The sequence below is a fragment of the Microcoleus sp. F4-D5 genome, from assembly GCF_036704885.1.
GTDB lineage: Bacteria > Cyanobacteriota > Cyanobacteriia > Cyanobacteriales > Microcoleaceae > Microcoleus.
In genome coordinates, this window is sequence record NZ_JAUBSX010000032.1 from 1 (window position 1) to 55,151 (window position 55,151).

A 55,151-nucleotide genomic window follows, 5' to 3' on the forward strand; every position below is an offset into this window, starting at 1 on the left:
TTTAATTGGGTCAACAGGTAAAATATGAGTAAAATTACTCATTGACAATAGTGCTTTTAGCTTAACTTGTGAGTAATGCACGCTGCCACATTTGTCGATCGAATTAACCGAAAAAACCTCAGTCTGCACCAGCAAACTGAGGTTTTATCAGCGACAGGTTGAAACCTGCCGACTACATTCTCTGACTATTTGATAGAAATCTTTGCGCCCACAGCTTCAAGCTGTTTCTTCAGTTCTTCAGCAGCTTCCTTAGCAATAGCTTCCTTAACTGCTTTCGGTGCGGCTTCTACCAAGTCTTTCGCTTCCTTCAGACCCAGACCGGTAATTGCGCGAACTTCCTTAAGAATTGCGATTTTCTTGTCAGCAGGAACTTCTTCGAGCATGACAGTAAATTCGGTTTGCTCTTCTACGGGTTCAGCAGCGGCAGCAGCAGGGCCGCCCATCATCATCATGCCGCCGACAGGAGCAGCAGCGCTGACGCCAAAAGCTTCTTCGATTTGCTTGACCAATTCAGAAGCTTCGAGCAAAGTCAGAGACTTAAGTTTTTCCAAGATTTCGTCAGTTGCAGTAGACATTCGTTAAACTCCTAGTTCGATTGTAGATTTGGGATTTGGGATTTGAGATTTGCTCATTCATCATTAGTTTCTCGTCTCCAGTCTTCAGCTTGTGGATTAACACTAATGACTGATGACTAATGACTAATGACTAAGCAGATACGCTTTCTGCTTCAGGTTGTGCTTCTGCTTCTGCTGCTACTTCTGCTGAATCGCCGTCTTTTTCAGCATAAGCTTTAAGACCGCGAGCGATCGAAGTAGGAACTTGATTGATACCCACAGCCAACTTGGTTGCGACACCGTTGATAGCGCCAGCAATTTGAGCCATGAGTTGTTCTTTCGACGGCAGATCTGCTAATGCTTTAACATCGGCTTCTTTCAGCACCCGTCCTTCCATCACGCCGCCGCGAAGTTCAGTCTTCTTAGAAGCTTTTTGGAATTCTTGGTAAGCTTTAATCGCGCCGCCAATATCTTCTTGCACGAACACAAATGCCGACGTACCTGTCAGCAATTCCTGTATCGGCTGCCAGGTTTCGTTGCCTTCAACAGCAATTCGCATCAGCGTGTTTTTTGCCACTTGGCAACTGCTGCCTTTCGGACGCAAACGCCGACGCAAATCTGTGATTTCAGCAACAGTTAAGCCCTTGTAGTCGATCGCGATTACCAGTTGAGATTCGCTCAAGGTTTGCTTGAGGTCTGCAATAATCTCATTTTTTACTGCTAAAGTTTTGCCCATACTTATTTCACCTCCTTTTAGGATAGAAAATTGCCCGTCAAAAACCCCGACCTTAGAGCCGGGGCAGAGAATTAAAAATTAACAAGTCAGAATTAAAAAATAGAAATTTTCTAATCTTTGAGTCTTGAGTTTTTATTTCTTCAGCCTCGGCAGGAAATTAAGCGGTCGGCACCTGCGGTCTTCAGCTTATTGATTTTTGATTAGGCTATCACCAGAAGGCAGACATAGCAAGGCTATGACGCAAATCTTGTGAGAGATTTACACATACAGCCGAAGCTGTCTTTTACCTTCTGCCTTCTGCTTAATTCTGTACTAAGCAGCGTCAATTTTCATATCGCGCAGGGCACTGATATCGACTTCGATCGACGGGCCCATTGTTGCCGATACGTACAAACTGCGCCAGTAGCGACCTTTAGCACCAGAAGGACGGTTGCGGTCAACAGTTTCTTGCAAAGCATGAAGGTTGACCAGCAAATCTTCCGCTGAGAAAGCTGCCTTGCCAAACATAACATGAACGATGCCAGTTCGATCGGCACGGAATTCTAGTTTACCACCTTTAAACTCGCCGATCGCCTGAGCAATGTCAGTCGTCACCGTGCCACCTTTCGGAGAAGGCATCAAACCGCGCGGGCCCAACAACCGGCCCAATTTTGCCACCAACGGCATCACGTCTGGGGTAGCAATCAGGCAATCGAAGTCCATCATGCCCTTCTGAATTTCATCGATCAACTCTTCTGAACCAGCAATATCCGCGCCGGCATTCAGAGCTTCTTTAACTTTTTCGCCCTTAGCAATCACCGCAACTCTGACTACTTGACCAGTTCCTTTTGGTAGCGATACAGTTGTCCGCAACTGTTGGTCAGTATATTTTGGGTCAATTCCCAAACGGATGTGAGCTTCAGCAGATTCGCCAAACTTAGCGGTTGCTGTTTCTTTCAAAAGTTGCAGAGCTTCCAGCGGTAGGTAAGGTCTATCTTCAACTTTCTTTTGAAGTTCTTGCAGTCTTCGAGATACTTTCTTTGCCATTGTTGTTTTTTGGGGTTAGTCGATTTTAGATTTTAGATTTTAGATTTTAGAATTGAGCCGTTTTGGTCATTTCAAATCTAAAAAATTTGCGATTCCTAGCGAAGCTTTGCTTCTCCCCCTGAATCGATCGATTTTGGATTTTGGATTTTGGATTTTGGATTGAAGATTTTACCTTCAAAATCAGGCATTTTGGATTAGCAATTTGGAACTTGGACTAGGAAAACTCTTCCTTCTTCCTTCTTCCTTCTTCCTTCTTCCTTCTTCCTTCTTCCTTCTTCCTTCTTCCTTCAATCCGCGATCGCCACGCCCATATTTTTAGCCGTTCCTGCCACAATTTTCATAGCAGCCTCAACATCATTAGCATTGAGGTCAGGCATTTTGGTTTCAGCGATTTCTCGTAACTGAGCCTGTGTAATCGTCCCTACTTGCTTGCGATTAGGTTCTCCCGAACCTTTAGCAATGCCAGCGGCTTTTTGAATCAAAACCGACGCCGGCGGAGTTTTGAGAATAAACGTAAAACTGCGGTCTTCAAAAACCGAAATTTCTACCGGAACCACCAGACCTGCTTGGTCTGCGGTTCTAGCATTGTACTCCTTGCAAAACATCATAATATTGACGCCGTGCTGACCCAAGGCTGGGCCGATCGGAGGAGCTGGGTTGGCTTTTCCCGCCGTAATCGCCAACTTAATTACTGCAACAACTTTCTTTGCCATTAGTTAGTTCTGTTTCTGAACCTGATTGAACTCCAATTCTACAGGCGTATCGCGCCCAAAAATCGAGAGTAAAACTTTGAGCTTGTTTCGTTCCGGGCTAACTTCAATCACATCACCTTCAAAATCTTTAAACGGTCCGGAAAGTACCACAACGTGGTCTCCAGCAGACATCGATACTTTGACAACCGGTTCTGATTCCTGAGCGTTTCTGAAGATCCGTTCTACTTCCGAATGACTCAGAGGTAGCGGTTTGACGTGACCCCTGCCGCGCCCGTAGCGGCGTTTCTGCTCTGCCCCGACAAAATTAATTACATTCGGGGTATTTTTGATCACCTGCCACGTATCCTCGTCCATAAACATGCGGATGAGTACGTAGCCGGGAAAGATTTTTTCATCTGACTGACGCCTGGAACCGTCTTTGCCGACTTTGATTGCCGGAGTTTGCGGAATTTCTACTTGAACGATGCGATCGGCAACATCCAAAGTTTGAATCCGCTGCTGCAAGTTTGCCTTCACGCGCTTTTCGCAGCCAGAGGCAACCTGAACAGCATACCAGCGAGCATCAATCTCCGGCACCTCTGGCGATGCTGCCTGTCCAGTCGCTTCTGTGGAATACTCAGATTCTTCTGATGCAAAAGTCATGGCCCAAACACCTTTCCCGCGCCCCAGTTAAAGAAGTTATCCACCAAATAGATCAGGCTTGCTGAGAGGATTACCATCAAAAGCACGGCCAAAGACTCGCTGATTAGCTGCTGCCTGCTGGGCCAAACCACTTTTTCGAGTTCTTCTCTAGTTTCCTTAAAAAAACCCGCAGGGTTAAACCCAGGCGCCGTTATTTCTTGAGTTTCTTGAGCTTCGTCTTTTTTCGCCACGATTCAATCCCCCTTGCGATTTTAGATTTTAGATTTTAGATTTTAGATGGTGTGAGTGGCCCGCGGCTCTCAGATTTTGTGACGCTAACCACTTACGCCCAAGTCCCAAATCTCAAATCTAAAGCCACGACTTTTTTACAAGCCCAACCAATCAACGGCGTAAATGCCGAGCGCCGAAACCGACGATCGAGAAGCCACACCGAGCATTTGTTGATGGCATTTTTTGCGAACCGCCCACAAAAATTAATTCTACCCGAAAGTTTGCCGTTTTGACTGTTGCCAGCCAATAGTCCGGGCGCTTTCGGGCAGAATTTAAATTTTGGTGATTCAGCGCGCCCTGGAGGACTTGAACCCCCGACATCAGGTTTTGGAGACCTGCGTTCTACCAACTGAACTAAGAGCGCACAGGTGAGGTTGCTGAAATTCGCTTAACCTCTAGATTTCTATTTTAACACAGTGCGCTCATAAATAGGAAACTTTTTTTTGAAATTTCTCAATTTCCCATGAACCAAGAGAAAGCAGGGTGCATTCCTACAGGGCGCGATCGAACCGCTGTTTGACGCGAGTAGCTTTGCCCACCCGATCGCGCAGGTAGTAAAGTTTTGCTCTGCGGACTTTCCCGCGGCGCATCACTTGGATCGACGCGATGCGGGGCGAGTGAATCAAAAACACCCGTTCCACTCCGACGCCCTGAAACACGCGGCGGACGGTGATTGTTTCATTAATCCCGCCGTTGCGCATGGCAATCACAGTCCCTTCGTAGGGCTGAACCCGTTCTTTGTTACCCTCTTTAATTTTCACGCCGACTCGCACTGTGTCGCCCACGTAAATTTCGGGGACTTGCTTATTAAGTTCTTGCTTGACTCTATTTATTTCTTCCGTTTCGATCGAACGGATTATTTCTGCGCCTTTCATGGGATTTACCAAAACTCACAATCCCTTATCATATATCGAAATGCCCGTTTTATGTCAAAAAATTTCTATGTTAGATAGCTCTGAGGTCGTATTTCTGCAACTGGGGGCAATGGCTGCACTGGCCTTGTACGTCGCCGCCAACTTGGGGGCCAACGATGTCGCTAACTCGATGGGGACATCCGTAGGCTCGAAGGCGCTAACGCTGCGGCAGGCAATAATTGTTGCAGGCATACTGGAGTTTTCCGGCGCAGTGCTCTTCGGCCAAGGAGTTTCCGAAACTCTCGCAACAGGAGTTGTGAATGCACAAGTGTTCGCAACCCAACCGCAAGTATTTTTAATCGGGATGGTGTCAGTGCTGATAGCTTGCGGCTTGTGGCTGCAAATCGCTACCAGTCGAGGTTTGCCGGTTTCTTCATCCCATGCAGTGGTGGGCGCGATCGCGGGTTTTAGCTGTGTTGCAGCCGGAATAAATGCAGTAGATTGGCGAACCATCGGCACCATCTCCCTAACTTGGGTGGCGACACCTGTTGCCAGCGGTGCTTTAGCAGCGCTATTTTACAGCGTGGTGAAGTATTCGATTCTCGATCGACCAGATCCTCTATTTCAAATGCGCGAGTGGATACCTTGGCTGAGTGCAGCAATGCTGAGCGTATTTGGCATAATTGTACTGCCGTCTGTTGTGGATGTTGCTTTGGTGCAGACAGGGGCGATCGCCGCCGCGCACGATCGATTTGGCTGGAATCTTCCCATTCACGATATTGTCATTGGCATCGGGAGTATTGGGGCGATCGGCCTGACACTCAATAGCTGGAAAAAATTAGAATCAGTTGAGAACGAAAAAGACAGAGGGGAGAAAGCAGAAGGAATAAGTACAAAATCCTCCCCCACTCAGAAACTGGGCCACTCTCTCATCGAGCAACAAATGGCGAGATTTCAAGTCTTGAGCGCCTGTTTTGTAGCATTTTCCCACGGTTCCAACGACGTAGGAAATGCAGTTGCTCCCCTAGCTGCGATCGCCTACATCCGGCGCACAGGTTCCTTTCCCTCAGAGGATTTCAGCGTCCCCCTGTGGATTTTAGTCGTCGGAGGCACAGGAATAGTCATCGGTTTAGCCATCTGGGGCAAAAATGTAATAGCCACAGTCGGCGAAAAGATCATCGAACTCCAACCAAGCGGCGGATTTTGCGCGGAATTAGCCACAGCCACCACAGTCTTGCTAGCATCCCGCTTCGGTTTGCCAGTTTCCACATCCCACGCTTTAGTCGGTGCAGTTGTCGGAGTCGGGCTGATCAAAGCTTGGAAAACAGTACGCTTGCAAACTTTGCTGTCCATTGGTTCGGCTTGGCTGGTGACAATTCCGATCGCAGCAGGTTTGGGTGCTATCATCTTCAGCATCGCGCAATCCATTGGGCAATTTTAGATTTTAGATTTTAGATTGAGGCATTTCAGAACAGTCATCACTCAACAATCACCGATGGATGGTGCAACCCGAATCGATCTAACTCATCTGCGTTAATCTGTGTTGCATCTGCCCTCATCTGCGGTTAAAAAAAGAGAATGTATTAACCGCAGATGACAACGGATTGACGCTGATTCACGCAGATGAAGATCGGATTCAGGACTAATAGCGCTTTCGCACATCAAACCCGGTTGCGGCACACCAGAACGCGGGCCACTCAATGACTTAATTCCTTCTCCAAGCAATGCTTTAGCTGTTGAGCCAGCACCTCGACCCCTGGCTTTCTCAACATAGTAAGATGATTCCCAGGAACTCCAATCACCTCTACTCTTTGGGTCGTTAATTCGCTCCAGCCGAGAGTCCGATCTTGATGGCTCATGCTTAGCTGTTCCCTCGATCTAAACAGAGTAATTCGCTGCGGATAAATTTTCGGTACATAGCCGAGAGTTGCTTGACTGTTAGCCTGAAATACAGTAAACATCGAGGGGATTGCCAGCTCGCGCCAGCTCCGTTCTTTTAACTCCTGAGATAGGATGCTAACCATAACCGCCTGTTTCCAATGCCAGCGATGCCAAAAATTAGCTGCCAAATTAAGCATCTTATTTAATTTAGGAAACCTGGCAGCAATACCGCCAACTTGAACATTTTCCGCAGCAGCCACCAAGCGAAAATAATCTACTACAAAAGGCCAAATAGAGCGCGAAACAGTAGTCAGAATAAACTTGCAACCGTCCCAAAAAGAAGGTTTGTTAGCAGAAACCGGCGCTAAAGTATCCAGCACAGCAAGCAAAGCCACTTCATCCCCCGCTGCGAGCAACTGTTGAGCCATCTCAAAAGCAACCAAACCTCCAAAAGACCAGCCTCCTAAAAAATAAGGCCCTTTTGGTTGAACGGTACGCAAGGCTGCGATGTAGTCAGCCGCCATGTCTTCAATGCTAGTTAACGGAGAACTTTCGCCGTCAATACCCTTTGGTTGCAGCCCGTAAAACGGTTGATTTTCTCCTAGTTGAAACGCTAACTCGACATAAGGAAATACGACGCCAAAGATGGGATGAACGCAGAAGAACGGGGGATTTTTACCGCGAGGCTTAATTGCAACTAAAGGCGACCATTCCAGAGAATTTGTTTCTGAAGATAGCAAATCTGCTAAAACTTCAATTGTCGGATTTAAAAAAAGAGCAGACAGCGGCAACTCGCGCTCAAATTGCTGGTTGATCTCATTGATGAGGCGGATTGCCAGCAGGGAATCTCCACCCAAATCGAAGAAGTTATCGCGAATACCAACGGGTTCGGCATTCAGGATTTCTGACCAAATTTGGGCGAGGGTTGATTCGGTTGGTGTGCGAGGTGCAATGCAGCTTTTATCTATTGAATTGCTAGTTATAGTTCCCGGTGCAGGTAGGCGCAGGCGATCGATTTTGCCGTTGGGGGTTAGGGGCAGAAAGTCGATCGCCACAAAAGCACTGGGAATCATGTAATCGGGCAGTTGTTGTTTGAGGAAATTGCGTATTTCTCCGGGATTAAGCGTCTGGTGATGGGGGACGACATAAGCAACTAGGCGTTTGTTGCCAGACAAATCATCCACAGCAACCGCCGCTGTTTCTTTGACTGCTGGATGCTGAACCAGCAGCGCTTCAATTTCTGCCAATTCTATTCGATAACCGCGAATTTTTACCTGTTCGTCGGTGCGGCCTAAAAACTCAATATTGCCGTCGGGAAAATAGCGAGCTAAGTCACCAGTTTTATAAATTCGTTCTCCTGCTTTCTGGCTAAACGGATTAGCAATAAATCGCTGGGCGGTTAATTCGGGGCGATTCAGGTAGCCTCGCGCCAATCCGCTGCCACCGATGTACAATTCACCGGGAATTCCAACGGGTACAGGCTGTAAATTTTTATCTAAAATATAGAGTTGAGTGTTAGCTATTGGGCGGCCGATTGGCGGTTTTTTGCGGTCGCCAATTTCGGCAAAACTTGACCATACTGTCGCTTCTGTAGGGCCGTAAGCGTTAAAAAATCTGCGCCGGGAAGCCCAGCGTTTAACAATATCTGGGGAACAAGATTCGCCAGCACAGATGATTGTTTGCAGTGCGGGAAGTTCGGCGTTTGGAAGGACAGCTAGCAGCGAGGGCGGGAGGGTAGCGTGGGTAATAGCATTGTCCTGCAAAAATTGGATTAATGTTTGTCCTGGCAACAAAGATTCTTTTTTGGCACAGTAAAGTGTTGATCCGGTTCCTAATGCCATGACAATCTCAAAGATTGAAGCATCAAAACTCAGGGAGGCGAATTGCAAAATGCGGTGATTTGAGTTTAAGTTAAAAGCTTCTCTTTGAGCTAGGGCTAAGTTGTATAGTCCCCGATGTTCGATTAAAACGCCTTTGGGTTTTCCGGTTGAACCAGATGTGTAAATGACGTAGGCTAGGTTTTCTGGTAGGATATTTGTAGTAGGATTTTCTGGGCTTTGTCGGGCGATAATTTCTCTGTCGGAGTCCAAACACACTACTGAAAAAACTCCGTAATTTTCCGGCTGCCTCAAGTTTTTTGCTAAGTGCTGCTGAGTTACCAAAATCGACACCTGAGCATCTTCTAACATGAAGTTAAGGCGCTCTTGAGGATAAGTTGGATCTAAAGGCAGGTAGGCTGCGCCTGCTTTGATAATGCCTAGCAATCCGACGATCGCATCTAAGGAACGTTCTACACAAAGGCCCACTAAAACTTCTGGTGCTGCTCCCAATTGCTGCAAGTAACGTGCAAGTTGGTTGGCTTGGCTGTTGAGTTGGCGGTAGGTTAACTGCTGGTTTTCAAAGACGGCGGCGACGGCATGGGGCGATCGCGCGACTTGCTCTTCAAATAGCTGGTGGAAACACTGGTTTTGCGGATAATCTCTCTGAGTGTCATTCCAATCGATTAATAATTGCTGGTATTCTGGCGCTGTCAGCAAAGCCAAGTCGCTCAGGTGCTGTTTGGGATTGGCAACAATGGCTTCGAGCAGCGTTTGGAAATGCCCTGCCATGCGCGCAATTGTGGCGCTATCAAATAAATCTGTGCTGTACACAAATTGCCCTTGAATACTTCCTGCATTTTCCCACAAGTGGCACTCTAAATCGAGCTTGGCGGTTCCCGCGTCAAAGTCGATCGCCTCTCCAACAATTCCCGGCAATTCTAGCGCTGCTACAGGAGTGTTTTGCAGGCTGAAACTAACTTGAAATAGGGGGTTGCGGCTCAATTCGCGATCGGGGTGCATTTCCTCAACCAACTTCTCGAAGGGCAAATCTTGGTGGGCGTAGGCTGCCATTGCGACGTTTTTTACCCGATGCAACAGTTCCCAAAAAGTTGGATTTCCTGATAAATCTGCACGCAGCACTAAACTGTTGACAAAAAAACCGATTAATGCTTCTATTTCGCTATGGTTGCGATTGGCGATCGGCGTTCCTAATGCAATATCTACTTGTCCTGTATAGCGGTACAGCAAAGTTTGAAAAGCGGCAAGCAAGGTAATAAATAAAGTCGCGCTTTCTTGCTGGCTCAATGACTTTAGCGCCTCGCTCAAAGCAGGTGATAGTGTGATAAATTGTTTGGCGCCGCGGTAGGATGGAACGGCTGGTCTTTGCCTGTCTGTTGGTAGATTGAGTGCGGTAATTCCGTTTAACTGCTGCCGCCAATAAGCTAACTGGGTTTCTAATACTTCGCCCTGCAACCATTGGTGCTGCCATTCTGCAAAGTCGGCGTACTGCACCGGCAGTGCTGGTAAGTGCGAGATCCCATTTTTTACAAATGCTGTGTAGAGCGTTCCCAGCTCTCGAATTAGCACTCCAATCGACCACCCATCAGCCACAATATGATGTAAATTCAGCAACAATATATGTTCTGTTTCACTTAGTTGTAACAGCGTTACTTTAAATAACGGCCCGGCGGCTAAATCGAAAGGGCATTGCGCTGCATCGGTTGCGAGTTGCAGCGCTGCGGTTTCTTGCTGAGTTGGCGATAGATTTTGTAAGTCAATTGTGGGGATAGATACGGTTAAAATGGGAGCAATAACTTGTACGATTTCCCCTTCCAAAAGCGTAAATGTGGTGCGTAAAGTTTCGTGCCGCTGCACAATTTCATTAAAGGTTCGCTCTAAGGCTCTTAAATTGAGAAAACCTGTTAAGCGGAGTGCTGTTGAGACATTGTAGAAAGGATTGCCCGGTACTAATTGATTGAGGAACCAAAGCCGCTGCTGGGCAAAGGAAGCCGGGAATACAAAAACTTCTATTTCTTGCTGCATATTTATCGAAATTGCACCTGTTCAACAGCCATCATTTTTATTGACTTTCTAGATTATATCTCTTGCACTAATTCACAAACTCTCTTGAAATTATCTGCGTTTATCAGCGTTAATCTGCCCTTCATCTGCGGTCGCTCTATCAATCAAAGATTTATGCAATAGGTCCATTAAAAGATGATAGCTTCCTCCGCCGACTCTCGCGCGAAATCGGCACTAAAGCCGGAACTTCACTTTTAGCATTCTTATCTTTTAAACTCTCAACAATCTTAGATAATTCTGAAATTGTCGGTGCTTCAAAAACGCGGCGCAAAGGCAACTCTACCGCGAAAGCATCTCGCACTCTAGAAACAAGCTGAGTCGCCAGCAGCGAATGGCCTCCCAATTCAAAGAAATTGTCCCGGATACCCACTCGCTTTATCCCCAAAACCTCAACCCAAATTTTCACTAAAACTTCCTCAATAGAAGTATGAGGCGCAACATAACCGCCAGCCCATTCTAACTTAATCGGCTGCGGTGCAGGTAAAGCGAGGCGATCGACCTTTCCGTTAGCCGTCACCGGTAGCGACTCCAGCACCACAAAAGCCGACGGAACCATATATTCCGGCAGTTTTTCTGCTAGATAAGCCTGCAACTGCGGCACTAATTTACGCGCTGCTTTAGCTTGTAAGGGATTGTTAGCATAAGAGCGCCAAGGACGCAAGTTATCCCTTCTGGTTTCTCGCACAAAATCTCTGGTTTCGCCCCGTGCAAACACTACATCGTAGCGCCCTTGACTGTCGGAATTAGACCAACTAATATTAACATTATACGGAACTTCCAAAGCATACCACGCTTCGGGATCGACTCCTAAATTCTCGACTTTTTCCACGGCTTTCTGCAACAGACCTGCTGTGGGAAAATTATCGACAACAGACAGCAATTCTGCCGCCTTAACTGCTGCCATTACCCGCGCATTAGGCACATTAGCAATTCTTAAAACATCGAGTTGATTTTGCAATAAAATTTGTTGCACCTTGGTAACAGTCAGATTCTGATTTTCATCCAACCAATCCAGCCGTCTCGCTCCCCTCAATTCCTCTTGTGCCGGGGATTGGGTGGGATCTGTTTCCGACGACGCAATATGCAAAATAGCATTGTACCGAAAATCAGTTAATTCATTGTGATAACTACCGCGAATTAATTGAATCTCTACGCCGCCAATCTGCGGAAAGCGGTGCTTTAATGCGCTAAAAAACTCTGGTTCAATAACTAACTCTGTTTCTTGAAAAATTTGCATTTGTACTCGCTGCTGCAACTGTTCGCCCGCGAGAGAAGGTTCGGCTTGATACAGTTGTACCGAAGCGTGAAAAGCTGCCAGCAACGGCAAGCTGCGGACATCTCCTATGAATATAAAGCCGCCGGGAGCAGTTGCTTTCACCGCACCTTCTAGCACCTGCAGGAGATAGTCGATAGTCGGGAAATATTGCACGACTGAGTTGAGAATTACTGCGTCAAAAGCTGCTGTCTCTACTCCTTCAAAGTCTGTAGCCATTTTTTGAAGCAGCGTTACATTAGCTAACTGTTGATTTGCCAAGTGCTGCTGAATATAGTTGAGCGAAATAGGTGAAAAGTCGGTGCCGCAATATTGAGTGCAGCTAGGCGCAATTTGGAACAGCAACAAACCTGTGCCGCAGCCAATTTCTAACACTCGGCTAGGCTGCAAAGCTAAAATTTGGGCGGCTTGATTGTTCGCCCAGTCGCGCATCTGTTCTGCTGGGATTGGCTGATTAGTATAACTGCTATTCCAGCCGACAATATTAAAGGTTGGATCTGAGTCAACAGCAGGTCGATCGTAAGTTTCATTGTAGAGCATTTGCCACTGCAAAACCTGTTCGTCCTGCAATTGCATTATTTGGTTTTTTTCGCTGGCAATGCTATATTCTGGATTCAGGGCAATATAAGCTACTAAACGTTTATCTCCATGTCCATCTTCCGAAGCTATTGCTACAGTTTGCTGCACGGCGGGATGTTGAGTTAATACTGTCTCGATTTCTCCTAATTCGATGCGGAAACCGCGAATTTTTACTTGTTCGTCAATGCGTCCTAAAAATTCAAGGTTGCGATCGCCTCTGTAGCGCACTAAGTCGCCGGTTTTGTAAATTCGCTCTCCTGAATTTGGTTTAAACTCAGATGTTGCACCATTATCCAGAACAGGCAAGATGCCTGTTCCACAATAAAATTCATCTCTTGTGGAACAGGCATCTTGCCTGTTCCTAAACAAGTCCTTGAGAATGGTGCCTGAATTTGGTTTAAAAGGATTGGAAATAAATCGTTCTGCGGTTAAATCTGGGCGGTTGAGGTAGCCGCGAGCGAGTCCGTTTCCGCCGATGTACAATTCGCCAACAACGCCGATCGCCACTGGCTGCAAATATTTGTCTAATATGTAGATTTGAGTGTTAGCAATGGGGCTGCCAATTGTCGGGGCGATGTCTGTTTGCTCTGTTACAGGAATATAACCGGAAGTTGTGACGACGGTGTTCTCGGTTGGGCCGTAATTATTTACTAGCTTAAATGGATGGGATTTTAAAGGATGTTGTTGCAGTTTTTCGCCGCCTGCGAGCAAGATTCGCAACGCTGTTGTTTGAGGCCAATCTAATAGCAAAACTTTCTCGGCTAAAGGTGTTGGCAAAAAGCTAATGGTGATGGCTTTTGATACTAACCAGTTTTGCAGTTTTTCAGGATCTCGCCTGATGTCATCTTCTGGAAAGTAGATGCTAGATCCGGCGGCGAGATAAGGCCAAATTTCCCACCCGCAAGCATCAAAGCCGATCGCAGCAATTTGCGTAGCTCGATCGCCCGCTGACACCCCAAACTCTCTTTGATGCCAAAAAACGAGATTTAACAAGCTCCCGTGCTCAATTTCCACTCCTTTCGGCTTTCCCGTGGAACCGGAGGTGTAAATCGCGTAAACCAGATTTTCGGCTGTGGCTGCGCTGGTGGGATTGTCGGCGATTTCTTGGGAAATCATCTCCCAGTCTGTGTCTAGAAAAACAACCCTTGGATGGTGAATTTTATCATCTGACTGTGTTTCTAAATTTTGCACTTCGCCATCATCCACCAGGGAATAAATTCCCTGGCTCATAGCTGAAGTCGGCTGAAGCCGACTGGAAACTTGTCCTCCTTCAGTCGTCTTTAGATGGTGAATTTTATCATCTGACTGTGTTTCTAAATTTTGCACTTCGCCATCATCCACCAGGGAATAAATTCCCTGGCTCATAGTTGAAGTCGGCTGAAGCCGACTGGAAACTTGTCCTCCTTCAGTCGTCTTTAGACGACTTTCGCTATAAGAGGGGGAATTTATTCCCTGGCGGGTAAGCAATACTGACACTCGAGCATCTTTTAGCATAAAGCTCGATCGCTCAGCAGGATAGCTCGGATCTAAAATTAAGTAAGCTCCTCCCGCTTTTAGGATACCCAACATCCCCACGATCAGATCGAGCGATCGCCCGCAGCAAAGCCCGACTAAAACTTCCGCCCCAACCCCCATTTTTTGCAAATAACGTGCTAGTTGGTTGCTGCGGAGATTTAGCTCTCCATAGGTGACTCGCTCCTCTCCAAATACCAGCGCCACCGCCTCCGGTGTCCGATCTGCCTGCTTTTCAAATAGCTGATGGATGCACAAATCTTGCGGATAATCCGCCTGAGTCTTGTTGCATTCAACTAACAAATGATAGCGCTCTTGGGCGCTCAAATATTGCAAGTTTGCTATGCGCTGTTCGGGATTTGTCACAATGCTTTCTAACAAGGTTTGAAAATGCCCGATCAGGCGGGTAATCGTAGCTTCATCAAATAAATCGGCGCTGTAAATAACCATGCCGCTGATGCCCAGAGAGCTATCAACCCACAGCTTATTGCTGGGCGATTGGCTGCTTCCCGAACTGTTGGGCGATCGCTCCCACAAATGAAACTCCAAATCAAACCGCGCTGTACCCACATCTAACTGCTGCGGGCTGAGTGTTAATTCTGGCAATTCTAACCGATTCCCCGGCGCGTTTTGCAGCGCAAATGCCACCTGAAATAAGGGATTTTGGTTCAACGCGCGATCGGGGTGCAGTTCTTCTACTAACTTCTCAAACGGCAAATCTTGGTGAGCGTAAGCTCCTAATGCTACCTCTTTGACTCGGTTTAAAAGTTCCCGAAAAGTTGGATTTCCCGACAAATCTGTACGCAGCACCAAACTGTTGACAAAAAAACCGATTAATGCTTCTATTTCACTGCGGTTGCGATTGGCGATCGGCGAACCTACTACAATATCTTCTTGCTGGGCGTAATGGTAAAGCAACGTTTTAAAAGCTGCCAGCATTGTCATAAACAGCGTCACTCCTTCGCGCTGGCTCAACGTTTCTAAAGCCTCGCTCAGTTGTTTTGGCAGTTGCAAAAATTGCCTTTTGCCTCGGTAACTTTGAATTGCTGGCCTGGGTCGATCCGCAGGCAAATTTAGCATAGAAATGCCGTTTAACCGCTGTCTCCAGTAAGCAAGCTGCGTTTCTAAAACTTCCCCTTGCAGCCATTCGCGCTGCCATTTTGCAAAATCAGCATACTGGATCGACAAAGCCGGTAAAGGCGAAGGTTTTTCGCTAGCAAATGCCGTGTAAAGTGCGCCTAATTCCTGAATAAGCACTCCGATAGACCAACCATCGGAGACAATGTGGTGCATATTCAGCATTAGTAAATATTCGGCATCATCTAACTGCAACAATGTGACTCGCAGCAACAAGTCATTGGACAAATTGAAAGAGCGTTGAGCTTCCTGGGCGGTGAGCAGGTTTGCTTCAGTTTGTCGAGATTCCTTTGGCAAATTTCGCAAGTCCACTACATTAATCGGGAGGTGGAAAGCAGCAGATATTCTCTGAACGGGTTGCCCCGAAACTACGGCTAAAGTCGTGCGTAAAGCTTCGTGGCGGCGCACAATTTCATTGAAAGTTTGTTGCAGCGCCGCAAAATTGAGCGAACCTGTCAAACGCAATGCTGCGGGAACATTATAGAAGGGATTGTTCGGTACTAATTGGTCGAGAAACCACAAGCGCTGCTGTGCAAAGGAAAGCGGTAGATTTCCGTCCCGTCCCATAGGAACAATCGGTGCAGGAGTGAAACTAGAAGTACGATTAGCTGCTTTTAAAAATGAAACAATTTCGGGTTTTTTCTGAGAAATTTCGGCGCGCAGTTCTGGTGTAATAATTCCTTCAGGAGCGTTGCAGCGCAGGCGAGATCCCTCAACAAAAATATTAATATCTAGACTGCGAAGGTAAGATAAAAACTCAACTAACTCCACCGTGACAGAATCTCTTGCATTTGGCGATGAACTCGATATTTTTGGATCGGGCATTTTGAGTCATCCTGTCATTACTTGGGCAAATCAATAAAAGAAATTCAACCAGCGCACAATTTAAGAGCTTAACTTACCGCTTGCTTACTGTGGCCTAACCTGAGTATGATCCTGTTTGAATCCGCAACCAAAATCCTACCCAAGGTTTCAGCTTATGCCGTTCATGTCATTCAATTTCCTGTTGCTATGGCTGGTGGGACTGCTGTCGATCGGGGTACTTGGCGGAAGTATATACATTATTTACGAATGGTACATCGGCCAACTTGTAGGGATTTCCTAGTTAGTCAGCGGAGTGATTCGGTCTAGTTCCTAAACCTCTTTGTCACCCTCCCACCTTTAACTGAAAATGCGCTTGAGGGCAGGAATACGAGCCAACACGAAATAATCTAACAGCAGAACGGTGACGAGTGAAAGTCCTACAAGCGGGAAGGCAATCCCTAAAACAGCAACGATTGCGAGTGGCACTTTCCATCCCTGAACATGGGTGGGCATTGCAGGCGCACCAAGCCAACCCGTCCCTTTCGGACGGCGCTGCCACCACATCACCGTACCGCTGACTGAAAGCACGATCGCAATTAACGCTGCAAACAACATCAGCAGTTGATTGCTCAATCCAAAATATTTGCCCATGTGAATGGAAATTCCCATTTCTACGGCTTTGGGTATTAACCCGTAATCCTTCCACCGCACATCTGCTAACACTTTGCCACTGTATCGATCGATGTGCAGAGTGACTTCTTGCGCCGGATTATTGGGAAATGCCGAAACCGTGTACACACCCGTTTGAGATTCTGGAAAACTAACACTAAATCCAGGGGGTGCGCCTTTTGCTCGGGCTAAAGTTACAACAGAATCTAGATTTACGGACGTACCAACAGGAGTTCCCCCGATCGTTTTGTTGTGTCCTGAATGATGCTCCCCTCCAGGCTTACTAGATTTGGGAATTGGTAATTGCTCTACTGCCCAAGGCACAATTAGATTGCCCTGTTGATTGAGCGAGCCTGTGAGTGTTGTCGATTGAGGCACGTTATCCCACATTTGTGCAGGATAGTGACTCGACAAACGAGCGAAGGTATCTCCCCAAAAACCTGTCCAGGGTAGTCCACTAATGATGAGAAAGCCAATTAGCAATACGCCGTAAAATCCCGAAACGGCGTGTAAGTCCCGCCAAAATACCCGCTTGTTCTGGCTCAACACACGCGGAATTAATGTTCCTAAAAAATTTACTTTGCCGCGAGGCAACCATAAATATAATCCGGTAATTAGCAAAATCAGTCCCCAACAGGAAGCAAGCTCTACTAAATAATCTCCCAATTTTCCGATCATCAGTTCGCCGTGAATCTTGCGTGCGATCGCTTGGAGATTATTATTTTCATCGCGATCGCCTAAAATCTCAGCCGTATAAGGATTCACGAAAACGGCTAGCGTTCTTTCATCTTTAGTCGCGATCGTCACTTCAGCACTGCGATTAGACGCAACGCTCGGCGTAAATTTTGTTACTTTGGCATCAGGATAAGTTCGTTGAACAACTGCCACCTGTTGAGTATAAGGCATCACCACATCCGCAGGCTGCACAAACATATTCTGGTGATACATCGCAGCATCTAATTGCGGTTTAAACAGGTAAATGATGCCTGTGATTGACAAAATCAGCATGAAAGGAATAACAAACAAGCCTGCATAAAAGTGCCATCGCCAAACTGTCCGATAAAAACGATTACTGGGAGGCTCAGCAACCAGTGAAGGGTTCAAAACGCTGTTCAATTTACTCATTGTGGTTTGCCAAAATATATAAAAAAAGCAATTATGCTACACAAGTATCAACAATGTCAAAAGACAGGCTGTCAAACATAGTTGCTGCTTCTGAAGTTTTTAGCCGTCATTCGATTTTAGATTTTAGATTTTAGATTTTAGATTTTGGATTTATCCCACGGATCAATTCGGGGGCTTGAGGATTTTAGATTTTAGATTTTGGATTGATTCCACGGATAAATTACGTGGCAGCTACCATCAATAAATTTTTGGTCAGTAATCCTGATGAAGATTTATTTAACAGGGAAAGTAACTAAAGACCGGTATATTGCAATACCGTTCAGTTAAGGCTGCCTATCTTTTTTTAGCACAAGCGAGGCTCAATCTTTACTCCATCATGGTTTGAATAGAGTTGTCATCCGAAAGCATTTCATATTTGTAAAAACACTTATTCTGGCTCCTTCCTTCTTCCTCTTTCCTCCTGCCTCCTGCCTCAAAACTTAGATTTCTAGCTTGGCTCCAAAAGTGAGATACTCCCGGATGCCAATTCCACAAAACAATCAAAATTATCCCGCAATTATGTAAGGCCTTAAAATTCCACATCTTCTCGCTCATTTTCGTCTGTTCTGAAAGTATCCAAACCTTTCGCAGCCCAGCGCATTGTTTCAATGTATTTTGCCAGACTCGCCACAGTCGGGGCTTCAAACAAACTGCTGACCGATAACTCGACTTGCAAAGCGTCTCGGATGCGAGAAATCAACTGAGTTGCTAGCAGGGAATGTCCGCCTAGTTCAAAGAAATTATCGTAGATACTCACCTGCTGTTTTCCCAAAACTTTAGCCCAAATTTTCCCGATCGCCTTTTCGATATCTGTCCGAGGCGCTACATAATTTTCTGTTATATCCTCGCTGTCTGTATCTAGATCGGGCAAGGCGCGGCGGTCTACTTTGCCATTGGGCGTCAGCGGCATATTCTCCAACACTGCATAAGTTGCAGGAACCATATATCCTGGTAACTTTTCTTTCAAAAATTGGCGCAAGTCACTTGACTTAAGGTTTTGAGTTTCTGATTTTTCATTAATACCGTCAGGAATAACATAAGCTACCAAATGTTTATCGTCGGGGATGTCTTCCCTCACAATTACTGCTGCTTCGCGCACTTGTGGATGCTGGCACAAAGCCGCTTCAATTTCTCCCAACTCGATGCGGTAGCCGCGAATTTTTACTTGGTCGTCAATGCGGCCTAAAAACTCGATGTTGCCGTCAACCCAATAGCGACCTAAATCACCTGTTTTATAAAGACACGAACCCGATTTATTGCTAAAAGGATTAGGAATGAATGCAGCAGCAGTTAAATCAGGCTGGTTGAGGTAGCCTTTCGCGAGTCCGTCACCGCCGACGTACAATTGACCTATAACACCGATCGCCACCGGCTGCAAATCCGCATCGAGGAGATAAATTTGCGTGTTGGCGATCGGGCGGCCGATGGGGATAGATGTTGCGGTTTCGGGTAGGTCTTGCACGCAATAATAAGCCGAAAATGTGGTATTTTCTGTAGGCCCGTAAACGTGAATTAATTTAGTGGTTGGATTTTGTTTGAGAAGTTTTTTCACCCATCTCATATCGACCGCTTCTCCGCCAAACAGCAAGCAGCGCAGCGAATCAAAAGCTTGCGGTAAAACTCTAGCAATTTGTTGAAATAAGGCAGTTGTTAAAAACAAGACGGTAATGCCTTGTTGGCGCAATTCTAAGGCTAAATCGTGAGGCGAAAGGGTAATATTTGTCCTAATTCCTACGAGTTGAGCGCCGTTAAGCAAGGCTCCCCAAATCTCGAACGTGGCTGCATCGAATGAAGCGTTCGATGCTTGGGCAATTTTATCGGTAGGTTCTATTTTTATATAGTTGGTGTTGAGTACCAGCCGATTTACTGCTTTGTGGGTGACAGCAACTCCCTTGGGTTTTCCTGTTGAGCCAGATGTGTAAATAACGTAAGCTAGGTTGTCTGCTGTTGCGGTGTTGGCGGGATTTTCGGCGCTTGATTTGGCTATGTGTTCCCAGTCGCGATCGAAGTAAATCACCGAGTTTGAGAAGTCTCGGAAATTCTCAATCAATTTATCCTGAATTAGCAAGACTTTAACTCGAGCATCTTCCAGCATCAAGTTTAGCCGATCGCGCGGATAGCTCGGATCTAACGGTAAATAAGCGCCTCCCGCTTTCAGTACAGCCAACATCCCGACAATTAGGTCGATCGATCTCTCTGCACAAAGCCCCACTAAAACCTCCGCCCCCACGCCCATTTTTTGTAGGTAGCGCGCCAGTTGGTTGCTGCGACTGTTGAGTTCTCTGTAAGTCAGGTGCTGGCTGTCGAAAGTTAGGGCGACATCCTCCAGATGCTGCTGGACTCGCTCTTCAAATAACTGATGAATGCACTTATTTTGAGGATAATCTGTCCGAGTATCGTTCCATTCTCTGAATAATTGATTCACTTCATCCTCGCTCAATAAAGGTAAGTTAGCGATTCTTTGTTCGGGATTAGCCACAATGCTTTCCAGCAGCGTTTTAAAATGCCTCAGCATTCGGGCGATCGTAACTTCATCAAATAAATCCGTATTGTAAACAGCTAAGCCTCTGAGTCCTTCCGAATCTTCCCAATGTTCGCCGTATCTGCTCCTAAAATTATCGGAAGCTTCCCACAAATACAGCTCTAAATCAAAGCGCGTTGTTTGAGTCTCCAAAGGAAAAGAACTCAACTTTAATTCTGGCAATTCTAGCTCGTCCAGCGGCGCATTTTGCAGCCCGAATACCACCTGAAACAGGGGGTGGCGATTCAACGATCGCTCTGGGTGCAATTCCTCGACTAGCTTCTCAAAAGGCAAATCTTGGTGAGCGTAAGCTCCCAGGGTTACTTCCCGCACCCGGCCCAAAAAATCTCGAAATGTCGGGTTTCCCGAGCAGTCTGCACGCAGCACTAAAGTGTTGACAAAAAAACCGATTAATGCTTCAATTTCGCTGCGGTTGCGATTGGCGATCGGCGAACCTACTACAATATCTTCTTGTTGCGAGTAGCGGTAAAGCAAAGTTTGAAATGCTGCGAGCACTGTCATAAATAAAGTCGCTCCTTCTCGCTGCGAGAGCGATACAAGTGCGTCTTTCAAGTTTTTTGGCAGTTCTAAATATTGAGTTTTCCCCCGATAATTTTGCCTAGCTGGTGCAGCGCGATCGATCGGTAAATTTAACACAGAAATGCCGTGCAATTGCTGCCGCCAATAAGCTAGCTGAGTTTCTAAGACTTCACCTTGCAGCCATTCGCGCTGCCACTCGGCAAAGTCGGCATATTGAAGTGATAATTCTGGCAGGGGAGATGGCTGTTGATTTATCAAAGCTGTATAGATAGCCTCCAGTTCTCTAATTAGCACACCGATAGACCAATCATCGGAGGCTATGTGGTGCATATTTAGCAAGAGAATATGCTCGGTTTCTGTCAGCCGCAGAACGGTGATTCGCATCAGCGGCCCGGTGGATAAATTGAAAGGGCGAAGAGATTCTGCTGCGGCGAGTTTCTTTGCTTCTGTTTCCCGTTGTTCTGGCGGCAAATCTTGCAAGTCTAATATTTTTAAATTAGTCTTGAAAGCGGTAGAGATTATCTGCACTGGTTGGCCAGATACCGCTGCAAAAGTGGTTCGCAAAGTTTCGTGTCGCTGCACTATTTCGTTGAAGGTTTGCTCTAAGGCTGTTAAGTTGAGAAGACCTGTTAAGCGCAGTGCTGTTACTACATTATAGAAAGGGTTTTGCGGTGCGAATTGGTCAAGAAACCACAAGCGCTGCTGGGCAAATGATGCCGGAAAGACAAACACTTCGGCTTCTGAGGAAATATTCAGTTTTTCTATATCCTGTGTCAAGGAATTGTCAAAAATTTCGGATGCCATATCTGTTGCTCTTGGGGGATGGGATGTGTTATTTTTTTGATGGCGCGGGGTTGCTTTTTGACGGTGCGATCGCCTCTTAAAACTTTCGCGAGCAAAAGATCGGAACTGTTAACATCATAAATCTGGGTGCGGGAGTGCAGGAGAGACGCGGGCAAAAGAAAGGGGGTTTCTGCCTGCTGGATCGAGTTATCCGTTGAGGGGCTAGGAGTCTCACCCCCCAATCAAATTTAGTCGCGGAACGGCCAAGATGCTTGTGATTCGGGTGCAATCGGGTGAGTTAGATGTGAGAATTTCCGGGAGCAATCCGTAGAGAGGTCAAGCTGTAGTATGATTTCTAATTGCACAAAGTGTTCTTGGGGCGATTTCTTGCGGGATAGCTTCGCTTCACGCAAATTTTTCACATCTTCAAGTGAGCGACTACTATTGATTAAACAGTGTTCGCAATCTTTTAGATCGACTCACTATAACTTGCGACCTGATTTGGCAAAATACTTAAGAACACTGAACGTGCAGTTTAAATTAGAGGTTATAGGCTAATGGCGCAGCGGAACGTATACTCGTCAAAGGGCGAGCCAGAGGATGCACAATCAGCAGAAGAAGTCCTCCACTCAGTAATGCAAGAACTGGACGCTTTGCATGAAAATGTCAAAGGCCAGTTAAATCAAGATATTACTCGGCTGCAAACTGAAAAAAATCACCTGATTGAAGATATTGAAAACCTCCGGGAGCAATATCGCCAATTGCAGTCTCAGCAAATGGAATCTCTGTCTGGGCGATACATTCAGCAGCAGCAATTGTGGCTGAAGCAATTGGCTCAAGTTTTGGCTCACAATTTGCAGGATTTGTTGGTGCAGCGGTTCAACGAACTCAGCGCTAACTCGGGAAATTCTCTCAGCAGCCCTATTCCCAGCGGCGAGTTCCCGATACCCCTGCCGCCGAGCAACTACGACGAACGGGCCTCGCAGTTGCTGGCGGCGCTGGATGAAAGGATCGATCGCAGTTTCCAGATGCTGGAACAAGATTTAACCAGTTACGAAAGCGAGCTTTCCGTGCGGCTCAACAACATGAAAACCCTGGAACTGCAAGGGGAAGAGCTGTTACAAAATCTCGTCAACCGCATCAGGGAAGAACTCGAAGAAGAAGAAGCATATCTTGAGAATCCTTTCGATGCTCAAGATTCCTATCCCGAGGAATCAACTAATTCTGTTAATTCTGTCCGCCCGCAATTTCAGCAGCCAACACCTGCGGATGCGCCGCGAGAACCCGTGCCACCGACGGCAACCGCTAAAGCATCTTCTCAAGTGCAAGTAGGTTTGGTGCTGGCTTTGTCTTCGGCGGTAGTATTGTCGCTGTTTAATGTTTGTTTAAGAATTCTGATTAAAAGCAAAACTCCTCGGGTGGTTTTTGGCTTGTTTGAATTTCCGGGGGTGGTAACTCCTGGTTTTGGAAATTCTTTGTTGATTTTGTTGATGCGGCTGATCGTGGTGATGGCTTTGATGCCGATATTGGCGACATTTTTGTATCCTTCTGTGTGGAAAGATATTAGGCGGTTGTTCCAGTCGGGCGATCGAGCTTTGTGGAGTAAGGTTTTAGGAAGCGCATTTTTTCTGTTTTTGTCTCAGGTTTTGATTTATTTGGCGATCGGCAATATTCCAGCCGGGATTGCGATTACCATTTTCTTTATTTACCCGATCGTCACCGTACTGGGTTCTTGGATATTGTTTGGCTCTCGCCCCAGCACAATCGGCTTTTTGGCGATTTTGGGAATTACCGCAGGCCTAATTTTAGCTGGATCGCCCAGTTTTGCGGCCCCAGCTCCGGGCGGCGGCAATGTCGGGGTGGGAGTCGCTGCGGCACTGGCTTCTGGGATTACCTTTGCAGGTTACGTATTGCTGACACAAATGGCTGCGGGCAAGCTGCACCCGATTCCTTTTAGTTTAGTTAATTTCGCCGCGATTTTTGTATTTTCCGCCCTGAGTTTGTGGGTGCCGCTGTCGGAAAATTTTGCTCCTAACATCGACCAAAATGTTTGGCCTGGTTTGATTGTCGGAGGCGTTGTTTTAGGGGTACTGACGCTGTTTAGCTATCTTTTGAACAATTTTGCCATCCGGTTCGCGGGGGCAGCCTTAGCGTCAGTAATTGGCACTTTGGGGCCGGCGATGACCGCACTCTTCGGGTTTCTAATTATCAATGAGACGTTGCAGCCTGTGGCAATTCTCGGCATGGCTGTGGTGACTTTGAGCGTGGCTGCTATGAGTATCGAACGCATAGTGGCTCCTCAGAAAAAGGCTAGTTAAGGCAAGAATTTGGGCGATCGTCCATTCAGAAACCCGGTTTCTTCAAGCAACCGGGTTTCTCTGTGCGGACACAAAATCAAACAACAGAAACCACCACTCGAAAACCCACAATACTAGCCTTGCAATCCGGCTGATATCTGAGGCGACACGCGCTGCGACAATTCGGAGGACGATCGTTCCAAGAACCGCCCCGCAACAACCTCAGCGAAGAGTCCCCGTCAGACTCCCAAACGCTGCCATCAGCAGGCGCACCGTTATAATTATTGTGCCAAAAATCCGCGCACCATTCCCAAACATTTCCGTGGAAATCGTACAATCCGAAAGCATTAGGTTGAAAACTGCCAACATCTGTCGTTTGAAAGCGATAAACTCCCTTCGGCGCTTCAGCGTAATTAGAATTTCCGTTGTAATTTGCTAACTCGCTGGTAATCGTTTCCCCAAAGTGAAACGGTGTCATAGTTTGCCCCCGGCAAGCATATTCCCATTGGGCTTCGCTAGGCAAGCTATAATTATTACCAGTTTGGCGAGAAAGTCTAGCGCAAAACTCCACAACCTCATACCAAGATACATTTTCTACAGGTCGATTTGCACCTTTAAAACGGGCAGCATCTGGATTGAGAAATATTTGAATTTCCGGCAGCGCCGCAACTGCTTTCCACTGGGCCTGAGTGACTGGAAATTTGCCAATATAGAAAGATGCTAAATTTACTGGATGCTGCGGTTTTTCGTCGCTGTCACCCCGATTTTTTGGGGAACCCATCAGGAAAGTACCGCCAGGAACAGATACCATTTCCAGGACTGTACTGTTACCGAGAGGTTCTTCAAAAAAATGCGCTTGGCCGCTGTTAACATTAGTTTGCTGCCCGTGCTTGTCTACTGTCACCACCTGAAATTCAAAAGTGCTTTTGACAGCCGCAATTCTCTGCGATGCCTTGTTCTGAGGCTGATTGGTGTTGGATTTTTCCCTAGGATTGACAGAGATGTTACTATTGATTTGCCCGCTTTGATTGAGGGGAGTCTTGATAGCAAGTGCGCCTCCTTTTGTCACGGCAGAATTTAAAGCAAGTGGGCCTCTCTTTGTCACAGCAGAATTTAAAGCAAGTTGTCCTCCCTTTACAAAAGGGGGTTGGGGAGGTAAAGAATAGAGATTTAAAGCTTTGATTACTTCATCAGCAGATTGATATCTATTTTTGAGAGAATCTTGAATTAACTTATCTAAAATTTTTGTCAACTTGCTGCTGATTTTTGTGCCTGCGGGCAACCGTTCTCTCCAAATCCAGCCGCCGTTGATCGGGTCATACAGGTCATCGGAACCGTCAACTTTTGGCAAACATTGAGTTAGCAATCTCAGGCAACTTATTCCCAAACTGTACAAATCGCTTCCCGGGAAAACTTGACCGCGCATTTGTTCTACCGGCGAATATCCGGGCGTTCCTACTGTCGTGCCTACTTGGCTCATCAGCGAGCCCGTCACTTGTTTGGAAATGCCGAAATCTATCAGAACTAACTCTCCGCGCCCTCCCCTTCGGAAAGCTGAATTGCGAAAATTTCCCGCCTTTGGCAGAGATGAGCTAGCAGAGGTGCGGCGGCGCATGATATTTTCAAGTTTGATGTCTCGATGAATGACATTGCGATCGTGCACAAATTTCAGAATCGGCAAAATATCTGCCAGTAACTGCCAAATTTTTTCTTCGCTAAAAACACCCTGCTGAGTTAATTCTGCTAGTAAAGTTTGCCCCTCAATCAACTCTTGTACTAAATAAAGTCGCTTGTCTTGTTCAAAATAAGCAATTAATCGAGGAATTTGGGGATGTTCGCCGAGTTCGTAAAGTTGTTTAGCTTCTGCCTTAAACAATTCTGCGGCTTTTTTAAGCGCCGAGGTTCCTTGAAATTGGGGTACAAACTGCTTGATTACGCACGGATCGTCCATTCGATCGGTATCTACCGCTTCATAAGTTCTGCCAAATCCCCCTTCGCCCAACAGTCGAATCACGCGGTAGCGGTTTCTGAATAGAGGGTTGAGGCCTTGAGCTCCGCAACTTTGACAAAATTTAGAGTTATCGGGATTGAAAGGATTAGAGCACCTGGGATTAGAACAGTAGAACATATCTGGGAAGAAATGATCCGGTTAAGATTATGATATATCTTTTTGGCTTCCTCATGGAAGACTAACAATTAATAATTGGTTATTGACAATTGACGGTAGGGAGGGCATTACCCGCCGCTTGTGTCGCCCCAAGGGACAAAGTAGAAGGCAGAATTTCAAACGCCAATTAATCCAAAGAAAGGGATTTGAGGGCAAAAAATGCCAGCGCGATCGACCGATTTTAGCAACGCACTCAGTCCAATTAGCAACCAACTTGACCCGCAGCTTATAATTTGAGGGATGCCTGACAAAATGTTCGTTGATATTTGGATTGCCATCTGGCACATATTCATTACGATCGTTCAGAATCTGTATCGACTCATCTAGAGGCGTACCTTATGTTACTGAGAACTGCTATAGTTTCGGTCTAATCATTCTCATCAAACACCAGAAAATTTCTTTAACATTCTGCAACGATTTGGCAAAGCCAACGTGTAGCATCTGTTTTGTCTCTCCCTCGGTGCCATGCTGACAGAAGGATGCGTCCTCCTCCCTCTAATGGCGATCGGTTCTGGGAGGACATCTTCGATCGCATTTTGAAAAGCTCATTCAGAAGTTATTTTGATTTCATTTTATCTATCTTTTTACGAAGATAATAAACAACAACCAGACAGAATGGATCTAGTTCTTCTCCATTATCGCCATTCCACTTGCGTAGTGCTTTTCGTATATCTGCATCAGAGGGTTGTTTTTGAATCAATCCTTGGCGAAAGGCTTCTAATACTCCTTTACGATTACGAACCAACGCACCTTCATTCAAATTCAAGACTTCATTGATTTCTTTATCGAATTGGTCATCATTTGATTTAACTGTACCGTCTCCCAAGAAACGTATTTTCTTTTCGACGTTATGAGATGGATCGGCAGGGTTAAAAGTTAGATCGAGATTTCCTTTTTTTGTGTCACAATGCTGTTTATCTTTCTTTTGCCCTTCTCCTCCTCGACAAGCCCCAAGGAGATTATTGTATTCTAGCTGTCTCTGAGGGTATATATCTTGGCTTTGCCAGTGTTCAATTTTCATGTTTTCTGAGTCAGGACGAATCCGTTGCATACAGTAACAGCAAATTCCTCTTTGCTCGCTCACTAGACTTGCTCTCAGGTCATCTTTTTCGGCATAGTTATCATAGTCAGTATTTGTATTGCACCGATGCTGTGTCAAGGACGTTGGTTCGGTCTTTTTCTGGATGTTTCTCATTCATTACCTTCTAAGAATTTAATCAGCGATCGAGCTTGAGTAATCTCAGGAGCTTGGTGGCCAATTTTTTCACCAAGGGGAATCATAGCTTGACGTGCGCCCTCAAAATTTTCATCATCAATTAGTCTAAAAAGAGCGTGAAGCTTGTTTGCTACGTCTTTGTTACGTTCTGACGACCCCATCTGCTCCTCTAGTATTCGGTTGGCATCAAGACCATAAGATTCTAATGGAATTGTAGAAATAACTTTGCCAGTTTCTTCATCACGTTCGAGGACTCTAATACAGCTTGCTTCGACTTCACCAATAACAAGCGGCGAATGGGAAGTGCAAACAAACTGGATTGAGGGGAAGGTTGTGGTGAGGTCCTTCACAACTTGACGTTGCCATTTCGGATGGAGATGTACATCTATTTCATCAATTAGGACTAGCCCTGGTGTTTCTTGCAAAATCAGAGGTAATTTTTGACGCTCTATATCTGATTCTTCGCTTAGGAAAGAGGCATTTTGAGTAACGATTTTGATGGCAATATCGGCAATTAGACCTACCATCATTTTTTGACCAGCACTAAGGTTACTAAAGGGTTGGGGGTTGCCTTGGATGGAAACAACAATTTCCGATCGCTCTGGGTCAAACCATAGGTCATCTGCGTTGGGAATACAACGCAAAATAGCAAACTTTACCACCTTGTAACCAGGGCGCATTTGTCCCTGTCGATTGACCGAAGCGATCGCTTCTTTCTGAAACCAAGTATGGAGATCGGCGATTCTAATCCGTTCTTTAAAGCAGTCATAGAAGGCATCCCAACGGCGGGCGGGGCTGGTGTGGGTAGTGGCTTTGGGGTCGTCGCGTTGGTTGGAGGGTAGCCAAGCTCGACCTGCGCCGTAGTAGGCGACGATGGGTAGCCAGATTTTTTCGCCTGCTTCAACCTGTTGAAATAAAGTGGAGATAATTTCTAGAGCTTTTTTGGCTTCAGTGTTAGAGGTTCTAGAGCCGTTAGTTTTGATTTGTCTGAGCCATTGGACTGGCTGACTGTTAATCGTGCCGATCGCTTTAATCTGGACCGGTTTTCGTTCTATAAATTGGGTGATGGTGTCGGATTCGATCGCTTCTAAGCGGATTTCTGAGGGAAGAATGTTACGGCGGCTATTGTTGAGGGTTGTATCGGGGGAGTTGACCAGCCAAATTCCAGCCGCGATCGCCAAAGCATCGAGGATCGTAGTTTTACCTGTGCCATTGTCCCCAACCAGCAAGGTAAATTGGGGATGCAAGTCAAGAGTATAGTCTGAAAATTTCTTGAAGTTTTCTATTTCTACTCGGTCAATTCTCATGGTAATGTCCCACTGTAGATCGGTATTCAGCTTGTAATTTGTAGCATAGAAATCATCGTATAGCAGTTGAGAGTTGACAGTTGACAGTTACATAGTACCCGAATCAAACCGTTTCTCGATCGAGGGATGGCGGGATCTATTCATGAAGTTATTTATGTCAAGATCGATGTGGCGGTTGCTATAGTAGCTCGCGGGGAATTCTCTACAAACTGTTTGCCACATTCCTTACAGCGATAGCACTGCTTCCCCCGTCGATAACCGTTTTTGGACAACTGCTCCGATTGACAATGAAGACATTTCATTACTTTCATTACATTGCTTGACCGACCTTCCCCCACATACGACTCTAAATACGACACCAACAAGTCCTCAATCTGCTGTACCAGTTGTTGGCGATACTGTCGATCCCGGTTGCGAAGTGCCGACAGAATGACCGCATTACTGCTGTGAACGCAAACCTCCGCTAACAGGCTACATTGCGCCTCCCTCAAGCTGGGATTTCTTTGCTTCAAAAGACTCGCCATGAAGTCGATCGCTTCCTGAGTCATACTTTCATCGATCGACTGGAAAATCTCGCGCGCTATATAAAACTGCACGAACACCACCCGCGATACAGGCTGTTCAAACATCTCTGCAACAGCAGTGACAAGGGTATGAATCATTTCGCGCAGCGGTAACTGAACGATTTCCGCTGTGTTCGCCTGCGCCCACATCGCCTTAACGCGATCGGCATGACGCAATTCCATTGCATGAAAAATGGCAGCTTTATCAGGAAAAAACTGATACAGAGAACCGATGGCTGTCCCTGCTTTTGCTGCAATTAGATGGGTAGTCGCCTCCCAATAGCCCACCTCGTCAAACACTGCTGCTGCTGCATCCAAGATTTTTTCGACTCTTTCTTTACCACGCTGCTGTTTCGGTTGACGGCGCAAACTGCTTGACGAATGTGAATATTCTGTCATATTCTAGAAAAGCGACAAATCTCTCACAATTTTATGTCTAAAGGAGAACACCATGCAGTCTATGCTTCCCGGTGCGCCTTGGTTGTTGGCACATAAGTCGATGCTGGCAGCGAACCAACCTCGCAAAATTTCCTTGTATGGCACCGACTATGTGATGTGGAAAGATATTGCCGGAACCATCCATGCCTTGCCCAACGCCTGTCCGCACATGGGAGCAATGCTGTCAGAAGGATGGTGCGAAGCCGAAAGCGATCGCACAAGCGGTGTCGTCTGCCCGTTCCATGCCCTGAAGTTTGATCCTGAAGGCTGCACCGTATTACCCGGATCTAATAAAAAAACATTGCCCTTACTAAAACCGTTAGACCTGATTATTCAAGATGACTTCATTTGGTCTTATGGGGGATACGAGCCGCAAGTCCCCATTCCCAATGTGCTCAAGGAAATCGCAGAAACTTACTACTTCATCGGGCATACCGCCGATCGCAGCGTTGAGACAGATTTGCTGACCATGCTGCTAAATATGCACGACTACAATCATCAAAATGGCACTCACCGGGACTTGTTTAGGATTACCGATGTGGAATTTCATCAATTCATTGATGAAGGACATCAATCCCATGCGTTTTACGATATGCCTACTGCCCCTTACAGCTTGGCAGAAAAGCTCAGAAAGCCAGATTTGTGGCTGCTGCCGAGCACCATTAAAGCTCATTTAGAAAATCATTTCCCATCCCTAGTAATTTTTCATGGAGAAATGCCATTCGGCAAAGCTGCACAGTGTCATATATTCGTACCAGAAGCCGAGAATCGGACGCGGACTTATATTTTGCTGTTCGGTCAAGCAAAGCATCCTATATTTAAGGTGTTGGGGGGGACGTATCTCAATTTTGGCAAAGTTGTCGTGGATCAAGATGCGGATATTTTAGGAAAAATTTATCCCGATACGCCTCAGAAAATTAAACTCAATAATGAAGTGGGGATGGACTGGGTACGACGCAATTTTGAAAGCTTTCCAAATGTGAGGGAGCCTAATCTTTCAAGGTAGATACTGAAGATGGCTTCAGCGTCATGCCACACCGATAGCTTAAGCAGTCAAATTGGGAAGGAAATTTGGATTTATAAGAATTCATTGAAGCAAGGTTTGAAGCGAATGTTTCGTTAGTATTCCCTTGTATTCAACCAAGTATAGAAACAAGAAAAATTCAGACTACAAACTCAAAGGTCGATCGCCCAAACCAAAAAGCGATCGCACTCCAAGAACTATCGGACTAAAAACTAAGAAAGCGATTTCAATAAGCAATTCCATCGCTTCATCGGGGCCTAAGAATTCTACAAGCTCGATCGCCCTTAAAGGCGATCGGGGTATTTTCAACCTAAAATGTCATATTTCTGCTGCTTCAACCAATTTTGTATTACCGCTAAATAACTTTTTTTTTGAATACTTTTACTGCTAAAATTAGTGATAAAAACAGACCGCAGCATGATACTGACACTATTGTTTCGGTGATATTTGGTGATATGAATATGATAAATCCCCGATCTTTAATTAAGGCAGAGAAGCTTGAGACACAAAATGGCATGAGATATAACCTAAATGCCTGCCAACGATCTCTTTTGCCTTTACTAGAAGAAACACTTAGCATCAGACCCGTACCGATTATAGCACTTATACCAATTGAATCGATCCATATCTTAACCGAAGGGTCAAAATGAAAACAAACTACTGTAACATACCAAATGAGATAGCACCAGAGAATAGCTTTATCTAATTTGATTTCGTAAAGATATTGAATCAACCATTTCATGGCTCTAAAAATGCTTTGATTTTTTCAATCTCATTGATGAATACAACCCGGTGAATTGAAGAATTAGGGATGGAGAGCAAAAGAGTTTTCTAACGAGACAAGTTGATACCCCGCATCGGCTGGTGACACAACTGAGATAAAAACTAATGGCTCATCACCGTTGTTGAATACTCCATGTACACATCCGGTATGAGCGACTACAACATCCCCAGCAGCGATCGACTTCGTAGTGCCTGCTTTGTCCAAATAGTAGTCTCCCTTCCCGGTTAAAACAGTCCAAGTGTCTTGCCCGTTGGGATGGGTGTGCGCGGGGATTGCCTGACCTGGCTTGATATACCAGGCGACAACGACAGCCTCCTTAGATTCGGTAACGATCGAACGAACAGGCTCTCCATCACTCGGTTGAAAAAATTTAGAACTGCTGAATATCCTAGTTATACTCATCTTTGCATCACTCTTTGAAAAACTTCTCAAGAGCGATCGTCTCACCGATCGCCTACAAAGAACTGTCTCACCGATAACTTTACGGAAAAAAGTTTCCCTGATTTTTCTCGATCGCCCCAAAAAAATAAAAACCCTCAAACTAATTTAAAAATCGTGGTTTGGGGGTTTTCTTCCTAAAACCCGATCGCATCACAACTTGCAAGCAGCGCGATCGCCGTTGACAAAGATCGTACTCTTCGTATAACAATAAGACTAGAAACTCAGAGAGCGACCGCACCGAATTAAATTAAAGAGCGATCGCCCGCAGGTAATTTTGAAGTATTGGGTATTGCGATCGCTAGCTAACGGCACATCAAACAAAGTGAAAAGACTCTATTGAGTCCGTTTCAACTGAAATATTGCACCATTCTGGCTTAACAGGCTTTTCGACCGGTTCGACAAAAATTAAGTGAATTTTCTTGTGAGGCGGGCAGGATCTCCCTTCGAGTGCAAGGCTGATTGCAACTGGTGCAAGATATCAGTTCCAACGAGTTATTGCGATCGCACTTTCGATCGCTAATAACCTCAACTGATTGCGCCTCAATCTTTCACCGCTACATTAGATCGAGCTGAAACTTTTTATCCCTAGAAGGAAACACTATGTATTTGTTCTTTTTCTTGATTGTGGCAATTACACTTGGATCACAATAAGATTACTCCTATCTGCTTGCTATGGAAATAGATCGCGTGCCATTTCTGAATCGCCTCCGGCGCACCATGTCCTCTGCGGAAGCTTGGGGGTTTAGTGTGGTTGGATATCTGATGTGGTTTACCTTAGCGCCGTCGGTGCAAGCAGAAATTGGCTCCGCATCCCTGTTGGTCTGGATTCCTGGTGCGATCGTCGGAATTCTGTTTAACCTTCAAGTTCAGAGTTTGGGTGAGAAATATCCAGATGTATCTGGGGGAACACCAAATTACATCACGCGACTCCTGCATCGTTACCCTGCGCTTTCCCGCTACTTGGGGATTGCCTACTACTTGGGGTGGGTTTCTTTTCCGGCCATTAATGCGATCGTCATCACAGATTTGATCCAATTCCATTTAGAACCGATGGGGCTGAATGTTCCAGAAAAAGAGTTTGAGATCGGTTTTACTGCGATCGCTTACTTTGTAGCATTCAGCGGTACCCGCGCCGTCGCCATTCTGCACCTGTTTTTTGTCTTTCCTTCGATCGGCTTTTTACTCCTCTTCTGCGTTCAGGGTTTAGGCTGGCTTGCCTTTTCACCCCAAAGCCCCGGACTCTTGCCCAGCAGCATTGATGCCATCAGTGTCCGGGACTGGCTGAAATGGTACTTGTTTGCCGCATATAGCTTCTGTGGCTGCGACACAGCTTCATCCTTTGTAGCAGACAGTCTCCACCCAAAAAACACCCTCAAAGCGCTGTCTTGGGTTGGCTGGTTCATGCCTCTGGTGTTTGTGGGTGGCACTTTAGTGCTGTTGCAGTTGGCAACCGCTGCGGGTTTAGAAGACAATTTGTACGGCAATTTCCTGGCGGCTGCCAAGCCTTTTTGGGGAGACGCTGCCCCTGTCATAGTCACATTGCTGGTTGCGGCTAGCTGTTTGTTGGGATCTGCGACTAGCGTTTGCAATACGCCCCGCATCCTTTTCCAACTCGGGCAGGATGGGCTGTTGTCTCCAGTGTTTGGCGCAGCGTCCCGTCGGGGTTCCCTAGAACCCGCGCTGCTGCTAACCTTTATCTGTAGTTTAGGATTTTTAGTCTGGGGCAACACCACTCGAATTGTCGTGGTGTCAGGGGTGAGTTTTTTCATTTCTATCATGGGGTTGCACTTGGGGCTGTGGATGCAGCGCCACGATCGAGTCGTCCGTTGGGGGCGACTATCCTTAGCGTTGCTGGTGGTGGAGTTCATTTCCCTGGTGGTGGGTGGTGTTGCCTGGGGATGGATGGATTTTGGCATCGGGTTGCTGTTGCCGTTAGCAGCGATCGCGATCGACGCTGCAATTCGGCGGATTCCTTGGGCACCTTTGCACTTACCGTGGTGGGATCGACTCCATGCCAAGCCGCTGAACCATCCTGAAAAACAAGATTTTGTAGTGCTTCAGATCGGAGTTTTGATTGCGCTGATTTGTAGCGCAGCGACAATCAGTTGGCTGATCAGATCCTGGCTGCGGGTAGAAGTCGGAACCAACAATCCCTATCTGATGATTATTGTGTTGATGACGCTGGCATTTGTGGGAGTAGCGATTGCTTGCTGGACAACTCTGCCCCAGGTTGCTGCGATCGAAGAATTAGCAATTTCCTCGATCGCGCAAGCTAAAGAATTGGAGAGGACTCTAAACGAACTGCAAAAAGCCCAGATGCAAGTTATCCAAAGCGAAAAAATGTCTAGCCTGGGACAGTTGGTGGCGGGAATTGCCCATGAAATCAATAACCCGGTCAACTTCATCCACGCTAATCTCACCCACCTGGACGAATACACCCAAAATCTGCTGCGGATGATCGAACTTTATCAACAGCGCCATCCCAGCAACGATCCAGACGTGCAAGCAATGGCAGAGGAAATCGACTTGGAATTCCTCACTGAAGATATCCAAAAGATCGTGTCATCTATGAAGGTAGGCACCGAGCGAATTCGCGGTATTGTCGTCTCGTTGCGAAATTTTTCTCGCATGGATGAAGCAGACTTCAAAGATGTTGATATCCATGAGGGAATTGAGAGCTCTTTGCTGATTTTGCAACACCGGCTCAAAGATCGATCGGATTGTCCAGCCGTGGTAGTAATCAAAGACTATGACACATTGCCCAAGGTGGAATGTTACCCCGGACAACTCAATCAGGTATTCATGAATATTTTGGTCAATGCTTTGGATGCCCTAGATGAGATGAATTCCAAACGCTGCTACCAGGAACTTAAACACACCCCGAACCAGATTACGATTCGGACTTCTGCGATCGACGATCGATGGGTGGAGGTGGCGATCGCTGACAACGGAATCGGTATGCCAGACCCAGTGAAGCAGCGCATTTTTGACCCCTTTTTCACCACCAAACCGATCGGTAAAGGTACGGGTTTGGGGATGTCGATTAGTTATCAAATCATTACTGAAAAACATCGCGGTAAAATCAAGTGTTTTTCTACACATGGATCGGGTACTGAGTTTGTGATTCAGATCCCCATTCGGCAACAGACTATTTCAGCATTCCCGATCGCTGCTGACTCTTAACAACTTCGGGTTCAGTGCAGCCCTCAAACAATCTGAGGCGGTACAATAATCGATCGGGGTGTCAATTACCGCCAACTGCTCGATCTGAATCGGTAAGAATCAAAGATAGCGCGATCGCCCTTGACAAAAATCGCACTTTTGGCATCACAATAAGGATAGAAACCCGCGAGTGCGATCCTCTTCGTTGGCGTAGCCCCCGTAGGGGCGGGCAACGCTTACGTACAAAATTGAAGAGCGATCGACCTACTGGTAATTTTAAAGTATTGGGTATTGCGATCGCGACCTAACGACTTGGTTCAGTGGCAGACCGCCCCGCCAGACCCCAAACATACACGCAGAAACAGGGTGGGCTTTCCGCTGCACCCTCATTGTTCGGCGACTGTTGATAACTTCTACCTCATTGGAACGAGGTTAATTGATTGTGGCAAAGTGGATAAGTGCTGCGCGGATCGCGATGAACCATACCGCGATCGTGGCAAATAGGTAGAGGTAGAACCGAAGTATGATGAGATTGAATGTGCAATGAACAGCACTATGCAATGTACGAAATACAACGAATACCCACGCGGCGTTCACATACACTGTATCCACCTGCTTTGTGACGAACAGGTACAGGACAAGCGCATAGAAAAGTACCGGAATCTCGAACAGGTTTTTTAGGTTATCCGATGGATTGGATACGCTTGGTGGGGAAATTTGTGCCAGTGCGCCCGGTACAGCAAGTTCATTCGGGGAGAGCTTTATACTGGTGATAAAACTGATACGGCGGATGTACATATACACCCAGACGATGAATGTGAGAAATACTGTTGCAAAGAAGGGACTGAAGATTGTATCTTGCGTCATTTTTACCTCTCAAATTTGATGGTTGTGATTGTTGGTGGGCGATAAAGTGCGCCCTAGGGAATGTACAAGAGTTGAAGAAACATAGAGTAACGTAAATCCAATTAGAGGATGGAGTATCTCTAGGTGAAGTGGACTTTTGAGATGAATGCTGGCAAATTGCAGTCCAAGCAGCACTGGCAAACTTGCGGCGAGATGTCGTATTCTGCGTGAAAATGGGGCAACAAACGACCATCCCAGCAATACTAATGACAATCCGCCATAACCTCGCACTAGCCAAACATGAATATTCCACCAGGTAGGGTCATTGAAGTAGGCAACTCCAACTGTTAATAACTGAGCAATCAAGCAGACATTAAAGATGATTGAAGTCACATAAAAGCTGATGAGTATCCCACGTGCGGGAGTGCGATCGGTTTCCAAACTTGTTGTCATGTCAAGTTGTTTTTGAGACTGTAAGAGTAATATAATTCGAGTATTGCAATGTTTCTAGACCTCGATCGGGTACTCTTTTTGACAATCAAGCATCCAGGATACAAGCCCCCGGATTCATCCGTCCAGAAATCAAAAACCGTACCCGATAAACGAGCCCCCGACTTGATCCGTGGGGTAAAATCTAAAATCTAAAATCTAAAATCGATTGACACTCAAGCAATTTGGTTACAAGCCCCCGGATTCCTCCGTGGGGTCAATTCTAAAATCTAAAATCTAAAATCTAAAATCTAAAATCGGTTGACACCATGACGATGAAAAGTCCCTTGCAGCTTTTATTTGAAGCGATCGACCAGGTAGAGGACGAACAAGATTTGCGATCGCAAGTCGTGCCCAAAATCGGCGAGTATTTTGCAGCTAAGCGATCGGGAATCTTTTTCTTCGATCGACTGCCCTTGGTAGATAGTAAGCTTCAGAAAACATTGAAAGTGGCGCTATCGATCGAACACAATCCTGTTGTGCGTTATTTAGCGGAACGCCACTCTCCTGTCCATGAAGCATTGGTGGCATCTCCCAAGGTTTGGACAATAATTTGTCCCCGACCCGATCATTGGCACGTGATGGCGGGGCCGATTGTCAGTCGCGGTCAATTAATGGGCGTAGTGGGCTGCACGCGCGATCGGTCAATGCCCGCTTTCGATACAGAAAATTTAGCCGATTTGAGTGCGATCTGTTTGCATTTGTCTGTTTGGGCTGCAACAGTGCGCGCGGCGAAGCTATCCCGTAGTGAATCGCAGCATCAACCTTTCAAGACCTCACGCCTAACGCCTCGTGAATTGCAAATTGCCGAATTGGTTGCTTTGGGGCGAACCAACGCAGGAATCGGGAGGGAACTTTGGATTACAGAGAATTCAGTGAAGCAAGCTTTGAAGCGAATGTTCCGCAAGCTTGAGGTTTCGTCTCGTGCAGAAATGGTTGCACAGCTTTCGGCGACCAAATATAATTTGCCCAGCGTAAAAAGCTCTCCGTCCAACTTGGTGCAGAACATCCACCAATAAACTTAAGGCTGGAAATCCCAACAGCGATCCTCTTCGTTGGCGTAGCCCCCGTAGGGGCGGGCAACGCTTACGTACAGAATTGAAGGGCGATCGACCAAATGGTAATTTTGAAGTATTGGGTTTTGCGATCGGGCGTTAAAAACTACAATTCATCAAATGAATGATTAGATATTACTTTGTAGTTTGGGGCAACAATTGATTTAGTGCACCGCACAAATATCCCTTCACCGTGTCTTTACTTGCACCCACCCCACTCGGAAGGGTAAAGATCATCTCCACATTTAATATATTGCCGTCCATGGAGGCAAATACGTCTATTGGCAAAGCACGCTGAAAAGCTGTTGCGGGATTTTCGGCTTTCATGACACCTAAGTTCAGATCCGTGCTGAGAGTCTTGATGCCCTCGCGCGCCAAAATTGGTCGTAATTGGGAAAATGCTCTCTCTATCGATAACCCCTCAACCTGAACACGTGCAGCAAAGGCGGAACCATTTAAAAAGTCCCCCTTTTTTTGAAAGCTTTCCTCGCAGGTTGTGGCAACAGCGGGGGTGGCTAAACACATGAAAGCTAGACTCAAGACAAGCGATCGCATATTAACTGAGTTATAAGAATGAAACAATCATCAAGCTCCTGATGAACCATTATATAGCAATCCTCGCATCATTTGTGAATTTCTTACTCCCAGACCGCGGCTTCGGGGAGGGTTGGGGTGGGGTAAAAAATTTACGACTCCTGCAAGGATTGCTATAGGATTGTTTGGCAAGTGATGCAAATGCCTTTGATAGTTTTTAGTATGAGTTGCAGTTCGATTAGTATTGGCTTCTATTTTAGCAAGTATTGGAACTAAAGAATTAAGAATAAATACTAAAAGGGCGAGATCGCACGCTAATTGAGCGTGCGATGGAAGGCTATCTTCTCATTTTCCAACAGCATTTCAATCGGTTCACGTAGGTTCGCTTATAGCTCGTCTCAAGTTTCTCCTTGAGAATGCGCTCTCTTAGAAATCAGTAACATAGGCTACATATAAAGCAGTGTCAGGGTCTTTCTGAACAACCGCAGTGAACTTTTTCATGCAGTTAAAGTCAAATAACTTGACTTTAAAGCAAAATTCAATAAAATTAAGTTTAGCATATCTATCAACTACCATAAGTAAAATCACTTAGGCACAGGCTCCATGACACCACCTAGAGCTCCAGCAATGTTATATCCAATACGGATACCAAAGAGTTTAACATTGGGATGTTTCGCACTCAGGTAATCAACAGCGTGTAAACTATTTTCATCAACTTTATAGTAGTCGCCTGTTTCTATATCAATGATGACCGTCTTGCCAATATTCTATTCTAATTGATTTTTTGGGCAGATGCTGCTCTCATACAAATGTTTCGCACGACGCGCGACTTTTTCACGACTCAAAGAGATTGTTTGCATACATTCCCCATTTTTTGTAACTGTAGATTCTGTTGCGTAATGGGGCTGTAATAGGCGACTTCACAATGTTTCTGGAGCGAATTCTTGGGTTTTACCTGCGGAATTATCAGCCATTGCTGAGGCTGCAAGTTTGGCAATAGCGTCGAGAGAACGAGCATTTGCTCGATCGCAGATGCGATCGTCTTCAAGTTCTTTCAGAATCATTGAGCCGCCTCTTGCTCACTTGCAGACAAGGTTTTCAACTTACGGATCTTCATCGTTGGCGTAGCCCCCGTAGGGGCGGGCTTTCCTTCGGATCGCAACGCTTTCGTTAACGCGCGCTCAAGTAACTCACTCATGGCTAGCACACTCTTACAATAAACCTCTTGCAAAAGTAGGAACGCGCGACCAGTACCCTGGTAAGAGCAACGATCGCGCCCGGTTGAAGTGCTGCAAATATGTTGTAGTAGGATGTATAATCCTGGGCTGGAATAATTCAGGCACAGACACATAATCAGCTACTCGGATGTAATAAAAAACCTGAGTTCTCAAAACTTTAAGCCTTTGTGCGGAGTAAGTCCAGAGAACTTTAAACAGATACTGTAGGTAGGGCGATCGCATAATTTATCTGGATGCGCCTGGGAAAGCGCCAATTCTTGTTTGTCCAACTCCAGCAGAGATATGATAGTTAAACATCAGACCATGATGCAGTTTAGCATTACAATGAGCGGAGAAAATATTGCCACTTGCTAACAAGCTAATGCTCGGCTCGTTTAATTTTTCCCCACAGGCGATGAACATCGCCGTCTCAGATTCCCCTCTATCAATTCCAGGTCAGAATAATCGGACTCATCGAAAAAACGAATATGAAAACCACGCTGCCCGGTTACAAACTCTTATCGTTACCCATTCATGAAGGTGTCAATACAGTTATTTATCGCGGGGTTAGGGAGTCCGACCTAACCCCGATTATAGTAAAAACCCTCAAAGCCGAGTATCCCACCATAGAAAAAATCGCGCGGTTGAGACATGAATATAAAATCCTCAAAACTCTCGACATGGCAGGGATTGTCAAAGCTCACTCTTTGGAAAAGCATAATAACGGTATGGCGCTGATCTTAGAAGATTTTAGGGGAAAATCTCTGAAAAATCTAATCGCAGCTAAACACCTTGAAATAAGCGAATTTCTAAGTCTGGCAATTCATTTGGCAGAGACCCTAGCTCAACTGCATGAAAATAAGATTATCCATAAAGATATTAAACCGCAGAATATCATTATCAACTCCAAAACCGATCAAATTAAAATCATAGATTTTAGCATTTCCACGTACCTAGAGCGAGAAAACCAGAGCCTCAGCAATCCCAACTTGCTAGAAGGCACCCTCGCCTATATGTCTCCAGAGCAAACCGGGCGGATGAATCGCTCAATTGACTACCGCACCGACTTTTACTCATTAGGTGTCACCTTTTATGAAATTCTGACTGGAAAGCTGCCGCATCAAGCCAGCGACCCCCTGGAATTAATTCACTGCCATATCGCTAAAAGACCAGTGCCACCCCATGAGCATATCAGTGAGATTCCCAAAGCGATTTCTGACATCGTAATGAAATTATTAGCCAAAACGGCTGAAGACAGATACCAAAGCGCCCTGGGGCTAAAAGCCGATCTAGAAATGTGCCGTCATCAACTGCAAACCCATGGGAAAATAGGCAACTTCTCAATCGGTAAGAGGGATAAATTTGGACAATTTTTCATCCCCCAAAAACTCTATGGCCGCGAGCAAGAAGTAGCCACTTTGATGGAAGCCTTTGAGCGAGTCTCCGGCGGAAACAGCGAAATGATGCTAGTCAGCGGTTACTCAGGGATTGGCAAATCTTGTTTAGTAAATGAAGTTCAAAAACCGATTGTCAGGCAGCGCGGGTATTTTATATCCGGTAAATTTGACCAATTAAAGCGAAATATTCCTTATGCTTCTTTGATTCAAGCTTTAGGCGGCTTGATGCGGCATCTGTTAACAGAAAGTTCTGAAAAAATAGCGATTTGGAAACAGCAAATTTTAGAAGCATTAGGCTCCAACGGCCAAGTCATAGTAGATGTCATTCCCGAAGTCGAACTGATTGTCGGCCCTCAAAAAGCTGTTCCGCAATTGGGTCCGTCTGAATCCGAGAATCGCTTTAATCGCGTGTTTAAAGAATTCATTCATGTATTTACTAAACCCTCGCACCCGCTCGTCGTCTTTTTGGATGACTTACAGTGGGCAGATTCGGCATCGCTCAAGTTGATTCATCTGCTTATTTGTGACCCGGACAGCCAATATTTACTGCTGATAGGAGCCTATCGAGATAACGAAGTCAGTCCGACGCATCCGTTGATGCTGACGTTGGATGAGATTCAAAAGAATGGGGCAATTGTAAATAATATCACCCTCCGTCCTTTGGATATTGGCAACGTCAGCTTGCTGGTAGCAGATACCCTGAAGGAGTCTTCAGCTCCGAGAAACCGCGTTTTTGAATTGTCCGAGCTACTTTTCAATAAAAGCCAGGGAAATCCTTTCTTCTTGACTCAGATGTTCGCTACTCTGCATCAAGAAAAGCTATTGACCTTTAATTTCAGTGTTGGGTGCTGGCAGTGGTCATTGAACCAAATTCAAGCGGTAGGCATCACGGATTATAATGTCGTCGAACTGATTGCCAGAAATATTCAAAAACTCTCGGAGGAGACGCAGAATGTCTTAAAATTAGCCGCCTGTATTGGAGACAAATTTAATTTAGGGGTTCTGGCTATTGTCAAGGAAAAATCTCAGTCGGAAACGGCGGCCAATTTGTGGGAAGCACTTCAGGCTGGCTTGGTTTTGCCCCTCAGCGAAGCCTACAAAATCCCTCTCGTTTTTACCTCCGATGAAATGAGCACGGAAGTAAAGGAGACAATAGCTCCAGATTCTCCTCTGCTATCATCCTCACCGGGTACTTTGCCTTACAGCCATCACGCGCCTATCGCTTACAAGTTTCTCCATGACCGGGTGCAGCAAGCGGCGTATTCTCTTATTCCCGAATCTCAGAAACAACAGACCCACTTGAAAATTGGTGAACTGCTATTGGAGCATACTCCAGCAGAGGAGATTGAAGAAAATATTTTTGAGATTGTCAATCAGTTAAATGTTGGGGCTGACTTCATCACGGAGCAGGCAAAAAAAGAGCGTCTAGCCAGATTAAATTTGATAGCAGGCAAAAAAGCTAAGGCAGCAACCGCTTATGAAACTGCCGCCCGACAACTACGGATGGGGCTAGAACTCCTCAGAGAAGATAGCTGGGAAACTCTGTATGACCTGACATTCCCTCTGTATGCGGAAGCGGCGGCGGTGGAATTTCTAAATACCAACTTCGAGCGAGCAAAAATGCTGTCTGAGGAGGCTCTCAAGCACACGAAAACTCTGCTAGAAAAAGTCAAAGTTTATGAAATCCAAATGCAGTTTTATTCCCTGCAAAACCAGATGCAAGTCGCGTTAGATATCGGGCTGCAAGTTTTGGGTATGCTGGGTGTCTCCCTTTGTTCGGAACCTCCACAAGAGATGAATACTGAGGCGTTAGCTAATCTGCCAGAAATGACGGATATCAATAAGCGGGTTGCTATGGGGATATTATGGAAATCCGCCCCTCTTGCTCATCATGTGACTCCTGCCTTATTTCCGCAATTTCCATTTACAATGATTCATCTTTGTATTCAATATGGTAATTCACCCCAGGCCGCTTCCGGCTATGGGATTTATGGCTTATTTTTGTGCGGACCTCTGGGTGAAATTGAAGTAGGATATCGCTTTGGACAGCTAGCTTTAAATTTGTTGGATCGATTTGATGCCAAGGAAATCAAATCTCACGTCTATGTAGTTTTTAATGCTCATATTAGACACTGGAAAGAGCATGGAAAAGAAACCTTAGCACCATTGCTTGACGGCCTAAAAAGCGGTCTGGAAACGGGAAGTTTAGAGTATGTTGGTTATAATTCTATCTACTATTGCGATCATATACTTTTTACAGGTCAACCGCTGGAGTTTGTGGCTCAGAAGCAGGCGCAATATCTTAATATACTTCTAAATATTAAACAATATTCCCATATTCGTTATTTAAAAACATGGAGAGTAATGGTATTACAGTTACTCGATGCCCCTGAAGAAGAATATACGATCGAAGGCGAATTTTTGAATGAAGAAGAACTCCTGCAACAATCTATTGCCGACAATAAACATATGTTTATTTTTGTTGCTTACCTGACAAAAGTGATTCGATTTTACTTGTTGAAAGATTACGGTCGGTCAGTAAAAAGCGCCCGCGAATCAGAAAAATATAAAGAAGGTGTACCTGGGCTGATGAGTGGTGTAGAACACAATTTCTATTATTCTCTGGCTCTCCTAGCTCACTATTCCGCAGTTTCCAGCAGCGAACAAAAAAAATTCTTGCAGCAAGTGGCGAAAAATCAGAAAAAATTGCAGCAATGGGCAGTTCACGCTCCTGCAAATTATCAACACAAGTACGAGTTAGTGGAGGCAGAGAAAGCACGGATATTGGGCAAAGTTGGCAAAGCGATGGAGTATTATGACGCCAGCATTCAAGGAGCCAGAGAACAGGGATACATTCAGGAAGAAGCCCTAGCTAATGAACTGGCTGCCGAGTTTTATTTCTCTCGCGGTCGGGAGAAGATAGCGGAGATTTATTTGACGGATGCTTACTATGGCTACATTCGCTGGGGAGCGAAAGCCAAAGTAAAATATTTATCAGAAGAATATCCTGAATTACTCTCGCGAATACTGACTAGAGAAGCCCCCTGCTTCGACGTATCACGGACGACCAGCTCGACGACTACGGGGAGTTTTGCAGCACTGGATTTCGCCTCTGTTATGAAATCTTCTCAAGCTATTTCTGGCGAAATTGTTCTGGAACGCCTGCTTTCTAAGTTATTGAAAATTGCGATCGAGAATGCTGGCGCTGAAAAAAGCTACTTAATTTTAGAAAAAAATGGTCAAATGGTGGTAGAAGGGACGGCAAGCATAGATAATAATGAGGTAGTCGTGCTGCAAGCCACACCAATAATAGAAACAAGTCAAAACTTGCCGTTTTCTCTTCTCAATTATGTGGCTATAACTCAGAAAATTGTGGTCTTAAATGATGCGAGTCAGGAAGGAATTTTTACCGGGGATAGCTATATTGTTAAGGCCCAACCCAAGTCAGTTTTATGTATGCCGGTCGTCCATAAAGGAAAGCTCATTGGTCTGCTTTACTTGGAAAATAATCTGACAAGGAGCGCGTTTACTCCCGATCGCCTGGAAGTTTTAACCGTTCTCTGTTCTCAAGCGGCGATTTCCCTGGAAAATGCCCGACTCTATACAAATTTGTCTGAGGTGACTGACAACCTGAAACGAGCCAATGAGCAATTAGAAGATTACAGCCGGACTTTAGAACATAAAGTGGAAGAGAGGACGCAGGAATTAAAAGAAAAAAATCTGCTCCTGAGCCAGGAAATTCGCGATCGCGTGCAGATAGAGCAAGCTCTTCGACTATCAGAAGCGCAATTAAAAAAACAAGCCGAACAACTAGAGCTTTCTTTTCAAGAACTAAAGCGCACCCAGACCCAGCTAATTCAGACTGAGAAAATGTCCTCCCTCGGACAGATGGTGGCCGGGGTGGCCCACGAAATCAATAACCCGATTAACTTCATATATGGCAACCTGAGTCACGTCAAAACTTACAGTGAAGACATACTAGGACTGGTGAAACTCTATCAAGAACAATACCCCCATCCCACAGCAGCGATTGTTGAGGATATTGAGGCAATCGAATTAGATTTCTTGATGGAAGACTTACCCAAAGTGCTGGATTCGATGAAGGTGGGGGCAGACCGAATTCGCGAAATTGTCCTCTCCCTGCGAAACTTCTCGCGACTGGATGAAGCGGAAATGAAAGAGGTCGATATCCATGAGGGCATCGATAACACCCTACTGATTTTGCAGCACCGACTGCAAGCCAAATTAGACCAGCCTGCTATTCAAATCATTAAAGAGTACGGCCCGCTGCCACTGGTGGAGTGCTATGCCGGCCAACTGAACCAGGTGTTTGTAAATTTACTGGCGAATGCGATTGACACTCTTCATGACCAAAGGGGGCCGCGCACGATCGCAATTCGCACCTCTGTGGGGTATGGGGAAGAAGAAAAATCCTCGATTTCCAATCCCCCCCTTGCCGAAAGCTGTACAGTTTCTTCGGCTGAGGTGGATTCCCAGAACCTCGCCCCGGCCCGGAAAAGTCCCCAATTTGTTGTGATTCGCATTTGCGACAATGGCCCCGGTATGACAGAGGAAGTGAACCGGCGGCTGTTCGACCCGTTCTTCACGACGAAACCCGTAGGGAAGGGCACGGGTCTGGGGCTGTCAATCAGCTACCAGATTGTGGTAGAAAAACACCGCGGACACTTGAAGTGTGTTTCTCATCCCGGTCAGGGAGCAGAGTTCATCATTCAGATTCCTATTAAACAGCACTATCAAAAATTGGCTTTGCAAAGCCAAACCTGATGAGTAGTTGTTATTGCTATTTCCAGTAGTCCTAAACAGAGAAAAATCAGTTCTATTGATGAATAGACATCGTGGAAGAAATGGGGCGCAATTGCTTCTGTACGCCTCTTATTCTCTTCATTATTATGAATTTTTTGCACTTGATTGAGTTCTTAATTATCAAGTCTAGCTATCAGTTACACTGTAAATATGATACCTCATATCAAATCCGGTAGCATGGGAATTAATATTACCCACAACTTTCGAGACGGCAGTGCCGTGTCCCCTCGAACATTCCGGTGCTCGGCGCGATCGCCCTTGACAAAAATCCCACTCTTGGCATAACAATAAGGATAGAAATCTGTATAGCAGCGATCGCACACAATTGAAGAGCGATCGATCTACGGGTAATTTTGAAGTATTGGGTATTGCGATCGCTGACCGTCGCAACTCCTTCAGTCAATCAAGACCCGTTTACAAAGATCGAGTCCTTGAGTTAAGCATTGTTCTCGCCACTTGCGAGATATGGGTGCAAACATTTCTACCAACTGGTCTTTTGTCCATTCATAGCTCTGGTCTGACTTACCCCACCAGTAAGCACGATTCTCCGCCCGCAATGCCTTCAAGACTTGAATCGTTGAGTAAGTACCAAATTCTGCGGTTAGTAAATCATATCGACACTTTGGTAGAAGAGCTTGGCACCAAGTTTTTAATCCACCGCGAATTGGATATGATACACCTTCTGTACTGTGCGGTTCTATTTTTTCTGCTCCAAATATTTTAGCTAGTCTTGAACAAGATTCTGATGTTGCAGATGCGTCAAGCAAAAGCTTATATGTTCCCGAACGTCCTAAACCTGTGTGGAAATCAATATGCACTACCTCTGAAGCATTACCAATCCATTGGGGCAAATTGCTAGCTAGAATCTCTTGAGTTTTGGATGGAGCATGACCGCCAAAAAAAAGTCCCTTTGGAAAATCGTATTGTCCTACAGGAAAAGTGTTTTTCAAACTCGTCATTCCATATCTCAATATCAGCCAGATAGCTTGAAGGATATAAGGTTCAAATCTTGATGGAGGTACAGTTGGGTTGAGAAAAGAATTTAACTTAGGATAATCCTTTGGGCTGCCCTCAAAAACTTCTTCAGGTAATAAAAAGTTACGGTTTAAGTCTATGTTGTTTTCATTCCAACGTCGTCGCCATGCAAAACCATAAGGATTCAGAGCATGAATAAGTACAACTTTAATATCAGGTGACAAGGATGTGAGAAGTTGGTGCTTTTCTAACAAGGTAAGTTGGATTGCCGAGCCCAAAAAGCCTTCTACTCCATGCAAGCCACTAGAAATGACTACACATCGTCGTGGGTTTGAAGAACCACCGATCGCCACATCAATAGTTAATTCTTCACCAGTTGGACTAACCCGATCAATTGGATAGGCTGTCTGCTGATAACCCAAAGATGAAGATGCCGATCGAAATCGCTCTCGTGCAGTAATGTAGTTGGGTGAAAATGCTTCTGAATCGCTCATAAATCTTCGTTAAGCACCAGTAACTTTACAACTATGCCTCAAAAGATAACTCACACGGCATAACTATTAATTATATTGTAGTTGCAATGTAACACTTCGATCGACCTTGACAAATATCGCACTCTTCGCAGAACAATAACGCTAGAAATTAAGAGAGCGATCGACCCACTGGTAATTTTGAAGTATGGGGTATTGCGATCGGGAGCTAATGTTCCGGTTAAGAGGCTGCTAGCAACATTTGCATTCATACCACAAGCTTTCGTAAGTGCGCTTCTCCAACGCAATTGTTAGGTTTCCGGTGCTGCTCGATTGTTACGCACAGCATAACTCCAACCGCTATTTATATATCCTTTACTTTCTCTATTTTTACTTTGATCGCCTGCCTTTTTTGAAAAATCAATTAATAATTCATTTTTATCCTGCTCGATTGGTACTTCATAATACTCAGCGGCAAAACGATTCAGTAGCTTGTCATGTGTTAACAAAACTTTTTTTCTATCAATTGCTGTAGCCAATATTAAAATATCGTTAACTGTATTGCGAATATTAGCTTTACAGTTATGCTTAGATGTAAAGTTTGAAAACAAACTTAAACCCTCTTCTAATGCTGCTTTTGTCAGAGAGTAGCAATGGTAATCATTGTCTAAAATATACATCAACTTCTTTAAACGGTCTTTCTGTTTTTGTTTAGGGAAATGGGAGATGCTAAGTTTATATATTTCAGTTTTTTTTTGATTAATAATTTCGGAAATTGCTTCATTACCAAATTCTCGATAGGCTGGGAACTGATTGCCAAAATCAATAATTACCTGGTCGGTTCGATGCTCGCCCATTTTTGCACATTTAGCATCCCTAAAGTGATTGGGAATACTAAAACCGCCCCCTTCTTCATATAAGAGGTTGAAGAGATGAGAGTATCTAGCTGGATGAATAATATAGTAGTCAGGTTTTTTTGAGTCTTTAGGCTGGGTCTCTAAAAACTCGTTAGCCGTAATTGACGAAATTGCCCAACTTTTGCTGTGAATATCCTTGTCAATACCTTTGAATCGATATGAAAGTATTTGTGTATCAACCATCATATTCATAAGTCAGTTTTCTCCATAAAAGAGCGACGTAAATATTAATTATATTGCAGTTGCAACATTGAATATAGCCTATCATGCTCTTTTATGCTTTTTGAGGAGCGACAATACTGAAAATCACATCAGCGTTCATCTGTGTTTATCGGTTGAAATCTGCGGTTTAAAAAACCCACTCTAATCGATTTACTTCGATCCGGTATATAGAAAACCCCCAAACCATTTTTAAAATCAAGTTTGGGGGTTTTATTCCTAAATCCAGTTTAAATCACAACTTACTCGGCTCGATCGCCGGAGCACGCAGAGACAGAGTTTTATCCGCAGCAGCCTTAGCCACAAGCGACGGCACAGAATCGCGCAACTTAGCAGTCAACTGTATCGTAGTTGCATCGTAAACCTGAGTCAGCATCTTCGGATACAAACCGATACCGATAATCGGCACCAACAGCGAAGCAATGATAAACACTTCTCGCGGTTCCGCATCCACCAATTCCTCGTGTTCCGCCAATTCCTTATTCTCAGGCCCGTAGAAGATTTCGCGCAGCATCGACAGCAGATAGATCGGAGTCAAAATCACCCCGACAGCAGCTAGAAATACCACGCAAACCTTAAACACGGGATTGTAAGCATCGCTGGTTGCAAAACCCACAAACACCATCAATTCTGCTACAAAACCGCTCATTCCCGGCAATGCCAAAGAAGCCATAGAACAAGCAGTCCACATTGCAAAAACCTTACGCATTTTCTTCCCGACACCTCCCATTTCGTCGAGCATGAGCGTGTGAGTGCGATCGTAAGTGCATCCTACCATGAAGAACAAACTCGCCCCGATTAAACCGTGGGAAACCATTTGCAGCATTGCACCGCTAATTCCCAAATCGGTAAACGAAGCTATCCCAATCAGCACAAACCCCATGTGCGAAATTGAAGAATAAGCAATTTTCCGCTTCAAATTGCGCTGAGCAAAAGAAGTTAAGGCAGCGTAAACAATGTTTACCACACCCAAAATTACCAAGATGGGTGCGAAGACAGCGTGAGCATCGGGGAGCATTCCCGCATTCATCCGCAGCAAAGCGTAGCCGCCCATTTTGAGGAGAATTCCTGCTAGCAACATGTGGGCGGGTGCGGTTGCTTCGCCGTGAGCGTCAGGGAGCCAAGTGTGCAGTGGAAAAATTGGCAGCTTGACGCCGTAAGCTATTAAGAAACCTGTGTACAGTAGCAATTGTATATTGGTGCTGTAATCTTTAGCTGCGATCGCCCGCATATCGAAAGTCACAGTATCGCCGTAAAACGCCATCGTCAGCCCGCCCAGCAAAATAAACAGCGAACCGCCTGCGGTGTATAAGATAAACTTAGTTGCTGCGTAGAGGCGCTTCTTGCCGCCCCAGATTGACAAAATCAGGTAAATCGGGACTAATTCCAGTTCCCAAACCAGGAAAAAGAGCAGCATATCCTGCACGGCAAAAACTGCGATTTGGCCGCCGTACATTACCAACATCAAAAAGTAAAAAAGCTTCGGTTTAAATGTGACCGGCCAAGCTGCTAAAGTAGCCAGCGTAGTAATAAAACCTGTCAGCAAAATCAGGGGCATCGATAAACCGTCAGCACCCACCGACCACTTCAAATCGAGTTGCTGCACCCAAGTATAGCTTTCTACCAGTTGCAAATCTGGATTGCTGAAGTCGTAATGAGTGTAAAAAGCGTAAACAAGTAGGGCAAAATCGATCAAACCCACAATTAGGGCATACCACCGCACCGTCTTGCCATCCTTATCGGGAATTAAAGGAATCAGCAAGGACGCAGCAATGGGAAACAGAATTGTTGTTGTTAACCAAGGAAAGTTAGCTGTATCCATTGCGTTTTAAAATGAGCCGTCAGTTATTAGGTTTAAACACCTTTTTGCAATTTTAGCCTAAATTTTATACTTTCTTTATACGAAACAAATTTTTTTGCTATTATTTGGACAAATTATGCGATCGCAACAGTTAAGTTTAATCAAAGATTTATTTCTATTTGCTAATTGTCTAGGGTGAGTTATTGAGCTAATACCATTTCTTGAAATATCTCCTAGTGGGATAGGCCACCGTGCTCATTGGTGTCAACTTAAGACTGAAGCCCATAATAAATGTCGCTTTTTGTCGAGTCTCGATCCCCCTAAATTCCCCTGGTTGTTGGGGAGTAGGGGTTGACTTTGAGTGCTTCCAGTTCCCCCCTTATTAAGGGGGGATCGAGGCCTCATCGTCAGACAGCAGACCGGTACTAACTTTTACCTTAAGTTGACACTAAAAGACACTCCCGTTTCCCTACAGATTTAACCGACTCCAGAAACGATCGCAAAACCCAGAACTGCGACAAACACAATCAGGGCATAAAATTGAGCGCGACCGCTCTCAAAGTATTTCAAACCTTCGCCGCTAATCAGCGTGACCAAACCGGTCAGGTTGACTACACCATCTACGACGCGCAAATCAACTTCCATGACTTGCCGCGCCAAACGGCGGCTGCCTTTGACGAAAAGAAATTCGTTGATATCGTCGAGATACCACTTGTTGAGGGAGAACTCGTAAAGCGGTTTGATTTTTTGGGCGATCGCACTGGCGTCAATTTTACGGCTCAAATACATCAGAGAAGCCAAAGTAATGCCCAGCAAAGCAATACCTACAGAGCTGCCGCCCATGATGAGAAATTCCGTCAAATTGAACTCAGCAGCGTGTTCCAAAACTTCTTCGAGAGACTCGCCTGGAGCGCGAACAAACTGCTCGAAATAATTGGCAAACGGCGTACCGACAAAACCGATAAACACAGAAGGTACTGCCAGCAACACTAACGGCAGAGCCATTGTCAGAGGAGATTCGTGAGGCAAATGGTCGTGTTCGCCGTGACTGTCGCCAGTTGATGCCAATTCCTTAACGTTCATCGCTCCCGGGCCGAAAACAATCCCGGGTTGCAGGAGTTGCCGCTTGATGGCGCTGTCATTGCCCCGGAATTCGCCCTCAAAGGTGCTGAAATACATCCGGAACATATAAAACGCGGTCATCCCGGCCGTCAGCCAGCTAACAGCCCACAAAGCGGGATTTGCTGCGAAGGCGCTGGCGAGGATTTCGTCTTTTGACCAAAAACCAGCAAACGGCGGAATTCCGCAGATTGCCAAATTTCCGATTAAAAAGCAAGAAGCGGTAATCGGCATATATTTCCGCAAGCCGCCCATGACTCGCATATCTTGAGCGAGTGCGGGGTTGTGGCCTACAACTGCTTCCATCCCGTGAATCACTGAACCAGAACACAGGAACAGCATCGCTTTGAAATAAGCGTGTGTCATCAAGTGGAAAAGTCCGGCACTGTAAGCGCCGACGCCCATTGCCATCACCATGTAGCCGAGTTGAGAGATTGTGGAGTAGGCTAGGCCTTTTTTGATGTCATTTTGGGTAATCGCGATCGAAGCACCCAGAAATGCCGTAAAACAGCCGGTGCAGGCGATCAAATTCATGACGGCCGGCAGCCCTTCAAACACCGGGTACATCCGAGCGATCAGGAAGACGCCGGCTGCTACCATCGTCGCGGCGTGGATCAGGGCTGAAATCGGTGTCGGGCCTTCCATTGCGTCTGGCAGCCAAACGTGGAGGGGGAATTGAGCGGATTTGGCGGCCGGCCCCAAAAATATGAGGACGCCGAAGATTGTCGCCAGAGTTGCCGAAAGGGCACCGGATTCGACTAAGGAGTGCAGGCGTTCGCCCATCACGCTAAATTCAAAGCTGCCGGTGGCCCAGTAAATGCCGAGGATGCCCAGCAGCAGGCCGAAGTCGCCGACGCGGTTGGTGACAAAAGCTTTTTGGCAAGCGTCAGCAGCGGGTTTGCGATCGTACCAAAATCCGACTAGCAGGTACGAACACATACCTACCAGTTCCCAAAAAATGTAAATCTGAACGATGTTCGGGCTGACTACGAGACCCAACATCGAGGCGCTGAAGATGCTGAGGTAGGCGTAAAAACGCACGTACCCGTCATCGTGAGCCATGTAGCCGTCGGTGTAAATCATCACCAAAAAGGCGACCGTGGTTACGATCGCCAGCATTACCGCCGTCAGCGGGTCGATAATATAGCCCATATTCAGCGAGAAGTCGCCTGCAGAAGCCCACTGAATAGTGCGGGTGTAGGGTGCGTGGCCCTGTAGTTGACTCCACAGCAATGCGAAAGAGAGTACCATTGACCCTCCGAGGGCGGAGACGATGAAGATCGCATTCGCTTGTCGGAGTTTGTTGGTTGCCTGGTTAAAGGTGATTAAGCCTAGACCTACTAGCATTGCGCCTGCCAGCGGCAGGACTGGAATCAGCCAAGCGTATTGATAAAGCAGTTCCATGACTGATAGGTAGTTTAAAGTTTCTACTAGATATTGCCAAAACTGTAAACAATTGTGACACACGCCTGCGCGACTGGGCAGAAATACTTGTTGTAATTCTCAAGCATTGTCGATCGACAATGCTTGAGACCTACTGCATATTTTCCCGATCGAGCCGGTCGATCTAGTTCCCCTTAAATTTCTACCAAAATATAGATTGACAAATCCAGACTGTCTTGGACGGACAGGAATCAAGAAACCGGTTTTTTTAACCTATACTCTCGCGCTGCACACTATATTTTTGTAAAAAACTGTTTTTGCGTTCAGGACTGCGAGATTTGGCCCTGGTGGTGGCCGATCGACAAATCAGGAATTGCTTCTGCTTTCTACCTAAAAGCCGAATAACTTGCAGCCGTTACCTGTTAACTGCTTCCGGTTGCAGGCGTTGAGTTCGGGAAGAAAGTTGAGTCACCAGCATCCAGGAATCGAGAGTCCGCCGCAGTTCCTCGCGTCCTTGGTAGTCTTCCAATCTAAATCGAACTTTATCGCCTTCAAACAAAATCAGTGTGGGCAGACTTGTCAGCCGATAAGTGTGGGCCAACTTGAAACATTGATCGGCATTTACCCCAACCAGCTTGACTTTTTCTGCCCACTGTGCCTCAAAAGTCTTAAGCGTGGGGTCGATCGCGCGGCACAAACCGCACCAAGGAGCTGAAAAGTGAACTAAAACGGGGGTAGAGGCTTGAAACACCTCTTGTGCAAAAGTGCGTTCGCTAACCGACAACACCATGATCCCTCAAAATTTAATAATTTTTTTTCTATCCTAGGGATCATGCTACCAGTATATGTTCTTAGTTACACGCATCAAAAAAGGATGAATTTCCCACAGCAGGCCCGTAAAAATGACTACACCTACGTAGGAAGGGCGCAAAAACTCAAGCAAATCAAGGGTTTGACGCTTTTGTAGGATTGCCAAAAATGGAATTATTGAGGTTCGAGATTTGATGGTTTCAAAGGATTCTCCAAAACGATCTTGAAGTCGTCTGTCGCCGTGCCACACTCCGAACAGGTGGTGAAGTACCAAACCGATGGAAGTGACGAGGGTAAAGCTAGTGCCAATCCACAGGGTGTGGGCAATGCACCAAATCACCTGCCCCACCATTTGCGGGTGACGGGTGATGCGAATGATGCCAGTTTCGTAGAGGTGAACTTGGGGCTTTTGGACGGCGGCAATTTCTAGGAGGTTGAAAGTTGCTGGGTACAGAAACAGGAAGGAAATTGCCGAAAGTATCCAAACTGCGGGTTTAACTCCGGGTACTCCCTGTACTTGCCAAAGCTGCAGGCCGTCGTAGCGGTGGTTGAAAAAGTAGACAATCAGAATGACGGCTAGCGGCAAACTGACAAGGGCAAACAAAACGCGGTAAAGTCTGGGCCCGATCAGCTTTTCACCTCGGGGCCGGAGGGCTGCTAAACCGCTGTGGGCGATCGCAAAAACCAGTAACAGGCCCAGAATAACTAAGTGGGAGTCCAGCGTCAAATCGATCGTCATTGCAAATATTAAGAAAAGTTATTGATTCTCGGCCAATTTGTGTCACAAAGTATCTATGGGAGCATTCAGCGGTTATGAGTCAGTTAACTGTTCACTGTTGGCTGTTGACTGTTGACTGTTCGCTGTTCGCTGTTGACTGTTCGCTGTTGACTGTTCGCTGTTTGCTGTTCGCTGCCTACAGTCAACCGTCAACCGTCAACTGACAACTGACAACTGACAACTGACAATTTAGATATATGTCTGACCTTCCTTTCACTTTAGACCAGTTACGCATTCTCAAGGCGATCGCCTCTGAAGGAAGCTTCAAACGCGCCGCGGACAGCCTCTATGTATCCCAGCCAGCAGTTAGCTTGCAGGTGCAAAACTTAGAGAGACAGTTGGACGTGCCGCTGTTTGACCGGGGGGGGCGGCGGGCGCAACTTACCGAAGCCGGACACCTGCTGCTGAGTTACGGCGAGAAAATTTTATCGCTTTGCCAGGAAACTTGTCGAGCTCTGGAAGACTTGCAAAATCTCCAAGGCGGTACTTTGATCGTCGGGGCTTCTCAAACAACCGGGACGTATTTGCTGCCCCGGATGATCGGGATGTTTCGGCAAAAGTACCCGGATGTAGCAGTACAGCTTCACGTTCACTCGACCCGCCGCACGGCGTGGAGTGTGGCCAACGGGCAAATCGATTTGGCAATTGTTGGCGGAGAAATTCCTACCGAACTTGTAGAAGCTTTAGAAATTGTTCCTTACGCTGAGGACGAACTGGCTTTGATTCTCCCTCCATCTCACCCGATGGTAGAACAAGAAACTATCCAAAAAGAAGACCTTTACAAATTGCAGTTTATATCCCTCGATTCGCAGTCTACTATCCGCAAAGTAATCGATCAGGTACTGACTCGCTGCGGCATTGACACGCGCCGCTTGAAAATCGAGATGGAACTAAATTCGATCGAAGCAATTAAAAATGCCGTTCAGTCGGGACTGGGAGCTGCTTTTGTCTCGGTTTCGGCGATCGAAAAAGAGTTGCTCATGGGTGTTTTGCACAAATCTCAAATGGATGAAGTTGTAGTAACTCGGATTTTGTCGCTAATTTACAACCCCAACCGCTACCGTTCTAAAGCAGCAGAGGCTTTCAGCAATGAAATTTTGCCTTCCTTTGCTACTTATTCCACCATTATGGAGAAGAAAGAACCTCCGGCGCTCGATTTGGGATTCATAGAAATAGCAACTCCCAACTCGGCGGGAAATTAATCTATTAGGTCGCCAGTTGTTAGCAGTTCGCGGTTAGTTGAGAAATTGGAATCTGATTTAACAATCGCTTTTTCTTCCCTCTTCCCTCTTCCCTCTTCCCTCTTCCCTCTTCCCTCTTCCCTCTTCCCTCTTCCCTCTTCCCTCTTCCCTCTTCCC

General features: G+C 45.9%; 42 protein-coding genes, 1 tRNA gene and 1 other annotated feature. Of the genes, 11 read left to right on the forward strand and 32 right to left on the reverse strand.

The annotated features are described in order from the left end of the window. Positions 1 to 185 precede the first annotated feature (185 nt). The 6 genes from rplL to secE form a co-directional block, all read right to left on the reverse strand. A complete protein-coding gene (gene rplL, locus QUA80_RS16435; protein ID WP_333234824.1) occupies positions 186 to 575 on the reverse strand; it encodes a 50S ribosomal protein L7/L12 in 390 nt (129 codons plus the stop codon). A gap of 130 nt (positions 576 to 705) precedes the next feature. Then, the gene (rplJ, locus tag QUA80_RS16440; protein ID WP_333426193.1) at positions 706 to 1,290 is read right to left on the reverse strand and encodes a 50S ribosomal protein L10; all 585 of its coding nucleotides are present in this window, start codon (positions 1,288 to 1,290) and stop codon (positions 706 to 708) included. 29 nt (positions 1,291 to 1,319) lie between these two features. Continuing rightward, positions 1,320 to 1,493, reverse strand: a sequence feature (ribosomal protein L10 leader region). A gap of 109 nt (positions 1,494 to 1,602) precedes the next feature. After that, a complete protein-coding gene (gene rplA / locus QUA80_RS16445) occupies positions 1,603 to 2,316 on the reverse strand; it encodes a 50S ribosomal protein L1 (RefSeq protein ID WP_333426195.1) in 714 nt (237 codons plus the stop codon). Positions 2,317 to 2,603: 287 nt separating this feature from the next. Then, positions 2,604 to 3,029, reverse strand: coding sequence for a 50S ribosomal protein L11 (rplK, locus tag QUA80_RS16450; protein WP_006635588.1), 426 nt, complete (start codon positions 3,027 to 3,029; stop codon positions 2,604 to 2,606). Positions 3,030 to 3,032: 3 nt separating this feature from the next. Further along, on the reverse strand, positions 3,033 to 3,671 hold the full coding sequence (nusG, locus tag QUA80_RS16455; protein WP_172186535.1) for a transcription termination/antitermination protein NusG: 639 nt from the start codon (positions 3,669 to 3,671) through the stop codon (positions 3,033 to 3,035). After that, positions 3,668 to 3,901 carry a preprotein translocase subunit SecE gene (gene secE, locus QUA80_RS16460; protein WP_333426197.1) on the reverse strand — a complete coding sequence of 78 codons (234 nt, stop codon included), beginning with the start codon at positions 3,899 to 3,901 and terminating at the stop codon, positions 3,668 to 3,670. The genes nusG and secE overlap by 4 nt, the downstream gene beginning before the upstream one ends. A 78-nt stretch (positions 3,902 to 3,979) precedes the next feature. Between secE and QUA80_RS16465 the strand changes: the two genes are divergently transcribed. Further along, positions 3,980 to 4,174 carry a hypothetical protein gene (locus QUA80_RS16465; protein WP_333426199.1) on the forward strand — a complete coding sequence of 65 codons (195 nt, stop codon included), beginning with the start codon at positions 3,980 to 3,982 and terminating at the stop codon, positions 4,172 to 4,174. Between the two features lie 58 nt (positions 4,175 to 4,232). On the opposite strand, the gene QUA80_RS16470 is transcribed toward QUA80_RS16465, so the two are convergent. Together QUA80_RS16470 and rplS are read right to left on the reverse strand one after the other, a co-directional pair. Next, positions 4,233 to 4,305, reverse strand: a tRNA-Trp gene (locus tag QUA80_RS16470). A gap of 127 nt (positions 4,306 to 4,432) precedes the next feature. After that, the gene (gene rplS, locus QUA80_RS16475) at positions 4,433 to 4,816 is read right to left on the reverse strand and encodes a 50S ribosomal protein L19 (RefSeq protein ID WP_333426201.1); all 384 of its coding nucleotides are present in this window, start codon (positions 4,814 to 4,816) and stop codon (positions 4,433 to 4,435) included. Between the two features lie 40 nt (positions 4,817 to 4,856). Here rplS and QUA80_RS16480 point away from each other — a divergent pair, with 40 nt between their 5' ends. Beyond that, positions 4,857 to 6,236, forward strand: coding sequence for an inorganic phosphate transporter (locus QUA80_RS16480; RefSeq protein WP_445302252.1), 1,380 nt, complete (start codon positions 4,857 to 4,859; stop codon positions 6,234 to 6,236). Between the two features lie 256 nt (positions 6,237 to 6,492). Here the strand turns inward: QUA80_RS16480 and QUA80_RS16485 are convergent, their stop codons facing one another. Together QUA80_RS16485 and QUA80_RS16490 are read right to left on the reverse strand one after the other, a co-directional pair. Beyond that, complete coding sequence (locus tag QUA80_RS16485; protein ID WP_333426205.1) at positions 6,493 to 10,539, reverse strand: amino acid adenylation domain-containing protein; 4,047 nt, start codon at positions 10,537 to 10,539, stop codon at positions 6,493 to 6,495. A gap of 151 nt (positions 10,540 to 10,690) precedes the next feature. Then, positions 10,691 to 15,904, reverse strand: a complete 5,214-nt coding sequence (locus QUA80_RS16490; protein ID WP_333426207.1) for an amino acid adenylation domain-containing protein — start codon at positions 15,902 to 15,904, stop codon at positions 10,691 to 10,693. A gap of 154 nt (positions 15,905 to 16,058) precedes the next feature. Between QUA80_RS16490 and QUA80_RS16495 the strand changes: the two genes are divergently transcribed. Further along, positions 16,059 to 16,184 (forward strand): hypothetical protein, encoded by a 126-nt coding sequence (locus QUA80_RS16495; protein ID WP_333426209.1) that lies wholly within the window; start codon positions 16,059 to 16,061, stop codon positions 16,182 to 16,184. 56 nt (positions 16,185 to 16,240) lie between these two features. On the opposite strand, the gene QUA80_RS16500 is transcribed toward QUA80_RS16495, so the two are convergent. The 3 genes from QUA80_RS16500 to QUA80_RS16510 all read right to left on the reverse strand — a co-directional run bounded on the left by QUA80_RS16500 (position 16,241) and on the right by QUA80_RS16510 (position 21,581). Continuing rightward, positions 16,241 to 17,677, reverse strand: a complete 1,437-nt coding sequence (locus QUA80_RS16500) for a PepSY domain-containing protein (protein WP_333426210.1) — start codon at positions 17,675 to 17,677, stop codon at positions 16,241 to 16,243. A gap of 366 nt (positions 17,678 to 18,043) precedes the next feature. Then, positions 18,044 to 18,259 (reverse strand): hypothetical protein, encoded by a 216-nt coding sequence (locus QUA80_RS16505; RefSeq protein WP_333426212.1) that lies wholly within the window; start codon positions 18,257 to 18,259, stop codon positions 18,044 to 18,046. Next, positions 18,246 to 21,581, reverse strand: a complete 3,336-nt coding sequence (locus QUA80_RS16510) for an amino acid adenylation domain-containing protein (protein WP_333426214.1) — start codon at positions 21,579 to 21,581, stop codon at positions 18,246 to 18,248. Before QUA80_RS16510 ends, QUA80_RS16505 begins: the two co-directional genes overlap by 14 nt. A gap of 536 nt (positions 21,582 to 22,117) precedes the next feature. Between QUA80_RS16510 and QUA80_RS16515 the strand changes: the two genes are divergently transcribed. Further along, positions 22,118 to 23,878, forward strand: coding sequence for an EamA family transporter (locus tag QUA80_RS16515; protein ID WP_333426216.1), 1,761 nt, complete (start codon positions 22,118 to 22,120; stop codon positions 23,876 to 23,878). 76 nt (positions 23,879 to 23,954) lie between these two features. Here the strand turns inward: QUA80_RS16515 and QUA80_RS16520 are convergent, their stop codons facing one another. From QUA80_RS16520 to QUA80_RS16545, 5 genes are all read right to left on the reverse strand, one after another. After that, positions 23,955 to 25,985 (reverse strand): bifunctional serine/threonine-protein kinase/formylglycine-generating enzyme family protein, encoded by a 2,031-nt coding sequence (locus QUA80_RS16520; RefSeq protein WP_333426218.1) that lies wholly within the window; start codon positions 25,983 to 25,985, stop codon positions 23,955 to 23,957. A 51-nt stretch (positions 25,986 to 26,036) separates the two neighbouring features. Next, entirely contained in the window at positions 26,037 to 26,309 is a 273-nt protein-coding gene (locus QUA80_RS16525; RefSeq protein WP_333426220.1) for a hypothetical protein, read from the reverse strand. Between the two features lie 271 nt (positions 26,310 to 26,580). Continuing rightward, positions 26,581 to 27,219 (reverse strand): retron system putative HNH endonuclease, encoded by a 639-nt coding sequence (locus QUA80_RS16530; protein WP_333426223.1) that lies wholly within the window; start codon positions 27,217 to 27,219, stop codon positions 26,581 to 26,583. Next, positions 27,216 to 28,547 (reverse strand): AAA family ATPase, encoded by a 1,332-nt coding sequence (locus QUA80_RS16535; RefSeq protein WP_333426224.1) that lies wholly within the window; start codon positions 28,545 to 28,547, stop codon positions 27,216 to 27,218. Before QUA80_RS16535 ends, QUA80_RS16530 begins: the two co-directional genes overlap by 4 nt. A 152-nt stretch (positions 28,548 to 28,699) precedes the next feature. Then, on the reverse strand, positions 28,700 to 29,509 hold the full coding sequence (locus QUA80_RS16545) for a TetR family transcriptional regulator (protein WP_445302250.1): 810 nt from the start codon (positions 29,507 to 29,509) through the stop codon (positions 28,700 to 28,702). A gap of 52 nt (positions 29,510 to 29,561) precedes the next feature. Between QUA80_RS16545 and QUA80_RS16550 the strand changes: the two genes are divergently transcribed. Continuing rightward, positions 29,562 to 30,554, forward strand: a complete 993-nt coding sequence (locus QUA80_RS16550) for a Rieske 2Fe-2S domain-containing protein (RefSeq protein WP_333426226.1) — start codon at positions 29,562 to 29,564, stop codon at positions 30,552 to 30,554. A 162-nt stretch (positions 30,555 to 30,716) separates the two neighbouring features. Here QUA80_RS16550 and QUA80_RS16555 read toward each other — a convergent pair whose 3' ends face one another. After that, complete coding sequence (locus tag QUA80_RS16555) at positions 30,717 to 30,881, reverse strand: hypothetical protein (protein ID WP_333426228.1); 165 nt, start codon at positions 30,879 to 30,881, stop codon at positions 30,717 to 30,719. Positions 30,882 to 31,377: 496 nt separating this feature from the next. Continuing rightward, positions 31,378 to 31,758 carry a cupin domain-containing protein gene (locus QUA80_RS16560; RefSeq protein ID WP_333426230.1) on the reverse strand — a complete coding sequence of 127 codons (381 nt, stop codon included), beginning with the start codon at positions 31,756 to 31,758 and terminating at the stop codon, positions 31,378 to 31,380. A 711-nt stretch (positions 31,759 to 32,469) separates the two neighbouring features. Between QUA80_RS16560 and QUA80_RS16565 the strand changes: the two genes are divergently transcribed. Together QUA80_RS16565 and QUA80_RS16570 are read left to right on the forward strand one after the other, a co-directional pair. Beyond that, on the forward strand, positions 32,470 to 34,980 hold the full coding sequence (locus QUA80_RS16565) for an ATP-binding protein (RefSeq protein WP_333426232.1): 2,511 nt from the start codon (positions 32,470 to 32,472) through the stop codon (positions 34,978 to 34,980). 14 nt (positions 34,981 to 34,994) lie between these two features. Beyond that, a complete protein-coding gene (locus tag QUA80_RS16570) occupies positions 34,995 to 35,267 on the forward strand; it encodes a hypothetical protein (RefSeq protein WP_333426234.1) in 273 nt (90 codons plus the stop codon). 124 nt (positions 35,268 to 35,391) lie between these two features. Here the strand turns inward: QUA80_RS16570 and QUA80_RS16575 are convergent, their stop codons facing one another. Further along, positions 35,392 to 35,826, reverse strand: coding sequence for an MAPEG family protein (locus QUA80_RS16575; RefSeq protein WP_333426236.1), 435 nt, complete (start codon positions 35,824 to 35,826; stop codon positions 35,392 to 35,394). Positions 35,827 to 35,835: 9 nt separating this feature from the next. Continuing rightward, entirely contained in the window at positions 35,836 to 36,258 is a 423-nt protein-coding gene (locus QUA80_RS16580; RefSeq protein WP_333426238.1) for a DUF6220 domain-containing protein, read from the reverse strand. A gap of 305 nt (positions 36,259 to 36,563) precedes the next feature. Here QUA80_RS16580 and QUA80_RS16585 point away from each other — a divergent pair, with 305 nt between their 5' ends. Continuing rightward, positions 36,564 to 37,313: a LuxR C-terminal-related transcriptional regulator gene (locus QUA80_RS16585; RefSeq protein WP_333426240.1), complete on the forward strand. Its 750-nt coding sequence runs from the start codon at positions 36,564 to 36,566 to the stop codon at positions 37,311 to 37,313. A 171-nt stretch (positions 37,314 to 37,484) separates the two neighbouring features. On the opposite strand, the gene QUA80_RS16590 is transcribed toward QUA80_RS16585, so the two are convergent. Both QUA80_RS16590 and QUA80_RS16595 read right to left on the reverse strand, forming a co-directional pair. Then, positions 37,485 to 37,931, reverse strand: a complete 447-nt coding sequence (locus QUA80_RS16590; RefSeq protein ID WP_333426242.1) for a hypothetical protein — start codon at positions 37,929 to 37,931, stop codon at positions 37,485 to 37,487. A gap of 872 nt (positions 37,932 to 38,803) precedes the next feature. Beyond that, a complete protein-coding gene (locus tag QUA80_RS16595; RefSeq protein WP_333426243.1) occupies positions 38,804 to 38,947 on the reverse strand; it encodes a hypothetical protein in 144 nt (47 codons plus the stop codon). Between the two features lie 641 nt (positions 38,948 to 39,588). Between QUA80_RS16595 and QUA80_RS16600 the strand changes: the two genes are divergently transcribed. Then, positions 39,589 to 45,282, forward strand: coding sequence for an AAA family ATPase (locus tag QUA80_RS16600; RefSeq protein WP_333426245.1), 5,694 nt, complete (start codon positions 39,589 to 39,591; stop codon positions 45,280 to 45,282). Positions 45,283 to 45,511: 229 nt separating this feature from the next. Here the strand turns inward: QUA80_RS16600 and QUA80_RS16605 are convergent, their stop codons facing one another. From QUA80_RS16605 to QUA80_RS16640, 8 genes are all read right to left on the reverse strand, one after another. Then, positions 45,512 to 45,724, reverse strand: coding sequence for a hypothetical protein (locus QUA80_RS16605; protein ID WP_333426247.1), 213 nt, complete (start codon positions 45,722 to 45,724; stop codon positions 45,512 to 45,514). Next, positions 45,717 to 46,790, reverse strand: coding sequence for a M14 family metallopeptidase (locus QUA80_RS16610; protein WP_333426249.1), 1,074 nt, complete (start codon positions 46,788 to 46,790; stop codon positions 45,717 to 45,719). Before QUA80_RS16610 ends, QUA80_RS16605 begins: the two co-directional genes overlap by 8 nt. 50 nt (positions 46,791 to 46,840) lie before the next feature. Beyond that, positions 46,841 to 47,038 (reverse strand): hypothetical protein, encoded by a 198-nt coding sequence (locus QUA80_RS16615; RefSeq protein ID WP_333426251.1) that lies wholly within the window; start codon positions 47,036 to 47,038, stop codon positions 46,841 to 46,843. Positions 47,039 to 47,077: 39 nt separating this feature from the next. Continuing rightward, entirely contained in the window at positions 47,078 to 47,875 is a 798-nt protein-coding gene (locus tag QUA80_RS16620) for a hypothetical protein (RefSeq protein ID WP_333426253.1), read from the reverse strand. 262 nt (positions 47,876 to 48,137) lie between these two features. Beyond that, positions 48,138 to 49,724: a photosynthetic/respiratory NAD(P)H-quinone oxidoreductase subunit D1 gene (gene ndhD1, locus QUA80_RS16625; RefSeq protein ID WP_445302251.1), complete on the reverse strand. Its 1,587-nt coding sequence runs from the start codon at positions 49,722 to 49,724 to the stop codon at positions 48,138 to 48,140. A 456-nt stretch (positions 49,725 to 50,180) separates the two neighbouring features. Then, positions 50,181 to 52,226, reverse strand: coding sequence for an NAD(P)H-quinone oxidoreductase subunit 5 (locus tag QUA80_RS16630; RefSeq protein WP_333426255.1), 2,046 nt, complete (start codon positions 52,224 to 52,226; stop codon positions 50,181 to 50,183). Positions 52,227 to 52,620: 394 nt separating this feature from the next. Continuing rightward, complete coding sequence (locus QUA80_RS16635; protein WP_333426257.1) at positions 52,621 to 52,995, reverse strand: thioredoxin family protein; 375 nt, start codon at positions 52,993 to 52,995, stop codon at positions 52,621 to 52,623. Between the two features lie 45 nt (positions 52,996 to 53,040). Further along, the gene (locus tag QUA80_RS16640) at positions 53,041 to 53,754 is read right to left on the reverse strand and encodes an NnrU family protein (protein ID WP_333426258.1); all 714 of its coding nucleotides are present in this window, start codon (positions 53,752 to 53,754) and stop codon (positions 53,041 to 53,043) included. A gap of 74 nt (positions 53,755 to 53,828) precedes the next feature. Here QUA80_RS16640 and QUA80_RS16645 point away from each other — a divergent pair, with 74 nt between their 5' ends. Both QUA80_RS16645 and QUA80_RS16650 read left to right on the forward strand, forming a co-directional pair. Continuing rightward, positions 53,829 to 53,957 carry a hypothetical protein gene (locus QUA80_RS16645; RefSeq protein ID WP_333426259.1) on the forward strand — a complete coding sequence of 43 codons (129 nt, stop codon included), beginning with the start codon at positions 53,829 to 53,831 and terminating at the stop codon, positions 53,955 to 53,957. A gap of 33 nt (positions 53,958 to 53,990) precedes the next feature. Continuing rightward, the gene (locus QUA80_RS16650) at positions 53,991 to 54,995 is read left to right on the forward strand and encodes a LysR family transcriptional regulator (RefSeq protein WP_333234852.1); all 1,005 of its coding nucleotides are present in this window, start codon (positions 53,991 to 53,993) and stop codon (positions 54,993 to 54,995) included. The last annotated feature ends 156 nt before the right edge of the window (positions 54,996 to 55,151 follow it).

Coding starts and splice junctions, on each gene's coding strand:
- QUA80_RS16530 (WP_333426223.1), bottom strand. CDS start 27,219: ATGAGAAACATCCAGAAAAAGACCGAACCAACGTCCTTGACACAGCAT.
- QUA80_RS16575 (WP_333426236.1), bottom strand. CDS start 35,826: ATGACGCAAGATACAATCTTCAGTCCCTTCTTTGCAACAGTATTTCTC.
- QUA80_RS16545 (WP_445302250.1), bottom strand. CDS start 29,509: ATGACAGAATATTCACATTCGTCAAGCAGTTTGCGCCGTCAACCGAAA.
- ndhD1 (WP_445302251.1), bottom strand. CDS start 49,724: ATGGATACAGCTAACTTTCCTTGGTTAACAACAACAATTCTGTTTCCC.
- QUA80_RS16490 (WP_333426207.1), bottom strand. CDS start 15,904: ATGCCCGATCCAAAAATATCGAGTTCATCGCCAAATGCAAGAGATTCT.
- QUA80_RS16640 (WP_333426258.1), bottom strand. CDS start 53,754: ATGACGATCGATTTGACGCTGGACTCCCACTTAGTTATTCTGGGCCTG.
- nusG (WP_172186535.1), bottom strand. CDS start 3,671: ATGACTTTTGCATCAGAAGAATCTGAGTATTCCACAGAAGCGACTGGA.
- QUA80_RS16535 (WP_333426224.1), bottom strand. CDS start 28,547: ATGAGAATTGACCGAGTAGAAATAGAAAACTTCAAGAAATTTTCAGAC.
- rplL (WP_333234824.1), bottom strand. CDS start 575: ATGTCTACTGCAACTGACGAAATCTTGGAAAAACTTAAGTCTCTGACT.
- QUA80_RS16560 (WP_333426230.1), bottom strand. CDS start 31,758: ATGAGTATAACTAGGATATTCAGCAGTTCTAAATTTTTTCAACCGAGT.
- QUA80_RS16650 (WP_333234852.1), top strand. CDS start 53,991: ATGTCTGACCTTCCTTTCACTTTAGACCAGTTACGCATTCTCAAGGCG.
- QUA80_RS16485 (WP_333426205.1), bottom strand. CDS start 10,539: ATGCAGCAAGAAATAGAAGTTTTTGTATTCCCGGCTTCCTTTGCCCAG.
- rplA (WP_333426195.1), bottom strand. CDS start 2,316: ATGGCAAAGAAAGTATCTCGAAGACTGCAAGAACTTCAAAAGAAAGTT.
- QUA80_RS16615 (WP_333426251.1), bottom strand. CDS start 47,038: ATGAATGCAAATGTTGCTAGCAGCCTCTTAACCGGAACATTAGCTCCC.
- QUA80_RS16580 (WP_333426238.1), bottom strand. CDS start 36,258: ATGACAACAAGTTTGGAAACCGATCGCACTCCCGCACGTGGGATACTC.
- rplK (WP_006635588.1), bottom strand. CDS start 3,029: ATGGCAAAGAAAGTTGTTGCAGTAATTAAGTTGGCGATTACGGCGGGA.
- QUA80_RS16620 (WP_333426253.1), bottom strand. CDS start 47,875: ATGAATATGATGGTTGATACACAAATACTTTCATATCGATTCAAAGGT.
- QUA80_RS16500 (WP_333426210.1), bottom strand. CDS start 17,677: ATGAGTAAATTGAACAGCGTTTTGAACCCTTCACTGGTTGCTGAGCCT.
- QUA80_RS16610 (WP_333426249.1), bottom strand. CDS start 46,790: ATGAGCGATTCAGAAGCATTTTCACCCAACTACATTACTGCACGAGAG.
- QUA80_RS16635 (WP_333426257.1), bottom strand. CDS start 52,995: ATGGTGTTGTCGGTTAGCGAACGCACTTTTGCACAAGAGGTGTTTCAA.
- rplS (WP_333426201.1), bottom strand. CDS start 4,816: ATGAAAGGCGCAGAAATAATCCGTTCGATCGAAACGGAAGAAATAAAT.
- QUA80_RS16595 (WP_333426243.1), bottom strand. CDS start 38,947: ATGATTCTGAAAGAACTTGAAGACGATCGCATCTGCGATCGAGCAAAT.
- QUA80_RS16520 (WP_333426218.1), bottom strand. CDS start 25,985: ATGTTCTACTGTTCTAATCCCAGGTGCTCTAATCCTTTCAATCCCGAT.
- QUA80_RS16585 (WP_333426240.1), top strand. CDS start 36,564: ATGACGATGAAAAGTCCCTTGCAGCTTTTATTTGAAGCGATCGACCAG.
- rplJ (WP_333426193.1), bottom strand. CDS start 1,290: ATGGGCAAAACTTTAGCAGTAAAAAATGAGATTATTGCAGACCTCAAG.
- QUA80_RS16480 (WP_445302252.1), top strand. CDS start 4,857: ATGCCCGTTTTATGTCAAAAAATTTCTATGTTAGATAGCTCTGAGGTC.
- QUA80_RS16600 (WP_333426245.1), top strand. CDS start 39,589: ATGAAAACCACGCTGCCCGGTTACAAACTCTTATCGTTACCCATTCAT.
- QUA80_RS16645 (WP_333426259.1), top strand. CDS start 53,829: ATGAGTCAGTTAACTGTTCACTGTTGGCTGTTGACTGTTGACTGTTCG.
- QUA80_RS16510 (WP_333426214.1), bottom strand. CDS start 21,581: ATGGCATCCGAAATTTTTGACAATTCCTTGACACAGGATATAGAAAAA.
- QUA80_RS16515 (WP_333426216.1), top strand. CDS start 22,118: ATGGCGCAGCGGAACGTATACTCGTCAAAGGGCGAGCCAGAGGATGCA.
- QUA80_RS16565 (WP_333426232.1), top strand. CDS start 32,470: ATGGAAATAGATCGCGTGCCATTTCTGAATCGCCTCCGGCGCACCATG.
- QUA80_RS16630 (WP_333426255.1), bottom strand. CDS start 52,226: ATGGAACTGCTTTATCAATACGCTTGGCTGATTCCAGTCCTGCCGCTG.
- QUA80_RS16495 (WP_333426209.1), top strand. CDS start 16,059: ATGCCGTTCATGTCATTCAATTTCCTGTTGCTATGGCTGGTGGGACTG.
- QUA80_RS16505 (WP_333426212.1), bottom strand. CDS start 18,259: ATGTGGAATTTTAAGGCCTTACATAATTGCGGGATAATTTTGATTGTT.
- QUA80_RS16550 (WP_333426226.1), top strand. CDS start 29,562: ATGCAGTCTATGCTTCCCGGTGCGCCTTGGTTGTTGGCACATAAGTCG.